The 57671-nt window shown below is 51.7% G+C and carries 53 protein-coding genes and 2 pseudogenes (2 of these 55 running past the window's edge); 29 read left to right on the top strand and 26 right to left on the bottom strand.

Features of this window, described 5'->3' with window-relative positions:
- Both prlC and rsmJ read left to right on the top strand, forming a co-directional pair.
- On the top strand, window positions 1-4 hold the final stretch of the coding sequence (prlC, locus tag ACQG1K_RS21330) for an oligopeptidase A (protein WP_038416884.1). The gene continues 2039 nt to the left of window position 1, outside the view; only the last 4 of its 2043 coding nucleotides appear in the window; its start codon lies beyond the left edge, outside the window; it ends in the stop codon at window positions 2-4.
- 7 nt (window positions 5-11) lie between these two features.
- Window positions 12-764, top strand: a complete 753-nt coding sequence (gene rsmJ, locus ACQG1K_RS21325; protein ID WP_032671543.1) for a 16S rRNA (guanine(1516)-N(2))-methyltransferase RsmJ — start codon at window positions 12-14, stop codon at window positions 762-764.
- Window positions 765-856: 92 nt separating this feature from the next.
- On the opposite strand, the gene uspA is transcribed toward rsmJ, so the two are convergent.
- Complete coding sequence (gene uspA, locus ACQG1K_RS21320; protein ID WP_003861223.1) at window positions 857-1294, bottom strand: universal stress protein UspA; 438 nt, start codon at window positions 1292-1294, stop codon at window positions 857-859.
- 283 nt (window positions 1295-1577) lie between these two features.
- On the opposite strand from uspA, the gene uspB reads away from it, so the two are divergent.
- Window positions 1578-1913, top strand: coding sequence for a universal stress protein UspB (uspB, locus tag ACQG1K_RS21315; RefSeq protein WP_003861224.1), 336 nt, complete (start codon window positions 1578-1580; stop codon window positions 1911-1913).
- A gap of 54 nt (window positions 1914-1967) precedes the next feature.
- Here uspB and pitA read toward each other — a convergent pair whose 3' ends face one another.
- Window positions 1968-3467, bottom strand: coding sequence for an inorganic phosphate transporter PitA (pitA, locus tag ACQG1K_RS21310; protein ID WP_022649706.1), 1500 nt, complete (start codon window positions 3465-3467; stop codon window positions 1968-1970).
- Window positions 3468-3695: 228 nt separating this feature from the next.
- On the opposite strand from pitA, the gene ACQG1K_RS21305 reads away from it, so the two are divergent.
- The 8 genes and pseudogenes from ACQG1K_RS21305 to ACQG1K_RS21270 all read left to right on the top strand — a co-directional run bounded on the left by ACQG1K_RS21305 (window position 3696) and on the right by ACQG1K_RS21270 (window position 15029).
- Entirely contained in the window at window positions 3696-4898 is a 1203-nt protein-coding gene (locus ACQG1K_RS21305; RefSeq protein ID WP_150312897.1) for an NAD(P)/FAD-dependent oxidoreductase, read from the top strand.
- Window positions 4899-5040: 142 nt separating this feature from the next.
- Window positions 5041-5883, top strand: coding sequence for a TnsA endonuclease N-terminal domain-containing protein (locus ACQG1K_RS21300; protein ID WP_020833813.1), 843 nt, complete (start codon window positions 5041-5043; stop codon window positions 5881-5883).
- The gene (locus ACQG1K_RS21295; protein ID WP_000351431.1) at window positions 5870-7993 is read left to right on the top strand and encodes a transposase; all 2124 of its coding nucleotides are present in this window, start codon (window positions 5870-5872) and stop codon (window positions 7991-7993) included. Before ACQG1K_RS21300 ends, ACQG1K_RS21295 begins: the two co-directional genes overlap by 14 nt.
- Window positions 7993-9441 carry an ATP-binding protein gene (locus ACQG1K_RS21290; protein WP_001049182.1) on the top strand — a complete coding sequence of 483 codons (1449 nt, stop codon included), beginning with the start codon at window positions 7993-7995 and terminating at the stop codon, window positions 9439-9441. The genes ACQG1K_RS21295 and ACQG1K_RS21290 overlap by 1 nt, the downstream gene beginning before the upstream one ends.
- Before the next feature lie 41 nt (window positions 9442-9482).
- The gene (locus ACQG1K_RS21285; RefSeq protein ID WP_024143025.1) at window positions 9483-11039 is read left to right on the top strand and encodes a TnsD family Tn7-like transposition protein; all 1557 of its coding nucleotides are present in this window, start codon (window positions 9483-9485) and stop codon (window positions 11037-11039) included.
- Between the two features lie 11 nt (window positions 11040-11050).
- A pseudogene (locus ACQG1K_RS21280) lies at window positions 11051-11979 on the top strand (hypothetical protein).
- A gap of 362 nt (window positions 11980-12341) precedes the next feature.
- Window positions 12342-12641, top strand: coding sequence for a helix-turn-helix domain-containing protein (locus ACQG1K_RS21275; protein WP_001097217.1), 300 nt, complete (start codon window positions 12342-12344; stop codon window positions 12639-12641).
- A 562-nt stretch (window positions 12642-13203) separates the two neighbouring features.
- A pseudogene (locus tag ACQG1K_RS21270) lies at window positions 13204-15029 on the top strand (AAA family ATPase).
- Window positions 15030-15195: 166 nt separating this feature from the next.
- On the opposite strand, the gene copM reads toward ACQG1K_RS21270, so the two are convergent.
- From copM to silR, 4 genes are all read right to left on the bottom strand, one after another.
- On the bottom strand, window positions 15196-15546 hold the full coding sequence (gene copM, locus ACQG1K_RS21265) for a CopM family metallochaperone (protein ID WP_049013324.1): 351 nt from the start codon (window positions 15544-15546) through the stop codon (window positions 15196-15198).
- Between the two features lie 147 nt (window positions 15547-15693).
- Complete coding sequence (gene silE, locus ACQG1K_RS21260) at window positions 15694-16125, bottom strand: silver-binding protein SilE (RefSeq protein WP_023321967.1); 432 nt, start codon at window positions 16123-16125, stop codon at window positions 15694-15696.
- 250 nt (window positions 16126-16375) lie between these two features.
- A complete protein-coding gene (gene silS, locus ACQG1K_RS21255) occupies window positions 16376-17851 on the bottom strand; it encodes a copper/silver sensor histidine kinase SilS (protein ID WP_007374412.1) in 1476 nt (491 codons plus the stop codon).
- Window positions 17844-18524 (bottom strand): copper/silver response regulator transcription factor SilR, encoded by a 681-nt coding sequence (gene silR / locus ACQG1K_RS21250; protein ID WP_000697969.1) that lies wholly within the window; start codon window positions 18522-18524, stop codon window positions 17844-17846. Before silR ends, silS begins: the two co-directional genes overlap by 8 nt.
- 189 nt (window positions 18525-18713) lie before the next feature.
- Here silR and silC point away from each other — a divergent pair, with 189 nt between their 5' ends.
- The 7 genes from silC (at window position 18714) to ACQG1K_RS21215 (ending at window position 28382) form a co-directional block, all read left to right on the top strand.
- On the top strand, window positions 18714-20099 hold the full coding sequence (gene silC / locus ACQG1K_RS21245) for a Cu(+)/Ag(+) efflux RND transporter outer membrane channel SilC (RefSeq protein WP_000475511.1): 1386 nt from the start codon (window positions 18714-18716) through the stop codon (window positions 20097-20099).
- 27 nt (window positions 20100-20126) lie between these two features.
- Entirely contained in the window at window positions 20127-20480 is a 354-nt protein-coding gene (gene cusF, locus ACQG1K_RS21240) for a cation efflux system protein CusF (protein ID WP_001246155.1), read from the top strand.
- 113 nt (window positions 20481-20593) lie between these two features.
- A complete protein-coding gene (gene silB / locus ACQG1K_RS21235; protein WP_049013320.1) occupies window positions 20594-21886 on the top strand; it encodes a Cu(+)/Ag(+) efflux RND transporter periplasmic adaptor subunit SilB in 1293 nt (430 codons plus the stop codon).
- A gap of 10 nt (window positions 21887-21896) precedes the next feature.
- Window positions 21897-25043, top strand: coding sequence for a Cu(+)/Ag(+) efflux RND transporter permease subunit SilA (gene silA, locus ACQG1K_RS21230; protein ID WP_000574029.1), 3147 nt, complete (start codon window positions 21897-21899; stop codon window positions 25041-25043).
- Between the two features lie 86 nt (window positions 25044-25129).
- Window positions 25130-25570 (top strand): DUF411 domain-containing protein, encoded by a 441-nt coding sequence (locus tag ACQG1K_RS21225; RefSeq protein WP_000758228.1) that lies wholly within the window; start codon window positions 25130-25132, stop codon window positions 25568-25570.
- A 126-nt stretch (window positions 25571-25696) separates the two neighbouring features.
- Window positions 25697-28144 carry an Ag(+)-translocating P-type ATPase SilP gene (silP, locus tag ACQG1K_RS21220; protein ID WP_023331515.1) on the top strand — a complete coding sequence of 816 codons (2448 nt, stop codon included), beginning with the start codon at window positions 25697-25699 and terminating at the stop codon, window positions 28142-28144.
- 40 nt (window positions 28145-28184) lie between these two features.
- Entirely contained in the window at window positions 28185-28382 is a 198-nt protein-coding gene (locus tag ACQG1K_RS21215) for a DUF2933 domain-containing protein (RefSeq protein WP_049013314.1), read from the top strand.
- Between the two features lie 33 nt (window positions 28383-28415).
- Here ACQG1K_RS21215 and ACQG1K_RS21210 read toward each other — a convergent pair whose 3' ends face one another.
- Window positions 28416-29153: a peptidoglycan DD-metalloendopeptidase family protein gene (locus ACQG1K_RS21210; RefSeq protein ID WP_000287501.1), complete on the bottom strand. Its 738-nt coding sequence runs from the start codon at window positions 29151-29153 to the stop codon at window positions 28416-28418.
- Window positions 29154-29441: 288 nt separating this feature from the next.
- Window positions 29442-29891 carry a copper resistance protein gene (locus tag ACQG1K_RS21205; protein ID WP_001023257.1) on the bottom strand — a complete coding sequence of 150 codons (450 nt, stop codon included), beginning with the start codon at window positions 29889-29891 and terminating at the stop codon, window positions 29442-29444.
- A gap of 234 nt (window positions 29892-30125) precedes the next feature.
- On the opposite strand from ACQG1K_RS21205, the gene pcoA reads away from it, so the two are divergent.
- The 7 genes from pcoA to ACQG1K_RS21170 all read left to right on the top strand — a co-directional run bounded on the left by pcoA (window position 30126) and on the right by ACQG1K_RS21170 (window position 36977).
- Window positions 30126-31943, top strand: a complete 1818-nt coding sequence (gene pcoA, locus ACQG1K_RS21200) for a multicopper oxidase PcoA (RefSeq protein ID WP_000925242.1) — start codon at window positions 30126-30128, stop codon at window positions 31941-31943.
- A gap of 5 nt (window positions 31944-31948) precedes the next feature.
- The gene (gene pcoB, locus ACQG1K_RS21195; protein WP_171861965.1) at window positions 31949-32839 is read left to right on the top strand and encodes a copper resistance outer membrane transporter PcoB; all 891 of its coding nucleotides are present in this window, start codon (window positions 31949-31951) and stop codon (window positions 32837-32839) included.
- A gap of 39 nt (window positions 32840-32878) precedes the next feature.
- Window positions 32879-33259 (top strand): copper resistance system metallochaperone PcoC, encoded by a 381-nt coding sequence (pcoC, locus tag ACQG1K_RS21190; protein WP_000025662.1) that lies wholly within the window; start codon window positions 32879-32881, stop codon window positions 33257-33259.
- Window positions 33260-33314: 55 nt separating this feature from the next.
- On the top strand, window positions 33315-34193 hold the full coding sequence (gene pcoD / locus ACQG1K_RS21185; protein WP_229692861.1) for a copper resistance inner membrane protein PcoD: 879 nt from the start codon (window positions 33315-33317) through the stop codon (window positions 34191-34193).
- 54 nt (window positions 34194-34247) lie between these two features.
- Entirely contained in the window at window positions 34248-34928 is a 681-nt protein-coding gene (gene pcoR, locus ACQG1K_RS21180; protein WP_001188930.1) for a copper response regulator transcription factor PcoR, read from the top strand.
- On the top strand, window positions 34925-36325 hold the full coding sequence (gene pcoS, locus ACQG1K_RS21175; protein WP_001211180.1) for a copper resistance membrane spanning protein PcoS: 1401 nt from the start codon (window positions 34925-34927) through the stop codon (window positions 36323-36325). The genes pcoR and pcoS overlap by 4 nt, the downstream gene beginning before the upstream one ends.
- Window positions 36326-36542: 217 nt before the next feature.
- Window positions 36543-36977, top strand: coding sequence for a hypothetical protein (locus ACQG1K_RS21170; RefSeq protein ID WP_000723070.1), 435 nt, complete (start codon window positions 36543-36545; stop codon window positions 36975-36977).
- A 257-nt stretch (window positions 36978-37234) separates the two neighbouring features.
- On the opposite strand, the gene ACQG1K_RS21165 is transcribed toward ACQG1K_RS21170, so the two are convergent.
- A complete protein-coding gene (locus ACQG1K_RS21165; protein ID WP_001572377.1) occupies window positions 37235-38350 on the bottom strand; it encodes a nickel/cobalt efflux protein RcnA in 1116 nt (371 codons plus the stop codon).
- Window positions 38351-38472: 122 nt separating this feature from the next.
- Between ACQG1K_RS21165 and rcnR the strand changes: the two genes are divergently transcribed.
- Window positions 38473-38745: a Ni(II)/Co(II)-binding transcriptional repressor RcnR gene (gene rcnR / locus ACQG1K_RS21160; protein ID WP_000019951.1), complete on the top strand. Its 273-nt coding sequence runs from the start codon at window positions 38473-38475 to the stop codon at window positions 38743-38745.
- Window positions 38746-39204: 459 nt separating this feature from the next.
- Here the strand turns inward: rcnR and ACQG1K_RS21155 are convergent, their stop codons facing one another.
- Window positions 39205-40149 carry a hydroxyacid dehydrogenase gene (locus ACQG1K_RS21155; RefSeq protein WP_367075796.1) on the bottom strand — a complete coding sequence of 315 codons (945 nt, stop codon included), beginning with the start codon at window positions 40147-40149 and terminating at the stop codon, window positions 39205-39207.
- Window positions 40149-40841, bottom strand: coding sequence for an RraA family protein (locus ACQG1K_RS21150; RefSeq protein WP_367075798.1), 693 nt, complete (start codon window positions 40839-40841; stop codon window positions 40149-40151). The genes ACQG1K_RS21155 and ACQG1K_RS21150 overlap by 1 nt, the downstream gene beginning before the upstream one ends.
- Before the next feature lie 169 nt (window positions 40842-41010).
- On the opposite strand from ACQG1K_RS21150, the gene ACQG1K_RS21145 reads away from it, so the two are divergent.
- Window positions 41011-41748: an IclR family transcriptional regulator gene (locus ACQG1K_RS21145; RefSeq protein WP_032674096.1), complete on the top strand. Its 738-nt coding sequence runs from the start codon at window positions 41011-41013 to the stop codon at window positions 41746-41748.
- 36 nt (window positions 41749-41784) lie between these two features.
- On the opposite strand, the gene ACQG1K_RS21140 is transcribed toward ACQG1K_RS21145, so the two are convergent.
- Window positions 41785-43119, bottom strand: a complete 1335-nt coding sequence (locus ACQG1K_RS21140; RefSeq protein WP_367075800.1) for an MFS transporter — start codon at window positions 43117-43119, stop codon at window positions 41785-41787.
- A gap of 328 nt (window positions 43120-43447) precedes the next feature.
- Here ACQG1K_RS21140 and ACQG1K_RS21135 point away from each other — a divergent pair, with 328 nt between their 5' ends.
- A complete protein-coding gene (locus ACQG1K_RS21135) occupies window positions 43448-44473 on the top strand; it encodes a TerC/Alx family metal homeostasis membrane protein (RefSeq protein WP_023298822.1) in 1026 nt (341 codons plus the stop codon).
- Between the two features lie 83 nt (window positions 44474-44556).
- Here the strand turns inward: ACQG1K_RS21135 and ACQG1K_RS21130 are convergent, their stop codons facing one another.
- From ACQG1K_RS21130 to ACQG1K_RS21120, 3 genes are all read right to left on the bottom strand, one after another.
- Window positions 44557-45219: an HAD family hydrolase gene (locus tag ACQG1K_RS21130; protein ID WP_367075802.1), complete on the bottom strand. Its 663-nt coding sequence runs from the start codon at window positions 45217-45219 to the stop codon at window positions 44557-44559.
- Between the two features lie 106 nt (window positions 45220-45325).
- Window positions 45326-46120: an SDR family NAD(P)-dependent oxidoreductase gene (locus ACQG1K_RS21125; protein ID WP_022649696.1), complete on the bottom strand. Its 795-nt coding sequence runs from the start codon at window positions 46118-46120 to the stop codon at window positions 45326-45328.
- Window positions 46121-46152: 32 nt separating this feature from the next.
- A complete protein-coding gene (locus ACQG1K_RS21120; RefSeq protein ID WP_023298821.1) occupies window positions 46153-47034 on the bottom strand; it encodes a LysR family transcriptional regulator in 882 nt (293 codons plus the stop codon).
- A gap of 99 nt (window positions 47035-47133) precedes the next feature.
- Here ACQG1K_RS21120 and ACQG1K_RS21115 point away from each other — a divergent pair, with 99 nt between their 5' ends.
- Complete coding sequence (locus ACQG1K_RS21115; RefSeq protein ID WP_022649694.1) at window positions 47134-47640, top strand: phenolic acid decarboxylase; 507 nt, start codon at window positions 47134-47136, stop codon at window positions 47638-47640.
- A gap of 59 nt (window positions 47641-47699) precedes the next feature.
- Here ACQG1K_RS21115 and acpT read toward each other — a convergent pair whose 3' ends face one another.
- The 11 genes in view from acpT to ACQG1K_RS21060 are tightly spaced (at most 3 nt apart) and all read right to left on the bottom strand, a layout consistent with a single transcriptional unit that may run on beyond the window.
- A complete protein-coding gene (gene acpT / locus ACQG1K_RS21110; protein WP_367075806.1) occupies window positions 47700-48293 on the bottom strand; it encodes a 4'-phosphopantetheinyl transferase AcpT in 594 nt (197 codons plus the stop codon).
- Between the two features lie 2 nt (window positions 48294-48295).
- Entirely contained in the window at window positions 48296-49525 is a 1230-nt protein-coding gene (locus tag ACQG1K_RS21105) for a beta-ketoacyl-ACP synthase (protein ID WP_023298820.1), read from the bottom strand.
- Window positions 49522-50253: a 3-ketoacyl-ACP reductase FabG2 gene (locus tag ACQG1K_RS21100; RefSeq protein ID WP_032626847.1), complete on the bottom strand. Its 732-nt coding sequence runs from the start codon at window positions 50251-50253 to the stop codon at window positions 49522-49524. The genes ACQG1K_RS21105 and ACQG1K_RS21100 overlap by 4 nt, the downstream gene beginning before the upstream one ends.
- Entirely contained in the window at window positions 50247-50720 is a 474-nt protein-coding gene (locus ACQG1K_RS21095) for a 3-hydroxy-fatty acyl-ACP dehydratase (RefSeq protein WP_045622214.1), read from the bottom strand. Before ACQG1K_RS21095 ends, ACQG1K_RS21100 begins: the two co-directional genes overlap by 7 nt.
- Window positions 50720-51886 (bottom strand): beta-ketoacyl-[acyl-carrier-protein] synthase family protein, encoded by a 1167-nt coding sequence (locus ACQG1K_RS21090; protein WP_063201343.1) that lies wholly within the window; start codon window positions 51884-51886, stop codon window positions 50720-50722. The genes ACQG1K_RS21095 and ACQG1K_RS21090 overlap by 1 nt, the downstream gene beginning before the upstream one ends.
- 1 nt (window position 51887) lies before the next feature.
- Window positions 51888-52466: a DUF3261 domain-containing protein gene (locus ACQG1K_RS21085; RefSeq protein ID WP_367075809.1), complete on the bottom strand. Its 579-nt coding sequence runs from the start codon at window positions 52464-52466 to the stop codon at window positions 51888-51890.
- Window positions 52463-54784 (bottom strand): MMPL family transporter, encoded by a 2322-nt coding sequence (locus ACQG1K_RS21080; protein ID WP_367075811.1) that lies wholly within the window; start codon window positions 54782-54784, stop codon window positions 52463-52465. The genes ACQG1K_RS21085 and ACQG1K_RS21080 overlap by 4 nt, the downstream gene beginning before the upstream one ends.
- Complete coding sequence (locus ACQG1K_RS21075) at window positions 54753-55358, bottom strand: outer membrane lipoprotein carrier protein LolA (protein ID WP_023307141.1); 606 nt, start codon at window positions 55356-55358, stop codon at window positions 54753-54755. Before ACQG1K_RS21075 ends, ACQG1K_RS21080 begins: the two co-directional genes overlap by 32 nt.
- Window positions 55355-55777, bottom strand: coding sequence for an acyl-CoA thioesterase (locus ACQG1K_RS21070; protein WP_023298814.1), 423 nt, complete (start codon window positions 55775-55777; stop codon window positions 55355-55357). Before ACQG1K_RS21070 ends, ACQG1K_RS21075 begins: the two co-directional genes overlap by 4 nt.
- A 3-nt stretch (window positions 55778-55780) precedes the next feature.
- Complete coding sequence (locus ACQG1K_RS21065; protein WP_367075814.1) at window positions 55781-57472, bottom strand: glycosyltransferase family 2 protein; 1692 nt, start codon at window positions 57470-57472, stop codon at window positions 55781-55783.
- On the bottom strand, window positions 57463-57671 hold the 3' portion of the coding sequence (locus ACQG1K_RS21060) for a (3R)-hydroxymyristoyl-ACP dehydratase (RefSeq protein ID WP_022649683.1). Its footprint extends 142 nt past the window's final position; the window shows 209 of its 351 coding nt (coding positions 143-351); its start codon lies off the right edge, out of view — the gene reads right to left on this strand; its stop codon occupies window positions 57463-57465. Before ACQG1K_RS21060 ends, ACQG1K_RS21065 begins: the two co-directional genes overlap by 10 nt.

Raw genomic sequence — 57671 nt, 5'->3', positions numbered from 1 at the left:
CTGATTGCTACGTGAAGATCTGCTTAGTAGATGAAACAGGCGCCGGTGACGGCGCCTTATCTGTTCTGGCGGCCCGCTGGGAGCTGGAACATGATGAAGAGAACCTGATGGCGCTGGTGATGACGCCGGAACATCTGGAGCTGCGCAAGCGCGATGAGCCAAAGCTTGGCGGGATTTTTGTCGATTTTGTCGGCGGCGCGATGGCGCACCGGCGTAAGTTCGGCGGCGGTCGCGGCGAAGCGGTGGCCAAGGCGGTTGGCATTAAAGGGAGCTATCTTCCGGACGTGGTGGACGCCACGGCGGGGCTGGGGCGCGATGCGTTTGTGCTGGCCTCGGTGGGCTGCCGTGTGCGGATGCTGGAGCGTAATCCGGTTGTCGCCGCGCTGCTCGACGACGGGCTGACACGAGGCTATGCGGACCCGGAAATCGGCTCGTGGTTACAGGAACGTTTGCAACTTATTCATGCCTCCAGCCTGACGGCGCTGACCGATATCACCCCGCGCCCGCAGGTGGTCTATCTCGACCCGATGTTCCCGCATAAGCAGAAAAGCGCGCTGGTGAAGAAAGAGATGCGGGTGTTTCAGTCGCTGGTGGGGCCAGATTTAGATGCCGATGGCCTGCTGGAGCCGGCTCGTCAACTGGCGACGAAGCGGGTGGTGGTGAAACGTCCTGACTATGCGCCGCCGCTGGCGGACGTTGCGACCACTAACGCGGTGACCACCAAAGGGCATCGCTTTGATATCTACTCAGGTACGCCGGAATAAAAAAAGCCGGGTGGCGGCTTCGCCTTGCCCGGCCTACATTCAGTGCCGCTTGTAGGCCCGGTATGCGTTAGCGCCACCGGGCTTTTTTGCACTTACTCGTCTTCTTCGTCACGCAGTGGAACAATCAGCATATCCACGTGTACGGTGTTAATCAGCTGACGTGCGGAAGACATCAGTTTGCTCCAGAAGTCCTGATGGTGACCGCATACCACCAGGTCCATATCGTATTTCTTAATCGCATCAACCAGCACCTGGCCCAGATCGCCGCTACCGCTTAAGGTTTCAGTGATTGGATAGCCCGCGTTGGTAGAAAGCTCGCTCAGCGCGTGGTGAGTCTCTTCGGAGATGCGTTTCTGCATATCGCCGAGATTCACGTCGATCAGACCGGTGTAGAGGTCGGAGTAATTCACATCAACGTGAATCAGCGAAACTTTCGCGTTGTAGGGACGTGCCATGGATACTGCTTTATCAACCAGCACTTTACTCTCCGGGGAGAGGTCTACCGCGATAAGAATGTGTTTGTAAGCCATAGTGTTACTCCTTCCTTAAGTTATCGATGACTAAATGGGAAAGCCGTCGTCTGATGCCTTCATTACGGCCCAGTTAAACATATTTTTCAAGCTTTGGTGTTGATAACGATTAACCTTGTGGCAAAAAAATTAACGGATCTCCTACACTATTTAATGAGCCGTTCGGATATTAAAACGCGAACCGGATCGACTTTTAGTCATTCTTTCACTGAACTGTCTGTCAGGGCATTGGGGTGCGGTAGCTCAGGAGCCTTGCTTCGTGGGTGGACGCCGGGGAGGATGTATGATTAGCACCGTCGCATTGTTTTGGGCGTTATGCGTGGTTTGCATAGTGAATATGGCGCGCTACTTCTCATCGTTACGTGCGCTGTTAGTGGTACTTCGTGGTTGCGATCCGTTGCTTTATCAATATGTGGACGGTGGAGGGTTCTTCACCTCGCACGGACAGCCCAGCAAGCAGATGCGTCTGGTGGGGTATATCTACTACCAGCGCTACCGCGATCACCACGATGAAGAGTTTATCCGTCGCTGCGAGCGCCTGCGTCGTCAGTTCATTTTGACCAGCGCCCTGTGTGGTCTGGTTGTGGTGAGTATGATTGCGCTGATGATATGGCACTGAGCATAAAAAAAGCGGGCCAGTTTCCTGACCCGCTTTTTTGTCGCCTTCAGCCGATTAAATTAGCTTCAGCGAAATCCAGTACAGACCGCCAGACAGCAGGATGGACGCCGGGAGGGTGAACACCCAGGCCATCAGAATGTTGGTCACGGTTTTACGCTGCAAACCGCCGCCGTCAACAATCATGGTACCTGCCACGGACGAAGAGAGTACGTGGGTGGTGGAGACTGGCATACCGGTGTAGCTCGCCAGACCGATAGACACTGCCGCCGTCATCTGCGCGGACATGCCCTGAGCATAGGTCATGCCTTTCTTACCGATCTTCTCACCGATGGTGGTCGCCACACGACGCCAGCCAATCATCGTACCGATACCCAGCGCCAACGCGACCGCCATGATGATCCAGATTGGCGCGTACTCAATGGTGTTGAGCATATCGCCTTTCAGTTTCTTCAGCAGACGCTTATCGTCAGCATTGACCTCTGGCAGCTTCGCGACTTTATCGGTCACGTCGGAGATACAGAGCATGATACGACGCAGCTGACCACGCTGTTCTACAGCCAGTTTGTCATAGCTTTCGATATCGGCCAGCATGCCTTTCGCTCGTTCCAGCGCGTTAATCGCGTTTGCCGGGTGGCAATGGAACTCGCCCGGTGCAGTCAGTGCGCCAGAGTCAGGAGAAGGGATCAGCTGGTCTACGCCGGTCGCTTTCTTCAGCAAATCAGGATGCTGCTGGAAGTAAGTCTCAACGTTGTTTACCGCATCACGGGTACGGGTGATCTCATAGCCAGAGGCGTTCATGTTAACCACGAAGCCTGCCGGTGCAACGCCAATCAGAACCAGCATCACCAGACCGATACCTTTCTGACCATCGTTCGCGCCATGAGAGAAGGCGACGCCGATAGCGGAAATGATCAGCGCGATACGCGTCCAGAACGGCGGCTTTTTCTTGCCGTCTTTCTTCTCACGCTCTGCTGGCGTCAGGTGGATACGTGCACGTTTCTTCGTGTTGCTCCAGTAGCGACGCAGGATGAAAATCAATCCACCCGCTACCACCAGACCGACGATAGGGGAGATGATCAGAGAGCCGAAAATACCCAGTACTTTAGGAAGGTTCAGCGCATCAACAACCGATGTACCGGTCATCAGGGCGTTAGTTAAACCGATACCGATAATCGCGCCGATAAGGGTGTGAGAGCTGGATGCCGGCAGGCCGAAATACCAGGTACCGAGGTTCCAGATAATCGCAGCAAGCAGCATTGAGAACACCATGGCCAGGCCATGACCGGAACTCACGTTAAGCAGCAGATCCGTTGGCAGCATATGCACAATGGCATAGGCAACGCTCAGTCCGCCCAGGAGGACACCAAAAAAGTTAAATACCGCCGCCATAACGACCGCAAGCTGCGATCGCATTGCGCGAGTGTAGATAACCGTTGCAACTGCGTTTGCAGTGTCGTGGAAGCCATTGATCGCTTCGTAAAACAGCACAAAAACCAGAGCAAGCAATAATAAAAGCCCGGTATGTAAATCCAGGCCGGCAAACAAATGTAGCATAGGACGTTACGCCATTTTGAGGACATGAACGCGGCGCATTATCCAGGACAAATGCGCAACGGGCAAAGTGAAATATAGACTTTTTTTGACATACCACCTGATTTGAGAAATGTGCCTGAATAGATAATCTTTAAATATCAATGAAATGGCTTTGTAATATCTTTTTACGCTGGTGCGACCACTGAGGAAACTTTACAATCCGCGGCAGTTAACGAAGAGGATTTTGACGTGGAAAGGTTTGATGCCGTAGTAATTGGCGCCGGTGCGGCGGGTATGTTTTGTGCGGCAATGGCCGGACAAGCGGGTCGTCGTGTGCTGCTGCTGGATAACGGAAAAAAGCCTGGCCGCAAGATCCTGATGTCCGGTGGCGGGCGCTGCAATTTCACTAATCTTTATGTCGAGCCTGCGGCCTATTTGAGCCAGAACCGTCATTTTTGTAAATCTGCGCTGGCGCGCTACACGCAGTGGGATTTCATCGAACTGGTGGGTAAACACGGTATCGCGTGGCATGAGAAGACGCTGGGACAGCTGTTCTGCGACGACTCCGCCCAGCAAATCGTGGATATGCTGGTGGCCGAGTGCGAGAAAGGCGGCGTAGTCATGCGCCTGCGCACCGAAGTGCTGGACGTCGCCCGTAACGAGCAAGGGTACACGCTGCAACTCAACGGCGAAACCGTCAGCGCCGATAACCTGGTGATCGCCAGCGGCGGCCTCTCGATGCCGGGGCTGGGTGCCTCACCGTTCGGCTACAAAATCGCCGAGCAGTTTGGCCTGAAAGTATTACCCACGCGCGCCGGGCTGGTGCCGTTCACGCTGCATAAGCCGCTGCTGGAACAGCTTCAGACGCTCTCCGGCGTGTCTGTGCCGTCGGTCATTACGGCCGAAGACGGCACGGTGTTCCGCGAAAACCTGCTCTTTACCCATCGCGGTCTCTCGGGGCCAGCGGTATTGCAGATCTCCAGCTACTGGCAGCCGGGGGAGTTTGTCTCCGTAAACCTGGTGCCGGACTGCGATCTGGACGCCTTCCTCAATGAGCAACGCGCCGCGCACCCGAATCAAAGCCTGAAAAATACCCTGGCGATGCAGCTGCCGAAGCGTCTCGTGGAGTGCTTGCAGGTGTTAGGGCAAATTCCGGATGTTGCGCTTAAGCAGCTCAACAGCCGCGAGCAGGACACGCTGGTGGAGACGCTGACGAACTGGCGCGTGCAGCCAAACGGCACCGAAGGCTACCGCACGGCGGAAGTGACGCTGGGCGGCGTGGATACAAACGAACTCTCATCCCGCACGATGGAAGCCCGCAACGTGCCGGGTCTTTATTTCATTGGTGAAGTGATGGACGTGACCGGCTGGCTCGGCGGGTATAACTTCCAGTGGGCGTGGGCCAGTGCCTGGGCATGCGCGCAGGCACTCGCTGATGTCCGAAGACAATAAAGTTGTACACAAAGCACTAAAGTTGTAACCATTCTCAAAAAACGACGCTAACGTTGTATACTTACTGAATGTGTGGTTATAGGGTTGGAGACTATAAAATGCACATATAGGTACGTATCAATGTCGTTTTTTGGGTACGATCATGGGTAGGGGTAGGCGTCTCAAATCCTATTTGGATTATGAAAATGCGCTAGGTGACGGCATAGGAGTGGGCTATGGCCAAAGTTATCAGCCCTGGCTTAGAGCTCAGGACGTTAAATCCCGTGGAAACCGTTCGATAGTCTTTGGCCTTAAGACGTTTCGAAACCATCATCTCCTTTCTTCTGTCGAAAGTAACTTTTTCTATCTGGCTGAGTTTAATGACTCGGTGATTGATATCCGGGAACAATTCCCACTCTTTCCTCTCCGGCTTACCCAACAAATAGCAAATCATCTACATTTTCAACATCCTATGGTGAGGGGAGTAAGAGGAGTACCTGTCGAAGTTCTGAATGTTATGACAACCGATTTTTTACTGACCTTGAGAACTCCTGAAGGCGGACTTCGATACAAAGCTGTAGCAGTAAAACAAAACGAGAGCATACCTGAACGCGAAGCCCAAAAACTTGAAATAGAGAGGATGTTTTGGCAGTTGATTGATGTTGAGTTTCAAATTTATGTTGGCTCGGAACTCAATAACGTCGTCGGTAAAAATATTTGTTGGGTTACTTCTGTATTAAGAGATGGTTCTGTATTTTATGATAAATATCCTCTTGATAAAATCCTATGGAAGCTTAAACCAGATGTTTATCCCATAGTGGGACTACGTGCAATGATTTCATCAATCATTGGGGTAGATGCACAAGAAGCGATGATGTTATTGCAGGCAATGATTGGATTAAAAATGATAAAAATTGATTTATCATATCCAATACTCGAAACCGGTCTGATAAAGATAATATCCAATGGCCACTATATAGGACTGAACGCAAATGGATATTATTAGAAATTCAGTCTGGCTCTCTCAAGGCACTGATTTGCTTGCAGAGGGGCTTTATCGTGTTTTGGATTTTGACAAAAAGGTTGATTTGTTAATTTTGTTTAAAATAAAATCAGAAAGAACGGGTAAGCCAATTCCTTTCTCATTTTCATTGTTTAAATATTATATTGAATCAAATAGCATAACTTGTAAAGATTATATATACCCTTCATATATGTTAGTAGATGAGAAAGAAATAACAGATGAAGACAGGGGAAGGCGAGATGAAAATTACAATATCATTAAAGATCTTGTAGATGACAGAATGTTTCTGTTCGACTATGCATTACATAAAAAGTCTCACCTTTTAATGGACTACTCCAGAAATAAAAAAATATCACAATATACTATCAGAACGCTTCTGGCGTTGTACTGGCGACATGGGCAGGATGTTTATGCATTACTACCCGCATTCTCGAACTGTGGTGCCGCTGGGAAAAGTAGAATCAAACATGAAATTAAACTTGGGAATTCCAAGAAAAACAGAGCATTACCTAATGAACGTTCACGTGTTTTCATTCTTAATGAAAGAGATATAAATAATATTAGAAAATCTCTCATTATGTATCATTATAAAGTTAACGGAGATACGATAAAGAAAACATTAGAGAGACATATTGATTTGTATTTTAGGGATGAAATTAAAACAGCGAACTTAGAAAATAGAGCTCCATATGTTCCTTCTTTAAAACAATTTTCATACTGGAATAAAAAACTCTTCACTAAAGATTTCTCGATAAAGAAGAAGAACACGAAAAAAGAAATAGACCTCAAAATGCGGGCGCTTTTAGGTAGTGCGGCTAATACAACTGTTTTACCGGGTGATGTTTTCGAAATAGACTCAACTGTCGCTGATGTACATCTTATTTCGAGTTTAAACAGACGAAAAGTCATTGGGCGCCCAACTATTTATACAGTGGTGGATCGCGCAACAAGAATGATTGTTGGCCTTCATGTTTCTTTATACCATGCTTCATGGCGAGCTGCCCGACAAGCGTTAGCAAATTGCTTTATGCCAAAAAAAGAATATTGTAGATTATTTGGAATCTCCATTACTAATGATGATTGGCCTTGTTCTCATATTCCATTAACATTGATGTGTGACAACGGGGAGATGATTGGTCTTAAACCTCAGGAAAAGATGACCCCCCTGACAAAACTTGAGTTTGCGCCAGTCGGTAGAGGCGACAGAAAAAGCATTGTTGAACGCTGTTTCGGTATTCTAAATGATGAAGTTATTCATAGGCTTATTGGAACAACACGAAGGGGTAAGATTGTTAAAGGAGAGCCAACACCGCAATCCAGGGCTTGTTTAACGATTCAGGAGGTCACGTCTTTACTGATTCGGGAGATACTTGCACATAATCAGAGAACATATGAAGAACTGGCTTATATCAATCCCTTACTGATTGAAAATGATCTCGTAATATCACCAAAAAATAGTTGGATGATAAGCTTAAAGCACGGGAGATTCAGCGCAAGAGCCGTTGGGGCCGACGAAGTGATCGCACGATTGTTGATCCCTGTGAACGCTAACATTACCGCCGGTGGGATTCAGTACAATAATCTTTTTTATGAATGTGATCCAGACATTGCATCAGGTGCCAGAGTATTTGGAAGAACCACTTGTGAAGCAAGAATAGATGACAATTGCGTAGATTATATATATGTAAGATTTGACAAAAATAGCATTTTCAAAAAGCATTACCTGCTTAAGAAAAGAGATATATTTAAAGGTAAAGCTCATCTTGATACAGATGTAATGGCTGATTGGGTAGATACTCAAAAAGAAATTAATTTATTTACTCTGGATTCACTCAGCAATATCAATAATAAAGATGATTTTAACAAGAAAGGTAACGAAAGATTAAATGAAATATACGAATCTCGACGGGTACATGGTAAAGATATTAAAAAGAACAGGAAAAATGAACTTGATTCATTAGGGCGAACTGATGTTGCTAATGGAAGACCTGAACCCCTACTTCCGTCATCCAGTAAGGTTCTGCTTTTGCCTGGCCGGGAGGAGAAACAAAGATGGTTAAAAGGTAAGAAGAAGACTGAGGACGCAGAATAATGAACCTTATACGGAGCGTTTCAGCGATATATAAAGAACAGGAGTTACCTGAGTATCGTGGCAACCCCTTAATTGAAGCACTTCCTGAAGCGCTTACGGAAGATGAAGTACTTCTGGAAATGAGTTATTTTCCCGAAATTGACGAAAAAATCCGCTGGACTGCCCCGGCGAATGTTAGAGAGCAGTATGTCGAACGTATAAAGAAATTCCGTTGCCCTCAAACCAATCTTATCCAGGCTTATAAAATGATTTTACGGGCACTTAGGGAAAGCTATGCAGCCCGTAATCCTTTAAAAAGCGGAACTATTCAATATCTTCATTACTATGGGACTGAGCGTCCTGATATTGAACCCGAAAGTGGATATTTTAAATCCCAGGCTGAAACCATTACGATAGTTGGAATGAGTGGTTCTGGAAAAACTACCATGATCGAGCAAGTCATGGATCATTTCCCTCAGATTATAGAACACAGCAGCTATAAAGGAGTTTTTCCCGGCTTCAGTAAGCAAATCGTATGGGTAAAGATTAATTGTCCATACAACTCAAGTGTGAGAGACCTTTGTGAAGAGATTTTACAAAAATTAGATGATGCAATTGGTATTGAACGAACTACACCAGAGATTAGAAATGGTGCTCTGGCTCGCCAGATTGCGCAAAGAATAAAATCATCATTTTTAGGTATCCTTGTTATTGATGAAATGCAGAGGCTAAAATTTTCAAGAACTGGAGGTGAGAGTAAGTTGATTGATTTTTTACATGAAATTGTAGATTCGATGGGGGTATCTATGGTTTTTTGTGGAAATCATCCTTTTGACGAGACTCTGACAAAGAAAATGAGAATTGCCAGGCGGGCAGAGTCTGGTGGTTATATGAAAATTTCAAATGTCAGATACGACTCACAAGACTGGCAATCGTTTATTCATTATTTATGGCCATTACAATGGACAAATGTTGAAACACCATTAAATGATGAGTTAAACGAAAAATTATTCATTTTATCTAAAGGCAACATTGGATTGGCTCAGATGATTTATCGGGGGGCACAATTAAAGGTTATCGGTAGCGGTAATGAAATCATAACTGGTGCAGTCTTGTCGGCCTCTGTACCGGTACTCGTAAGCCATACGGAGGAATATAAGGATACTTTACTCCCGGGGGCAGCGACTGAAGACGAGGAAGCCAAATGGCTCTCTGCATCTAATGAAAGTGATGCTTCGGCTAAGTTCATGTCAGAGAAGCCCTTAAAAGCTTTGATCCCTGGAGATATAGACAGGCCACAGCACAAGGAATTCGTAAGAAAAATAGACGAGGTTATGCGCAATTTCGACGAGAAAATACTGTCTCTTGACCATGATCTTGTTATCACCAGAACAGCTGAAAAGAAAAATACCTACGATGCTCTTCAGCGTTGCGGGCTTATAAATACAGATCCACTTAATAAATTGTAATGAGGTCATCAGTTCGTAACGGTCAAAGAGAGGTGGGGTAAATGAGAATGTTGTCTGTTTTACCTGATGAATCCTTGTTCAGTCGGTTTTGTCGGACAGCTACCGTGTACGGTATGTCCCCATCTTCTCTGTTAACGATCATTTTCCACAAACCTGATATGAGCGTCCATCCAATTCTCAATTCAGGATTAAAGGCTATTTCTCTTCATACATCCGAAAGTGCAGACCAGCTCTGGCATGAACAGACTTTACTCCCTCTGTTTGCCTGGGCACTACCAATCAGTCGTAATGAAATTATGGATTTCAACACGACCCCTGCCAGGCTTAATCGATTGTGCCGCCTTAGTAATTTTTCACTAGGACAGCGGACACTATTGAAGTTTTGCCCGGTTTGCGCTCGTGAAGATACTTTTCATTATGGTGTTACTTATTGGCATCTGGCGCATCAACTTCATGGGGTTACAACCTGCCATCGGCACCAGGTAGTGCTTGAAAGCATCAATGTCCCTTCTGCACCGCACATACGTATTGGACTGATGCCTCCTGTTTCGTATACAGAACAACTCAGCAATGAGACAGACTTCGATTTTGCTAAATTTTGTTATGAGTCCATAAATATAATCAGAAGAAAAGAAATTTGTCACCCAAATTACATGGATGTACTTAAAAAGTTAAATTTATTATCATTGGACGGGAATCTGAAGAAAAATGTATTTTACGCACATGTTTATGCTAAGTGCCAGTTATTTGGGGAGGGTTCATCGGAGCTTCTACCGACATCCCTTACTGATTATCACTACTGGGAGCCTATACTCAAAGATAAATGTTGTCAGCATCCCACAAAGCACCTTTTGCTTTGTTATTGTTTGTTAAATACTTGCTGGCCAACGTATGCAGGAAGTCGTCCTAATAAAAAGAAAGAAATCTTTAAAAGTCATAAGGAATACAGCTTTCATATGGCTGAAAATAATACTAGTGTTAGCAACCTTGGGAGAGAATTTAATCGCAGCAGATGTTACATTAAAACACTTATTTATAAAAAATACCTGAGGGCGTTTAAGCGAAACACAAAAATTAATATATTCACTGAATTGCTTATCAAGTCTATGGCTGTAAGGGGGTTTAGTCTGGCATCCATAGCTGAGAAAAACTCATTATCGGAAGGAACTGTATCCTCTGTAATTTCATCTTGTTACGGTTTATGCTCATGGCGTAAAAAATGTAAAAAAGATTCTTTAAGACGGCGTCATAAGCAGAAAATATTAAGATTTATACATAATCAATCCATTTCTGTAACGCGAAAGTTAGTCAAGGAAAGTTGTTATGCTAGTTTCTTTTGGCTAAATAAACATGAAAATGGCTGGCTTAATTCCTGTCTTCCTAAAGCAGTACGATGTTATAGAAATAAAAGAGTAGACTGGAGCGAGAGAGATATAATCTCATCATCATTAATAAATGTTGTTTTATCTCAGGGGCAATACCCGATGTCACTTACAAGCCTGGATGCTTTACTGGGGGGGCATAACTGGCTTTTGAAATACAGAGATAAACTACCAATGACAATGACACTTCTCAGGAAAAAGAATCTAATTAAATAAGAGGGAGTGATATGGTTTACGAAAATGAATTGTGGCACAGTTTTCTTCTGCGTTCACAGATAATGTATAACTTATCCAATTGCAGGAACATAATATCTAAGCATGGTGAACTATAAGGTACGATGCCTTTCCTCGGCTCGAACTGATTGATATGTACAAATTGCATAGTTTGCAGGATATATATGACATTCTTGCCACAAGAAATGGTTATATACTAACTTCCAATATAGTGTCGTTATCTTCTGGTGTTTACGGGTATTTCAACGCTGTTGAAGATGCCTGTCGAAATAATTTACACATAACTAATTCATATCCATTGGTAAACATCTCAAAGATTCGTTACTGCCATAAATGTATTATTGAAGATATACACTCTAAAGGCATTGGTTATCTTCGTCATAGATGGTTGTTTGAATCTAAATGTGCAGCTCATAGTACCTGTTTATATGAGGTTTGTTTTGACAACTATTTGGATGCAGTGAAAGGACTTAGTGACTTAATTATAAGTGGAATAAATCCTCATGGTTATTGTTCCCTTGTGGTTGACATTTCAAATCCTTTCAAAACTCCATTGTATTTATTGCCATGTGCCAGGGATAAAATTTTAAAATGGATTTCTGACAATAAAAATGAGCTGGTTTACTTTCTCTTTGACCTCTTTAAAAGTAAATCGCATTCTAGTTTATTAAAGGTTATTGAAGTCAGGATAATGCATAGTAGTTATATTTCTGCGGTGTTCAGGATATTGAGTGAGGTTAATTTTTGTAATTTCAACTCATTTATTACCGATTTATTCGAGGACGTAAGTTATGCCTCTGTTGGACTTGATGATTATTCTGTTAATGTGGATTTTCTCAGGCTAAAAGCCGCAGATTGCAAATTTTGCCGGTTCAATGGTAAAAATTTTTGCTCACTTTTTAATGTAAAGCTTCTTCGCTAATTTTTACTTCATTTATAAACTACTAAGAAAGCTAATAAGATAGGGTTATATATTTTGATTAGGGCGGGAATAAATTATCACTTCCCGAGTATCCCTGGGGGTTACCACCTGAGTATGATGCCGGTTAGCAACAACGTCTAAAAGACCTACGATCACGATAAATGTCACTGGGTCACTCTCAAGCAAAGTGGTCAGGGGTGCTAGATACCAGTACTGCTTACTCAACACGGCCTTGTTTTTGAAAGATGCCGAATCTTGGCAAGAGGCGTATTACAGCCTATAGTCTGTTAATGAGTATTACAGCTTATCTGCTGTAAATCCATTCGTTGTGCTTGTTAACCCGTCGATACGGAAGATCACTTATGAACACTCAATACGCTTTGAAGACCTTGAATCAGTTGCGTCCTGTTTTAATCGGCTTTCGCAAAGCCAATGGACTGACGCAAAGAGATGTTTCTGAACGTTTGGGTGTAACACAGCAAACTTATGCCCGACTGGAGGCCAACCCTGCAAGTGTGGGTTTTGAGCGTTTGTTTAGAGTGTTCAGCGTCCTTGGAGTGGAGATCGTACTTTCATCCAGGGAACCATTGTCAGATGCAAAGCCCGAATACGGAGCTTTGCACAATGATTCTTCACTTCCAGCCAGGCGGGAGAAATGGTGACGCCATGCGCTTCCCGGTCTAATTGTCTGCAGCAATATTAACCCCTTAGCGGCCTGAAGTATCAGGTTGCTATGAAGCCTTTCGTTTCTTCTGTTATGTTAAATACACCAGTTTGAGCTGTTTCGGACAACCATAAATTATCTCTTCACTCTTAAATGAAAATTTTATGTCGATCACATTATCGATGAATTTAGGAAATAATCCGTAAATGAAAATCTATCTACCTTTAAATTTATCAATGTCCGTACGACATAATTAATATCAAAGAATGTGTATTATTATCATTTAAGTCATAAAAGCCATGAGTCAGTTCCAAAAAATATAATGAGCATTGAAATTATTACCCATCATTCTGGAGTTTTAACTTAGCCATGTATCGAACCACAAGTTGGCTTCCGGTGTTTTGAGGAGCAGTAAAGTTCAGAAAGCGCGACCAGATCATAATCCAGAAATGTCGTTAAGATATTCTCAATAACGGTTATCCCTGCATGCTGGCAGGCATTTGAAAATATATTTTGTATTCAGGTTGCAGCAAAACGCTTTCTTACACACAGGACTTCATATGCGGCTCAAAAAATTAAAACTGAAAAACTTCAGAGGCTACAGAAACTCTACTGAAATCATTATTGATGAAGGCATGACGGGCATTGTTGGTCGTAATGACTTTGGGAAATCAACGCTTCTGGAAGCGCTGGCTATTTTTTTTGAAACAGAAGGAATGAAGGCTGACAAGAATGACATGAACTGTTTCAGCCTGAGAGAAGGGGAGGGCCGTTTTGAAATAGCCTGTGAATTCGATGATCTGCCCGATTTTATCATGATCGACGACAGGGTGCAGACCACGCTCGCCTCAGAACATCTGCTGAATGAAGACGGCAATTTTGAAATCGTCAAAACGTTTAAAGCAACGACCTCAGGAAAACCGGAGCAGACCTGCATCCGCTGCATCCACCCGGATGAGGAGCCCCTGAGAAATTTACTGGGCATGAAAATTTCCGAACTCAAGGCGGTGGAAAAGAAGTTGAAAAAAATGTGGCGGATAAACGCACCGCATCGTTATGGCGTCAGGCCATCAGGGAAGCCGCCGCTCCCTATACCTGTTCGGAAATGTTGCTGGATGTCGATAAAGAGTTTGGAACCGACACAAAATCATTATGGGGTAAGATCCTCGATTTGCTGCCCACGTATGCGATTTTCAAAGCCGACAGGGAAAGCAGCGACGGGGATTCAGAAGCTAAAAACCCCTTACAGCAGGCCGTAAAAGACGCTCAGGCGGCGCTGCAGGACAAAATTACAGCGCTGGAAAATGAGATCCAGGACAGCGTACTGGATGTCGCACAGAGAACGCTGGATAAATTACGTGAAATGGCCCCCGAACTCGCCAGTGAACTGACTCCACGATTTAAGGAAAAACCCAAGTGGACCTTCAATTTCACCCTGGACGGGGAAAATGGCATCCCCATCAATAAGCGCGGCAGCGGGATAAGGAGGCTTATCCTGTTGAATTTTTTCCGGGCTGAGGCTGAAAAGAATGTCGCGGGGACGCCCAGAAACATGATTTATGCCATCGAAGAGCCTGAAACGTCACAGCATCCAAACTATCAGATGATGCTGATGAAAGCGTTGCTGGCACTGGCAGGCCAGCCGCACCGTCAGATTATCGTCACCACCCATGTCCCGGCGCTGGCCGGATTGATCCCTGTCGAAGGTGTACGTTATGTCACCCGAAATGAGGCGGGTGAACCCGTAGTAAAAATGCCGGATGACGCTGTGCTGAAGGAAGCCACTGAAAGCCTGGGGGTGCTACCAGAGACCGGTATGGAAAGGGCGCAGGGGATTGTTCTGGTAGAGGGAAAGTCGGATGTCACTTTCCTGAGGCATGCGGCCAGTTCATTAAAACAGTCAGGTGTGCTGCCAGCCTCTCTGGAGGACGTGAAAATAGTGCCAGTCCTCATAGGAGGGTGTGGCAGCGTCAAACACTGGGTTACATTGAATCTGGCCAACGATCTGGGGCTTCCCTGGTGCGTTTTTCTGGACTCCGATATTGGGGGAGACCCTGCACAGGTTATGTCCATTCAGAAACGTAAAAGAGAAGTGGAGGATGCCGGTAAGGTATTCTTCGCCACGCGTAAACGTGAAATAGAGAACTATCTCTGCCCGGATCTGATCGAAGAAATGACCGGTGTAGCCGTCACGTTTACGGACACCTGTGATGCTAAAAAAATAATTGGCCGGGCGGTGGGAATGAAGCCCGATAATGTGCTTGATAAATTCTGGCCCCGGATGACAGCGGAAAGAATCATCTCAAGATCAACCTATCATGACGGAATGCAGGAAAGGATTGAGCTGGTTGAGATCCTGAGCGATATTGTTGCCATGACGAGATAATGTGTAAAAATTATCGCTGCTGCATATATTCCGGTCCACAGCAAAGGACCGGAGTATAGTATATAAAAAACCCGAAATTAATCGGGTTTTAATTATTTAACGTTTAACAGGCTCCCGTGCCCGGGAGTGAATTAAAATTACGCTTATTATGGCGTTTTTGCAATCTTTATTTTTGACTGCCAAGCCATTTATTCATCTGCTCGATTTCACCTTTCTGAGCTTTAATGATGTCCTGCGCAAGCTTTCTCATTTCGGGATCTTTTCCATACTTCAGCTCGGTTTCAGCCATTGCTATTGCCCCTTCATGGTGTGCAACCATGCCTTTTGCAAAGGCCTTGTCGGGATCTGGCTCATTAACGGCGGCCATCATTTTGTCATGCATATCTTTCATCCCCGCCATGTATTCCTGTGACGATGCTGATGAGGTCATATCTGACATGTTCATTTCAGAATGTTCAGCAGAAATTGCAGGCAGGGATAACATCAGTATTACAAATAGGGAATTTTTGATTTTCATACAATAGTTCCTTGTAAGGTAGTTACCGGTTAATTGTAGCTGAGTCAGATAAAAAAGCCCCCTGATGGGGGCCAAAATGTAGCCACATATACGGTCAAGGAATAATCTATCAAGGAAAGGTTAAAAGCACGGATACTACAGTCGCATTCAGCCTGCATTGCTCATACGGCGGTGCGCTTCGGCCATGGCCTGATGTGGGCCGGACTGACCGTTATTCATGAATTCGTGGGCAACCGCTGCTCTTTCATGCTCATCCATCGCAGCGTAAGACGTTGACGAAACGGGCGTGGATACAGTGTTATTTCCCATCATCTTCTGATGACTTTCCACCATTTTCTGGTGCGCATCCGCCGATCCGTTCGTCATGGTTTCATGAGCAATAATGGCCTGTTCATGCTGGTCCATACCGGCCATACGAGGAGCAGTCCCCTGGATCCCGACAGGAGCCGCAGCAGACTGCATCTGGTGAGCAGGAGCCTGTGCATTGTTGACGCGTTCATGAATATTCACGGTTTCAGTGGCCCAGGCCGAAGAAATTAAACCAAAGCCCAGCAAGGATGCTAATACGATATTTTTCATGATAAATCTCCATTTCTGAATTAGTGATGTCCGGGGAAGTACAACCGGTGTTTTCAGTTCCATAACTGAAACAGGTTCGGCAGTGTTTATTTCTCCGGGAGAGGACTGGATATTCATTTCCTGGCGTACTCTGACGCCGGGTATTGATGAAGCAATCCAGCCTTCCTGATAAGTTGCACTAATTATATCGAATGGCTTCTGTTTGCTGCATGACAGGCTAATGACATCTTTGTCATTTAAATCTTTATTCTCAGTATTGGGTTTCCGGAATCATTTTCTCAAGTCTGGGCACGGATAAGATAAAACGAGTTGAGCGTACGTCCGATTCCACCTGCACTCTTCCGTGATGTGCTTCCACGATTGACTTCACAATCGCAAGGCCGATGCCGCTGCCTTCTCCTTTTCGTTGTCTGGACGGATCCACCCGATAAAAACGGTCAAACAGCCTTGATAAATGCTCTTCAGGGATTGGTTTCCCCGGATTTTCAATCACAAGGTCAAAAAAGCTCTCCTGCTCTCTTATTGAGACGGTGATTGCCTGTCCCTCTGGGGTATAACGCAGGGCATTGGATAACAGATTATTGATCGCTCTTCTGAACATTTGTGGATCTCCCTCGACCAGACAGGGCATCCCGTTAAATTTGAGCGTGATATTGCGTTCTTCGGCCCAGGCTTCGAAAAACTCGAAGACTTTCATGACTTCCGCTCTGAGGTCAAACATGACCCTGTCAGGTATCAGCTGATTATTATCTGCCTGTGCCAGGAACAGCATGTCGCTGACCATTTTGGTCATCCGGTTATACTCTTCAAGACTGGAATAGAGGACATCCTCAAGTTCCCTCTGTGTTCGATCCTGACTCAGTGCGATTTCAGTCTGCGTCACCAGATTGGTGATGGGCGTTCTGATCTCATGCGCGATATCGGCAGAGAAATTGGCCTGGCGGGTAAAGACATCCTCAATCTTTCCAATCATATGATTGAACGAGATAACCAGTTGCTCCAGCTCAATGGGAACGCGTGTCGGTTCCAGTCGCGCATCAAGATTCTCGGAGGTGATGTTTTTAATGGCATTGCTGACATTACGAAGGGGCAGGTGCCCCTGACGGACAGCGATTCGAATGATCAGAACAATCAACAGGCTTATCACGACGGCAATCGCAATCAGGTTCTTTTTCAGCGCATCGAGGTAATGGAGATGGAAATTAATGGATAGGCCAGTCAGCATGACATAGTTCTGCTGTTTGCCCTGAAATATCGCCTGACCAGAGGAGGCGATAATCCTGTATGTTTCCATCTTCATTTCGGACCCGGTATCCATCGGTCCCGCAGGATCCTCCACCGTCCAGAGAAAGACATCCCGTGCGCGGCTGTGCTCGCTAAAATCTGCTGAATTCACTGCCGGGCGTAGTGCCGCCCCCTGAGCTGAGCTAAAGAGCACTTCACCCCTGGGATTGAGGAGCAAAAGGGCAACGTTGCGGTAGCTGGCAATTGATTCCTTTATTTTGCTTATTTTTTTATCATCCGGATCCACCGGGGACTGCAGTATACGGTTCAGTGTGGTGCTGATTTGTTGAAGATCGCTGACATCCTGCTCGGCAAAATGATTTTCAACAGAATGCAGCATAAACCAGGTGAAGGCGATAAAAGCCAGTATCGTGGACAGGCTGATAAAAAAGGTCAGCCGCAGAGCGAGTGAGAAAGGGCGTCTGGAAGGTTTGCTATGCATCCGGGACCTCCAGCATGTAGCCCACGCCCCGGACTGTCTGGATCAGCTTTGTCCCGTAATCGTTGTCTATTTTAGCGCGGAGTCGCTTTACTGCGACATCGATCGCATTAGTGTCGCTGTCAAAATTCATGTCCCAGACCTGAGAGGCAATCAGGGAGCGGGGAAGAACCTCTCCCTGATGGCGAATGAAGAATTCCAGCAGGCTGAACTCTTTACTGGTGAGCACAATGCGGTTTCCGGCGCGACTGACTTTTCTGGATACGAGATCAATCGAGAGGTCAGCCACCTTAAACTGGCTTTCCGTGATCATCGTGTTTCCCCGCCTCAGAAGGGTTCTCACCCGGGCGAGCAGTTCGGCAAACGCAAAGGGTTTAACCAGATAATCGTCCGCACCCAGTTCCAGTCCTTTGACCCTGTGTTCGATCGTGCCGAGGGCTGTCAGCAGTAAGACCGGCATACCCTTTCCGGCAGTGCGCAGCATGCGGATGATATCCCAGCCGTTCACATCAGGTAGCATGATATCCAGAATGACTAAATCATACTCGGCTGTCATGGCGAGATGATATCCGGTAAGACCATTATCAGCGTGATCCACTACGAACCCTGCCTCTGTAAGCCCTTTGCTGAGATATTCACCTGTTTTAATTTCGTCTTCGACGATCAATATTTTCATCTTGCTCCCCGGCTGGCTGCTAATGTCATTCTATTGCGCCCACGATCGTTATCAACGGATTACAGCAAAAATGACAACATTGTCATTATCCTGTCACTCGGCAAACAGAGAGCGTTAGGTAAAGTACCCCTATCAACACTCTGGACTTCATTTGAACCATTTACCAGGTCTGCCTGGACGAGAAGCAATATGTTCAAATTAAAACTACTCAGCATCAGCACAATCTTCATTCTGGCTGGTTGTGTCTCTCTGGCGCCTGAATATCAGCGTCCGGCAGCACCGGTACCCCAGCAGTTTTCACTGTCCCGTAACAGCCTGACGCCAGCGGTGAATGGCTATCAGGATACGGGCTGGCGTAACTTTTTTGTCGATCCCCAGGTCACCCGGCTGATTACTGAAGCCCTGACTAATAACCGTGATTTGAGAATGGCTGCACTGAAGGTTGAAGAGGCCCGGGCCCAGTTCAACGTCACGGATGCAGATCGTTATCCCCAGCTGAATGCCTCATCCGGGATCACATACAGCGGTGGTCTGAAAGGTGACAAGCCGACCACACAGGAGTACGACGCAGGTCTGGAGTTCAGTTATGAGCTCGATTTTTTCGGCAAACTTAAGAACATGAGTGATGCTGATCGCCAGAACTACTTTGCCAGCGAAGAAGCCCGTCGGGCCGTACACATCCTGCTGGTATCCAACGTTTCACAAAGCTATTTCAGCCAGCAACTGGCGTACGAACAACTTCGTATTGCGCGGGAAACGCTGAAAAATTATCAACAGTCCTATGCTTTCGTTGAGCAGCAGCTCGTGACCGGGAGTACGAACGTTCTGGCACTTGAACAGGCGCGAGGACAAATCGAAAGTACCCGCGCCGAAATAGCCAAACGAGAAGGCGATCTGGCTCAGGCAAACAATGCCCTGCAACTGGTGCTGGGAACGTACCGCGCACTTCCGTCAGAAAAAGGGATGAAAGGCGGGGAGATAGCCCCAGTAAAATTGCCACCAAATCTGTCTTCACAAATTTTGCTGCAGCGACCGGATATTATGGAAGCGGAATATCAGCTGAAAGCGGCTGATGCCAATATTGGCGCAGCGCGAGCGGCCTTTTTCCCCTCAATTACCCTGACCAGTGGTCTTTCCGCAAGCAGTACGGAGCTGTCCAGCCTGTTTACGTCAGGAAGTGGAATGTGGAATTTTATCCCTAAAATTGAAATTCCTATATTTAATGCTGGCAGGAATAAAGCCAATCTGAAGCTGGCTGAAATTCGCCAGCAACAGTCGGTGGTTAATTACGAACAAAAAATTCAGTCAGCCTTTAAGGATGTTTCCGACACGCTTGCGCTGCGCGACAGCCTTAGCCAGCAACTTGAGTCACAGCAGCGTTATCTTGATTCACTTCAGATAACTCTCCAGCGTGCCAGAGGATTGTATGCAAGTGGTGCTGTCAGTTACATCGAAGTGCTGGATGCAGAACGTTCCCTCTTCGCTACCCAGCAAACCATTCTCGATCTTACCTATTCCCGGCAGGTTAACGAAATTAATCTGTTTACCGCGCTGGGTGGCGGTTGGGTAGAGTAAATTTATTTAATTAATCAGGAAATTAAAATGCGTAATTCACTTAAAGCCGTTTTATTTGGTGCCTTCTCTGTCATGTTTTCTGCCGGTCTTCATGCTGAAACACATCAGCATGGCGATATGAATACTGCCAGTGATGCTTCGGTACAGCAAGTTATCAAGGGCACCGGTGTCGTTAAAGACATTGATATGAATACTAAGAAAATCACCATTTCGCATGAAGCAATTCCAGCGGTGGGCTGGCCTGCAATGACCATGCGCTTTACTTTTGTTAATGCAGACGATGCTATTAATGCCCTGAAAACAGGCAACCATGTCGATTTCTCGTTTATTCAGCAGGGCAATATCTCCTTACTCAAAAGCATTAACGTGACGCAGTCCTGATTGGCTGTCCGGAGCGATTACATCCTGTGCGCCTGTACATTCACATAGGTATATGTGTGAGTTAACCGTCAGGCGCATATGCCAGGTGTTTTGATTTTTTAGCGGAAAATTGTATGGCTTCTTTAAAGATAAAATATGCTGCAATAATTATCAGCAGCCTCATAGCAGGGGGGCTGATATCGGTTACTGCCTGGCAGTATGTAAACTCAGCACAAAAGACAGAAAAAACAGAACAAAAGGCACCGGAACGAAAGGTGCTTTTCTGGTATGACCCAATGAAACCGGATACCAAATTTGATAAACCCGGAAAATCGCCCTTTATGGATATGGACCTGGTGCCAAAATATGCTGATGACAGTGGCGATAAAAGCAGTGGCGGGATCCGTATCGACCCAACCCAGGTTCAGAATCTGGGATTAAAAACGCAAAAAGTCACGCGAGGAATGCTGAAATATTCTCAGACAATCCCGGCTAATGTCAGCTATAACGAGTATCAGTTTGTTATTGTGCAGGCGCGTTCTGACGGGTTTGTCGAAAAAGTCTACCCCATGACGATTGGCGATCATGTGAAGAAGGGGACGCCACTTATCGATATTACCATTCCGGACTGGGTGGAAGCACAGAGTGAATTCCTTCTGTTATCCAGCACCGGTGGTACTTCCACGCAAATTAAAGGCGTTCTGGAACGGCTTCGCCTGGCAGGTATGCCGGAAGAGGATATTCAGAGATTGCGTTCTACCCGGAGCATTCAGACCCGTTTTACCATTAAAGCACCTATTGATGGTGTCATTACTGCATTTGACCTGCGCACCGGCATGAATATTTCGAAAGATAAGGTGGTGGCTCAGATTCAGGGAATGGACCCGGTCTGGATCAGCGCTGCAGTGCCAGAATCTATCGCCTATCTGCTGAAAGATACGTCGCAGTTTGAAATTTCGGTACCGGCTTATCCGGATAAAACATTCCATGTCGAAAAATGGAATATTCTTCCCAGCGTGGATCAGACAACCCGTACGCTTCAGGTCCGTCTCCAGGTTTCTAATAAGGATGAGTTTCTCAAGCCGGGCATGAATGCCTATCTGAAACTGAATACCAGGAGCCAGGAGATGCTGCTGATACCAAGCCAGGCCGTTATCGATACCGGCAAAGAACAGCGCGTGATTACTGTTGATGATGAAGGCAAGTTTGTGCCGAAACAGATCCACGTTCTGCATGAGTCACAGCAACAGTCCGGCATCGGCTCCGGCCTGAATGAAGGCGATACCGTGGTGGTCAGTGGCCTGTTCCTCATTGACTCTGAAGCCAATATTACGGGCGCACTGGAACGTATGCGCCACCCTGAAAAAACAGAAAGCAGTATGCCAGCAATGTCTGACCAGCCTGTAAATATGCATTCAGGGCACTGAGGAGACGACGATGATTGAATGGATTATCCGGCGCTCTGTCGCCAACCGTTTCCTGGTCATGATGGGGGCCCTGTTTCTCAGCATCTGGGGCACATGGACGATTATTAACACGCCTGTCGATGCCTTGCCTGACCTGTCAGATGTGCAGGTCATTATCAAAACCAGCTATCCCGGCCAGGCCCCGCAGATTGTAGAAAACCAGGTCACCTATCCACTTACCACCACCATGCTGTCCGTGCCTGGCGCAAAAACCGTGCGTGGTTTTTCACAGTTCGGTGATTCGTATGTGTATGTCATTTTTGAAGACGGCACCGATCTGTACTGGGCCCGTTCCCGCGTGCTGGAGTACCTGAACCAGGTACAGGGAAAACTGCCCGCCGGTGTGAGTTCTGAAATCGGTCCGGACGCCACGGGGGTGGGCTGGATATTTGAATATGCCCTTGTCGATCGCAGCGGAAAACACGACCTTTCAGAACTGCGTTCTCTGCAGGACTGGTTCCTGAAATTTGAGCTGAAAACCATCCCGAACGTGGCTGAGGTCGCTTCGGTTGGCGGCGTGGTGAAACAGTACCAGATTCAGGTCAATCCGGTAAAACTGTCTCAGTATGGTATCAGCCTGCCCGAAGTGAAACAGGCCCTTGAATCGTCTAACCAGGAGGCCGGTGGCTCATCCGTTGAAATGGCCGAAGCTGAGTATATGGTCCGTGCCAGCGGTTATCTTCAGAGCATTGATGATTTTAATAACATCGTCCTGAAAACAGGCGAGAACGGCGTGCCGGTTTATCTGCGGGATGTTGCCCGCGTGCAGACCGGGCCTGAAATGCGGCGTGGTATTGCCGAGCTGAACGGCCAGGGCGAAGTCGCTGGCGGCGTGGTGATCCTGCGGTCGGGTAAAAATGCACGCGACGTTATCACGGCAGTGAGGGATAAACTTGAGACGCTGAAGGCCAGCCTGCCGGAAGGCGTTGAAATCGTGACCACCTACGATCGCAGCCAGCTCATCGACCGGGCGATTGATAACCTCAGTTCCAAACTTCTGGAAGAGTTTATCGTGGTGGCCATCGTCTGTGCCCTGTTCCTGTGGCACGTACGTTCTGCCCTGGTGGCGATTATCTCTCTGCCGCTTGGTCTGTGTATCGCCTTTATCGTCATGCACTTCCAGGGACTGAACGCCAATATCATGTCGCTGGGAGGGATAGCGATTGCCGTCGGTGCGATGGTGGATGCCGCCATTGTGATGATTGAGAATGCGCATAAGCGGCTTGAGGAGTGGGATCATCAGCATCCTGGTGAGCAGATTGACAACGCCACCCGCTGGAAGGTGATTACCGATGCCTCCGTTGAAGTGGGACCCGCACTGTTTATCAGCCTGCTGATCATCACCCTGTCCTTTATTCCTATCTTTACCCTGGAAGGTCAGGAAGGACGTCTGTTTGGCCCGCTGGCATTCACGAAAACGTACTCCATGGCGGGCGCGGCCGCGCTGGCCATCATCGTCATTCCGATTCTGATGGGATTCTGGATCCGGGGGAAAATTCCTGCAGAGACCAGTAACCCCCTGAACCGGGTACTGATCAAAGCGTATCATCCATTGCTGTTGCGGGTTCTCCACTGGCCAAAAACAACCCTGCTGGTTGCGGCCTTGTCCATTTTCACCGTTATCTGGCCGCTGAGCCAGGTGGGCGGTGAGTTTCTGCCGAAGATTAACGAGGGCGACCTGTTGTATATGCCGTCGACCCTGCCGGGTGTCTCTCCGGCTGAAGCTGCAGCGCTCCTGCAGACGACGGACAAGTTAATCAAAAGCGTTCCTGAAGTGGCCTCTGTATTTGGCAAGACCGGTAAAGCAGAGACCGCCACGGATTCCGCACCGCTCGAAATGGTTGAAACCACGATCCAGCTCAAACCTGAGGATCAGTGGCGTCCAGGCATGACGATTGACAAGATTATTGAAGAACTCGACAGGACCGTCCGTTTACCGGGGCTGGCAAACCTCTGGGTGCCGCCAATCCGTAACCGTATTGATATGCTCTCAACCGGGATCAAAAGCCCGATAGGTATCAAGGTGTCCGGAACGGTTCTGTCCGATATCGATGCAACGGCGCAGAGTATCGAAGCGGTCGCCAAAACCGTACCCGGCGTAGTGTCTGCTCTCGCAGAGCGACTGGAAGGCGGGCGCTACATTGATGTGGATATCAACCGGGAAAAAGCCTCCCGCTACGGAATGACGGTGGGCGATGTGCAGCTGTTCATCTCATCAGCCATCGGCGGCGCGACGGTAGGGGAAACGGTTGAAGGCGTGGCCCGGTACCCGATTAATATCCGCTATCCGCAGGATTACCGGAACAGCCCGCAGGCCCTGAAACAGATGCCGATCCTGACCCCGATGAAGCAGCAGATCACGCTGGGCGATGTTGCGGATATTAAGGTCGTTTCCGGGCCGACTATGCTGAAAACGGAAAATGCCCGTCCAGCCAGCTGGATTTACATTGACGCGCGCGGCAGGGATATGGTGTCGGTGGTTAATGACATTAAAACGGCGATCAGTCAGAAAGTGAAACTGAGACCGGGTACCAGCGTGTCATTCTCCGGACAGTTTGAACTGCTTGAGCATGCCAACAAGAAACTGAAGCTGATGGTGCCGATGACGGTGATGATCATCTTCATCCTGTTGTATCTGGCATTCCGCCGGGTTGATGAAGCCCTGCTGATCCTGATGAGCCTGCCGTTCGCCCTGGTTGGCGGGATATGGTTCCTGTACTGGCAGGGCTTCCATATGTCAGTCGCAACCGGAACGGGGTTTATCGCTCTGGCCGGGGTGGCAGCAGAGTTTGGCGTGGTCATGCTGATGTATCTGCGTCATGCCATTGAAGCGCACCCGGAATTGTCCCGTAAAGAGACGTTCACACCGGAAGGCCTTGATGAAGCCCTCTATCATGGTGCCGTACTGCGTGTCCGGCCGAAAGCCATGACCGTGGCGGTGATCATTGCGGGTCTGCTGCCAATACTCTGGGGAACCGGTGCAGGTTCAGAAGTCATGAGCCGTATCGCGGCACCCATGATTGGTGGGATGATCACGGCTCCGCTGCTGTCCCTGTTCATTATTCCTGCCGCCTACAAATTAATCTGGCTGCGCAGACATAAAAAAAGCGTGTCCTGAACCTGAAAGGGCACCCCCTGTGGGTGTCCTTCTTTACTGATTCACCCTGACGTCAGGGTTTAAATCGATAATATACAGAGGTGAGTATGAAAAAAGTGGTTCTGATGGCGCTGGCTCTCGGCCTTTCACTGCCCGCGATGGCGAGTGAAAAAGTGATTGATATGTACAAATCTGAAAACTGTGGCTGTTGTTCCCTGTGGGGCAAGGCGATGGAAAAAGACGGGTTTGAAGTAAGAACTCACGTCATGAATGATCAGGCGCTGTCAGCCCTGAAAGAAAAGCATGCTATTCCTGCAGGACTGCGAAGTTGTCATACCGCGGTTGCCGGTAATTTGATCATTGAAGGCCATGTGCCTGCGACAACGATACATAAGGCAATGCAGTCTGGTTCAGGTATATACGGTCTCGCCACCCCCGGTATGCCAGCAGGAAGTCCTGGAATGGAGATGGGAGCCCGAAAAGAGGCTTACGATGTTATCGCATTCTCACCGGATGGAAGTAAAAAAGTCTTCCAGCGAATCGAATAGTCAGCGGAACGGCTGATAACGGGACGCCGGCAGCAGGCACTCTTATGCCGGCGGCATTCGTGGTAATCGCATCCATGACATACCCTGAAGACAGAAGATGCTTCGGTATGCATAAGGAGAGTTACTGTGAAAAATGACAATGCAGTGCAACACAACAACCAGACTGCTTCTGAGCAGACATTATCCCCGGACGAGGGCCACGTATTGCATAAGGTGAGAGATCCCGTGTGCGGGATGGACATCCTGCCCGACAGGGCGCACAGCAGCATTCGATACCAGGACCATCAACTTTATTTCTGCTCCGCCAGCTGTGAGAGTAAATTTAAAGCCCATCCCGATCGTTATCTTACCGAAGATGCCAGTGAACATTCCCATCACCATCACCACGATCATCACGAAGTCAGCCCTGATCAGATAAAACAGCCTCACCACCAGGCGGAGAAAGAGAATTCTGAAGGTGTGTGGACATGTCCGATGCACCCGGAGATACGCCGCAGTGGTCCCGGAAGCTGTCCTGTCTGTGGAATGGCACTGGAGCCGCTCGTAGCTACGGCATCCACGGGGCCAAGTGATGAACTTCGCGACATGACAAGACGCTTCTGGCTGGGGTTGTTGCTGGCGTTTCCGGTTCTGGTACTCGAAATGGGATCTCATCTGTTTCCCGCCTTGAGGAATACAGTACCGCCACAGTACAACACATGGCTGCAGCTGCTTCTGGCCTCTCCTGTCGTGTTGTGGTGTGGCTGGCCATTCTTCGCCCGGGCCGGAATGTCGTTACGTAACCGCTCCCTGAATATGTTTACCCTTGTTGCAATGGGCACCGGCGTAGCCTGGGTGTACAGCGTCATTGCAACCGTCTTCCCCTCCTGGTTTCCTGCATCGTTCAGAAACATGGATGGCCTGGTGGCCGTTTATTTTGAAGCCGCAGCAGTTATTACGGTGCTTGTTCTGCTGGGACAGGTTCTTGAGCTGCGGGCACGGGAACAAACCTCAGGTGCCATTACTGCACTACTGAATCTTGCCCCCAAAACCGCCAGGCGGCTGGATCATGACGGTCATGAAACGGATATTAATGCGGAAGATGTTCTGCCTGGCGATAAGCTCCGCATCAGACCAGGAGAGAGTATTCCGGTCGACGGTATTGTGATCGAAGGCAAAACAACCGTTGATGAATCGATGGTGACCGGGGAATCTATGCCGGTTACCAAAACGGAGGGTGACCCTGTCATCGGGGGGACCATTAATCAGACAGGGAGTCTCATCATCCGTGCAGAGAAAGTCGGTGATGAAACAATGCTCTCACGAATTGTTCAGATGGTCGCTGATGCACAGCGTTCGCGTGCCCCCATCCAGAGAATGGCTGACAGCGTTTCAGGCTGGTTTGTTCCTCTGGTGATACTTATCGCGGTTGTTGCTTTCGTGATCTGGTCTGTCTGGGGGCCCGAGCCCAGGATGGCGCACGGTCTCATTGCGGCTGTGTCGGTCCTGATTATTGCCTGTCCCTGCGCGCTGGGGCTGGCCACGCCGATGTCGATAATGGTGGGGGTGGGCAAAGGAGCCCAGGCCGGGGTGTTAATCAGGAATGCCGAAGCCCTTGAGCGTCTTGAAAAAGTGGACACGCTGGTTGTCGACAAAACAGGCACGCTCACGGAAGGTTCGCCTACGGTGACAGGGATTATCAGTCTCAATCCGGGTGGGGAAACATCTCTTTTGCGTGTAACAGCCGCAGTGGAAAAAGGCTCGCAGCATCCGCTGGGTATGGCAGTAGTTAAAGCAGCACAGGAAAAGGGGATCGCAATACCCGCAGTCACTCATTTCGATGCACCGTCGGGTAAAGGTGTCTCAGGCGATGTCGAAGGTCAACGGGTTGTTATTGGTAATGAACTGGCTATGCAGGAAAACAGTATCGTTATTGATAATCAAAAGGCCGTTGCGGATACGTTGCGGATGGAAGGCGCTACCGTTATCTATGTGGCCACAGACGGGGACCTTGCAGGCCTGATAGCTATCTCGGATCCCGTGAAAACAACCACGCCGGATGCGCTTAAAGCTTTGCGTCAGGCGGGGATCCGCATTGTTATGCTCACCGGGGATAACCAGCTTACTGCTGAAGCAGTCGCACGGAAACTGGGAATAGATGAGGTTGAAGCCGGAATTCTGCCGGATGGCAAAAAAGCAGTGATAACCCGACTGAAAGAGTCTGGCCATGTGGTTGCGATGGCCGGAGACGGTGTGAATGATGCCCCGGCGCTGGCAGCGGCTGACGTGGGTATAGCCATGGGAACGGGTACAGATGTGGCAATTGAAAGTGCCGGAGTCACCCTTCTCAAAGGCGACTTGATGATACTGAACAGGGCCCGTCATCTGTCAGAGATCACCATGAAAAATATCCGTCAGAATCTGTTTTTTGCATTTATCTACAACGCACTTGGCGTGCCTGTGGCTGCAGGTCTGCTTTATCCTGTGTATGGAATACTGCTGTCGCCAGTTATTGCGGCGGCGGCCATGGCTCTTTCCTCCGTCAGCGTCATTGTGAATGCGTTGCGTCTGAAAAGTGTCAGGCTCGGGAAATAACACTGAGTGAAGGGTCAGTTACGAACAGAAGGAGTCCAGTATGAAAAGTACCACCTTTGCGCTTATTGCTGTCGCCGCGATCGCGGCATTTGCCCTCCTGCGCGAACACTGGTCACATGTGGCAGGTTACTGGCCATATCTGTTATTGCTGGTCTGCCCGCTAATGCATCTTTTCCACGGCCACGGAGGGCATGGAGATCATCAACATCACGGAAGTGAAAACGATAAAAAAAATTAATCCGGCAGACGGGGCCGCGTCGCGGTCCCGTTATCAGTCCAGGTATCGTTCGTAGTCTCTGGCATGCGCAAAGGCATGCTGTTCGAGTTTGTTATCAGCGGGTGCCGCTGCCCGGAACGCCAGAGAGTTAACAGGGTTGTTATTGATGACCAGCTCGTAATGCAGATGAGGACCGGATGAACGTCCGCTGTTACCGGATAACGCAATAGCACCTCCCCGTGTAACCCTGGCCCCTTTAGTAACGAGTATTTTATTGAGGTGGAGATAGCGAGTTTTAACACCGGCTTTTCCCGTTACTTCAACAAAATATCCCATGGTACTGTTGTATTCGGCCCGGGTGATTTTTCCGTCGATGACGCTGACTATTTTCGTGTTCATGGGCATGGAATAATCAATGCCATTATGGGGACTCACTTTTCCCGATACCGGGTTAAGTCTTGCAGGATTGAAAGGCGAACTGAGTCTTGCTGTGGCCGGTAACGGATAATCGAGACTGCCTTTCCCGGAAGTATCGGAAAGGTTATAGAACTTTTTATCTGATATACGATACGCCGTGTAATTAAATGAACCGGACGTAAATTTATAGGCCACGACACGTGATTTTCCCGCTTTCTTTTGCAGTACGAGTTTTAATGATTCATTTTTTTTCAAATGCCGCAGATTAAACCGGGAAGGCAAGGAGCGCTGAAGAGTAGCGATCTCGTTCGATTCCAGCCCCGAGCGGGTGGCTGAAAGGTAGGCATTTTCTTTTACGACATCGGTAGAATACATTTACTGGAATTCGCCGTTAGCATGAACACTGCGGCGTATGCTAGGGGTTTTCAGGAGGCGTGTCATCTGTCAGTTAATCGGGAGCACCGTTGATGGTCGTCATTTTTGTAACATATCTTGTTTCCCGTTTGCTCCTGAAGCTCTGGGAACTGTATGACCAGCCCGACGGTGATGATTAACGGGACTGAAACAGGTTACGGCAGAGCAATATGGGGCTCATGTCCTGCTACGTAACCCGTCAGTAAAGCCCTGCTGCGCACCTGACGCTAAGCACTAACCCGCCTGCAGTTACCTGGTCGAATACAGCCCGCGAAGCTTTCTTGCCTGCGTCTGATGTGCTTCCGCACCGGCATTATTGACCTGCTCATGCACGAGAGCGGCTTTTTCTCCGGCATTCAGTTCGTTAAAAGAAGAAGACGAGGTCTTTGAATTTGCATCACTGCCGGACAGCATTTTTTTATGTTCCTCAATCATTTTCTGATGCGCATAGGACGCGCTGTTGTTCATAAATGAATGAGCAACAATGGCCCTTTCATGTTCATTCATTTCAGAGAATGAGGGCGTGTTGTTTTTATTAACCCTGTCCGGTAAGTTTTCATGCGTCGAGGAATTCACATGACTGACGGCTGAGGCATTATTAACAAATCGATGTGCTTCATGGGCAATATCACTGGACTGAGCAAAAGCTGCCCCACAAAATAAAGCTGTAAACGCAGTGGTCGTGATTAATATATTCATGTGTAATTACCTTCTGAGGTACATAAAAGATGTCCTTATGATCATATATAAAAATAATCAACCTGTGGGGAAGATGACGTAAATGTAATACAGCCATGTACATTACACGATTGTAATGAATTTGTTTCTTAAGGTGTGCTAGATTCATTTCATTGTAAGTGGATGAACCAGTAATTTAATTTAAATCGGTTCTCGAATTCTGTCAGTAACCATACTTTAAATAAGGGAATGCGCATGCTGTTGAAAACGTCTCGACGAACTTTCCTGAAGGGGTTAACCCTCTCTGGCGTAGCCGGAAGTCTTGGCGTATGGAGTTTCAATGCGCGTTCCAGTCTGAGCCTGCCAGTTGCCGCATCCCTGCAGGGTACTCAGTTTGACCTGACCATTGGTGAAACGGCCGTCAATATCACGGGCAGTGAGCGTCAGGCCAAAACAATCAATGGAGGCCTGCCGGGGCCCGTTCTTCGCTGGAAAGAAGGTGACACCATTACCCTGAAGGTCAAAAACCGTCTTAATGAACAGACGTCCATTCACTGGCACGGCATTATTCTTCCGGCCAATATGGATGGTGTTCCGGGGCTGAGTTTTATGGGCATAGAGCCTGATGATACCTACGTTTACACCTTTAAGGTTAAGCAGAACGGGACTTACTGGTACCACAGCCATTCCGGTCTGCAGGAACAGGAGGGGGTATACGGTGCCATTATCATCGATGCCAGGGAGCCAGAACCGTTTGCTTACGATCGTGAGCATGTGGTCATGTTGTCTGACTGGACCGATGAAAATCCTCACAGCCTGCTGAAAAAATTAAAAAAACAGTCGGATTACTACAATTTCAATAAACCAACCGTTGGCTCTTTTTTCCGCGACGTGAATACCAGGGGGCTGTCAGCCACCATTGCCGATCGGAAAATGTGGGCTGAAATGAAAATGAATCCGACTGACCTCGCGGATGTCAGTGGCTACACCTACACCTATCTCATGAACGGGCAGGCCCCGCTGAAAAACTGGACCGGACTGTTCCGTCCCGGTGAAAAGATACGCTTACGGTTTATCAACGGCTCGGCAATGACCTATTTCGATATCCGTATCCCCGGGTTGAAAATGACGGTCGTGGCTGCAGATGGCCAGTATGTAAACCCGGTTACCGTTGACGAATTCAGGATTGCCGTTGCCGAAACCTATGATGTCATTGTGGAGCCTCAGGGTGAGGCCTATACCATCTTCGCACAATCCATGGACAGGACCGGTTACGCTCGAGGGACACTGGCCACGAGAGAGGGGTTAAGTGCTGCCGTTCCCCCCCTCGATCCCCGTCCTCTGTTGACCATGGAAGATATGGGTATGGGGGGAATGGGACATGATATGGCAGGAATGGACCACAGCCAGATGGGAGGCATGGATAACAGCGGAGAGATGATGTCTATGGACGGTGCTGACCTTCCGGATAGCGGGACATCCTCCGCGCCCATGGATCACAGCAGCATGGCCGGTATGGATCATTCCCGGATGGCCGGAATGCCGGGTATGCAAAGTCATCCTGCGTCAGAAACGGATAACCCACTGGTTGATATGCAGGCGATGAGCGTCTCTCCGAAATTAAATGATCCGGGTATTGGTCTTCGAAATAACGGAAGGAAGGTTCTCACGTACGCGGATTTGAAAAGCCGCTTTGAGGATCCTGACGGACGTGAACCTGGCCGTACCATAGAACTGCATTTAACCGGCCACATGGAAAAGTTTGCCTGGTCATTTAACGGAATCAAGTTTTCAGATGCCGCACCGGTGCTGCTGAAATACGGTGAGCGGCTCAGGATCACGCTGATCAACGATACCATGATGACTCACCCCATTCACCTGCATGGTATGTGGAGCGATCTGGAAGATGAAAACGGTAATTTCATGGTTCGTAAACACACAATAGATGTTCCCCCTGGTACAAAACGCAGTTACAGAGTGACAGCAGATGCGCTTGGCCGCTGGGCGTATCACTGCCATTTGCTCTATCACATGGAAATGGGAATGTTTCGTGAAGTCCGGGTGGAGGAATGATGCGAATGAAGAGAAATTTGAAGGCCATACCTGTTCTGGTCGCCGGTTTCTTTACCTCACAGCTTTCTATTGCGGCGGGCTCCGTCTCTGCAGATCCCCACGCCGGGCACGACATGTCTGCCATGCAGATGCCAGCAGATGAGAATTTCACTGAGATGACGTCAATGGAGCCCATTGTAACTGAGAGCAGAACGCCAATTCCGCCTGTTACCGATGCCGACCGGAAGGCTGCATTCGGCAATTTACAGGGGCATGCGATTCACGACAGTGCGATTAATTATCTGGTTCTGCTGGATCAACTGGAATGGCAACGGTCGGATAACACCAACAATTTCAGCTGGAGTGTTAACAGCTGGATTGGAGGCGACACAGATCGGATTTGGCTAAAGAGTGAAGGTGAACGAAGCAATGGGGAAACGGAGGCGGCTGAAGCGCAGTTACTCTGGGGACATGCGGTTGGCCCATGGTGGGATTTGGTTGCGGGTGTCAGGCAGGATTTCAGACCTGCTTCTGCCCGGACCTGGGCTGCTGTCGGTTTTCAGGGGCTGGCACTCTATAATTTTGAGTCTGAAATTACGGGTTTTGTCAGTAATGGCGGAAAAGCAGCCCTTCGTCTGGGAGGAGAATACGACGTTTTACTGACTAACCGGCTCATACTCCAGCCATCCTATGAGGTGAATTTCTACAGTCAGGATGATGAATCGCGGGGTCGCGGCAGGGGACTGACTGACACAGAGCTGGGGCTCCGGCTGCGCTATGAAATACGCCGTGAGTTTGCACCCTATATAGGCGTTTCCTGGAATCAACTTTACGGGAAAACATCCGATATGGCGAAAAGAGAAGGTGAGAAAGACCATCAGGTAGTATTCCTGGCGGGAGCCAGAATCTGGTTTTAACGCACTGATATAAAACACTCAACTAAACAGGTAAATAAAATGTCGATTTTAAATAAAGCCATTCTTACAGGTGGCCTCGTTATGGGCGTTGCTTTCTCTGCTATGGCCCATCCGGAATTAAAAAGCTCTGTGCCACAGGCTGATTCAGCCGTAGCGGCCCCGGAAAAGATTCAGCTTAATTTCTCGGAAAATCTGACCGTGAAATTCTCAGGTGCAAAATTAACGATGACGGGTATGAAAGGCATGTCATCACATTCTCCGATGCCGGTCGCGGCAAAAGTGGCGCCAGGCGCTGACCCTAAATCGATGGTCATTATTCCGCGAGAGCCTTTACCCGCTGGCACTTATCGTGTTGACTGGCGCGCGGTTTCTTCAGATACGCACCCTATTACCGGTAATTACACCTTTACAGTGAAGTAATATTATGAACGACCTGATTATGATTGTTATTCGTTTTCTTCTTTATCTGGATTTGATGGTAATATTTGGATTGCCATTTTTTCAGATATATGGAATAAGTGGTGTCAGACATGAAACCTATAACCTGACTAATTTCAGGTCGTTTATAACCTTTGCTGTTGTTACAGGCATCATTCTTACTGGCATTAATATGCTCCTGGTATCTAATGCCATGAGTGGAGTAACTGACCTCAGAGAATTATCCATCCATGTTATCGAGATGGTGATAGAAGAAACTGATGTGGGTATTAGCTGGATTGTCAGGCTCTGTGCCCTGTTTACCACACTCGGTGCTTTGTTCCTTTACACTAATAAGAGAGTATTGTCCTGCCTGCTGATGACGATGAGTGGGGGCGTGGCGCTGGCTACACTTGCCTGGGGAGGACACGCCGTTATGCATGACGGTCTGCATTACTATCTCCATTTACTGAGCGATCTGACCCATCTCGGTGCTGCAGGTGCCTGGACAGGTGCTCTGGTTGCATTTGCTATCCTGCTGATGCGCAGAAACGAGCATAATGCACAGAGCGTCATTGTGATATCTGACTCCCTGGCAAAATTTGCCACGGCAGGAACGGTGATTGTTGTAGCCCTGATCCTGAGTGCGCTGGTCAACTATCTGTATATTGCTGAGGGTAACTTAACTCCCTTATTCAACAGTTCCTGGGGGAGGATATTGCTTGCCAAGACGGCTCTGTTTGTTCTGATGCTTCTTCTGGCTGCAGCAAACCGGTTTCACCTGGGTCCCCGGCTTGAAGTTATGGTCAGGGAAGGGAATTATGATCGCAGCGTTGCCCTGATGCGAAACAGCATCCTGACAGAATTCGTTGTTGCGATTATCATTCTGGGCGCCGTAGCGTGGCTCGGAATGCTTGCTCCGTCTCAGGTCAGCTAGGGGACAGCCAAAGCTCATGCGTGAGATTTTTACTTTCATATCAGCGAGTTGACCATGCAGCGTATTTTAATCGTTGAAGACGAACAAAAAACAGGTCGTTACCTGCAGCAGGGACTGGTTGAGGAAGGCTATCAGGCCGATCTCTTTAATAATGGCCGCGATGGTCTCGGGGCCGCGTCGAAGGGACAGTATGATTTGATAATACTGGACGTGATGCTGCCTTTCCTCGACGGGTGGCAAATCATCAGCGCACTGAGGGAGTCCGGGCACGAAGAACCGGTCCTGTTTTTAACCGCAAAGGACAACGTGCGGGACAAAGTGAAAGGACTGGAGCTTGGCGCAGATGACTACCTGATTAAGCCCTTTGATTTTACGGAGCTGGTTGCACGTGTAAGAACCCTACTGCGCCGGGCACGCTCGCAGGCCGCAACAGTCTGCACCATCGCCGATATGACCGTTGATATGGTGCGCCGGACCGTGATCCGTTCGGGGAAGAAGATCCATCTCACCGGTAAAGAATACGTTCTGCTTGAGTTGCTGCTGCAACGCACCGGAGAAGTGTTACCCAGGAGTCTTATCTCGTCCCTGGTCTGGAACATGAATTTTGACAGTGATACGAATGTGATTGATGTCGCCGTGAGACGTCTGAGAAGTAAAATTGATGATGACTTTGAGCCAAAACTGATCCATACCGTTCGCGGTGCCGGATATGTCCTGGAGATCAGAGAAGAGTGAGGTTCAAAATTTCCCTGACCACACGCCTGAGCCTGATTTTTTCTGCGGTGATGCTTACGGTATGGTGGTTATCAAGTTTTATCCTGATTAGCACCCTTAATGGCTATTTCGATAATCAGGACCGCGATTTTCTGACAGGTAAACTTCAGCTCACCGAAGAGTTTCTTAAAACAGAGACGTTCCGGAACAAAACGGATATTAAGTCATTATCAGAAAAAATAAACGATGCGATGGTAGGGCACAATGGTTTATTCATTTCTATAAAAAACATGGAAAATGAAAAAATTGTTGAACTCTATGCCAAAAATTCTGTTGTTCCAGCGGTCCTGCTTAATAAGTCGGGTGATATTCTCGACTATATGATCCAGACGGAAGAAAATAACACCGTGTACCGCAGTATCTCGCGGCGGGTTGCCGTGACGCCGGAACAGGGTAAAAGCAAACATGTCATCATTACGGTTGCCACGGATACTGGGTATCACACCCTGTTTATGGACAAACTCAGTACCTGGCTGTTCTGGTTCAATATCGGTCTGGTCTTTATTTCTGTTTTTCTGGGCTGGCTGACCACACGTATTGGTCTGAAACCGTTACGGGAAATGACCAGTCTGGCTTCCTCCATGACTGTACACAGCCTGGATCAGCGTCTAAATCCCGATCTGGCTCCGCCGGAAATCTCTGAGACCATGCAGGAGTTCAATAATATGTTTGATCGCCTGGAGGGGGCATTCCGGAAACTGTCAGATTTCTCGTCTGACATCGCGCATGAGCTGCGCACACCAGTCAGTAATCTGATGATGCAGACGCAGTTTGCACTGGCTAAGGAAAGGGATGTTTCGCATTACCGCGAAATTTTATTCGCTAACCTGGAAGAACTGAAAAGGTTGTCACGAATGACCAGTGACATGCTTTTTCTGGCACGTTCAGAGCATGGTCTGCTGCGGCTGGATAAACATGATGTGGATCTGGCAGCCGAACTGAATGAATTACGTGAGTTGTTCGAGCCCCTGGCAGACGAAACAGGAAAGACAATCACGGTTGAAGGAGAGGGCGTTGTTGCCGGAGACAGCGATATGCTCCGACGTGCTTTCAGTAACCTGCTTTCCAATGCAATCAAGTATTCTCCCGATAACACCTGTACAGCGATACACCTTGAGCGTGACAGTGACTGTGTGAACGTGATGATTACGAATACGATGTCCGGCCAGGTTCCCGCTAATCTGGAACGTTTGTTTGACCGGTTCTATCGCGCAGACTCATCAAGGTTCTACAACACGGAAGGCGCGGGGCTGGGATTATCAATTACAAGGTCGATCATTCATGCTCACGGCGGCGAGCTGTCAGCAGAACAGCAGGGGCGGGAAATTGTGTTCAAAGTGCGCCTGTTAATGGATTAATCCCGTTCTTCAGGAGAAACCTGGAAGGTGACAAAATTGTCACCATTCAGTCACGCGATAAACAGAGGCGGTTTTTTATAATCATACATAAATCAGGAGCAGAGTGATAACGCAATCGCCTGGTTCCTGGAGTGATGAATAACCCGCCCTGAGATCAAATGCTTTCTCTGTTATAAGCCGTTGATTGTTTGGGTATGAAAACACCGGAGACCCAACCATGAAAAAGATCCTTGTATCATTTGTTGCCATTATGGCTGTCGCTTCATCCGCCATGGCTGCAGAGACAATGAACATGCATGACCAGGTAAATAATGCCCAGGCACCCGCCCATCAGATGCAGTCAACCTCTGAAAAAAGCGCTGTTCAGGGAGACAGTATGACAATGATGGATATGAGCGGACACGATCAGGCTGCAATGTCCCATGAAATGATGCAAAACGGCAACGCTTCTGCCCACCAGGACATGGCGGAGATGCATAAAAAAATGATGAAAGGCAAACCAGGGGCCACCAACGAATCAGCAACGTCATTTTCAGAAATGAACGAGCATGAAAAAGCCGCTGTTGTGCACGAGAAGGCGAATAATGGTCAGTCTTCCGTTATTCATCAGCAGCAGGCTGAAAAGCATCGCAGCCAGATCACCCAGAATTAACCCGCAGCTCCACTTGTCAGACCCTCATTTGACGCCGAAGTCACTGGCTTACGCTCCCATTCGGGAGCGTTTTTTTTATTCTTTCATTTATCATTGAGTCTTATGGGAATGGATTTAATCAGTTACTTAATCCCTGCCTCAGCAACAAGTCCCGGAAAGAGCAGCTTTATATTCCGGGTTTTTCTGCTCATAACCTCAACGGTGGCGCTTAGGATGTACTTTGTAAGTACCCAGAGTGTGTGTCATCAGTACCGGTGTTAATGCACCAGCCCATTCCAGCCATGTATACCCATGTAAATCCCAACAGCAGCAATCAGGGCGCTTGAAATATAGGGGGCTCTTCTGGCGATGGTATTGAAGCCACTCCAGCGTTTGGCGACCTGACGAACGCTGATCGCAGCACCCACTCCAACCGTTACGAGGGTCAATGCCAGGCCGATACTGAAACAAACAACCAGTGTGGCACCCAGCGTAAGCGCTTTAAGCTGAAGGCAGATCAACAATACAGTTATAGCTGCCGGGCAAGGGATAAGCCCTCCTGTCAGTCCAAATATCAGGATTTGCCCGTTGGTTACTTCTTTCCCGTCGAAGCGGCGTTTTATGTCATTGGCATGAGCCAGTTCGTGAGCGTCCTGATACTCTTTCGAATTCACATCCAGCCCATCAAGCTCAGAGTGGTCATGGTCATGGTCGTGTTCAGCGAACGCCACATCATAGTCATGGACATGACCACGATGTCCCAGAGACAGACGTACGTTGAAACTGTGAGGCTCAGGGATGGGAGATGTTGACTCCAGATAATCACCATGATCAACAAATTCAAAAGTCTGAGAGATCGTACTGTTTTCCCGAAGTGTGGTTAATGAGATATCTTCAGAAGCCCATCTTTGGCCACTAAGAGTGCGTAGCCGCCAGTGGGGAAGTTGTCCTTCTTCAAAAATGGACAGTTCAACTTTTCCATGGCCAGTATCGATCAACCTTGTTTCGTCATGGTGATGATGTTCATTCTCCTGCATTCCCTCCAGCCAGTTTTTCTCACCGCTCCAGGTTCGCCAGAACATCCAAAAAGCCGTACCAAGGATGATCACTGAAGAGACCATCTGTAGCCAGGGTTCGGCTGATTCTGCGGTAAATTTATTACTGATATACATCCCTCCAAAAGCAATCAGCCATACGACTGCAGTGTGCGACAATGTTGCCGCGACACCCAGCATCACGGCCTGACGTACGGTGCCTTTTATAGCAATGATGAATGCTGCCATCATTGTTTTGGAGTGCCCGGGCTCCAGTCCATGAAGCGCGCCAAGCAGAATGGCGCTGGGGATGAAAAACCATGCGTTGCCTTGCTGAAGAAGTGTCGTAAATTCGTTCATGAGAATCATTCTTGGTTATTAAGTGTAGGCCGGATTCTACTCCCCCCCAGTAAAATATACTACCCCCCAGTAGAATAACGCTGGTATAGTTACATAAAATATCCAGGAGAGTGAGAGCCCACATGTCACATACCATCCGCGATAAACAAAAACTGAAAGCACGTACAAGCAAGATCCAGGGGCAGGTTGCTGCGCTGAAAAAAATGCTTGATGAACCTCACGAATGTGCCGCTGTACTGCAACAAATAGCCGCCATACGTGGTGCCGTGAATGGTTTATTGCGTGAAGTGATTAAAGGACATTTGACTGAACATATTGTTCATGAAAGTGAAGAACAGAAACGAGAAGAAGACCTGGACGTTGTGCTGAAGGTTCTGGATTCTTACATCAAGTGACAGTTTGGCTAAAAGCCCTGAGCATTAATTTATCTAAATAACACGTTATCAAGTGACGGTTTTGGGCTGTTTGTAGCGGCATAGTGAGTTTGTTTAATCAATGAGCTTTAAGATGCCCCCCTTCATGCAAGGAAACGCGTACATTTCTGGTACATCTACTTCCCTTACTTTGCTCAGGGCAACCCACATTGTTAAAGCCTCTACTCGCTGACCATCAAAATCACCCAACGTCAGATAATGGAAAAAAATTTTGGATGACATTTTGAAACGTGTCCTCTGCTGTGAACGTCGAGAGATGCTACGCGAGAAAGGAGATGACCTACTTAGTATCCTGTTAAGTAGGTCTATCTGAAGAAGTAGACAACTTTAAAGTCTTTTTCATGTTAAAGGAGACAACTTTAATGTCTGTGTACAGCTGAGGGTAAATGACAAGCGGGCGCGGTCATTCATCATTGCATTTTAGGGGCTGACGGCGACGTCAGTCAGGTGTACAACGTCCAGAATATTGCTGGCGGCCACGGTTCCCATCTTGATGTATGACGCTGCGCTGACGCCGCCAATATGCGGCGAAATGATGACGTTATCGACGGTCTGCCACAGGTTCGGGGCGGTCAGTGGCTCGCTGTTAAAGCTGTCGAGTGCTGCGCTGTGCAAGGTTCCATCCTTCAGCGCGTGTAACAGGGCTTCATCGTTAATTAACCCGCCGCGCGCTGTGTTCACCAGAATCGCGTTACGTTTACAGTGCGCGAGCGTGTCTGCGTTGATCATTCCTCTGTTGTCGTCAGTGAGCGGACAATGCAATGAGATAACATCGGCACGGGATAAAAGGTCGGGTAAGGTGTTTGCCCGTTCACAACCAGAAGGCATCGTTTTAGCGTAAGGATCATACGCCACAATCTGCATGCCGAATGCCTGCCCCACCAGCGCAACCCGCGAGCCAATCGCCCCCAGACCGATAAGCCCCAGCGTCATGCCTTCCAGCTCGATCGATTTGTGCGTGGCCTTATCCCAGTGCCCGTCGCGCAGGCGTTTATCAAGGGTGACCACCGATTTGGCACAGGCAAGAATCAATGCCCAGGTATGTTCTGCAACCGCTGCCGCATTGGCGCCGGGGGCGGAACGAACGGCGATATTACGCGCCGCTGCCGCTGGCTGGTCTATCACGTCAATGCCGCTTCCGTGTTTCGATATAACCTGTAATTCAGGGGCTGCATCCATGATCCTTGCGGTTATTTTGCCGTAACGCACCAGGATGGCCACAGGATTGTGCCGTTCGCACAGCGTAACCAGCTGATCTTCTGTGGGCTGGTGACCGGCATACACCACGTCAAAGTCTCGCAGCATGTTGACAGCCTGGTCCGCCAGGTCGCATCCCGTGACCAGTACAACGCGTTTGTCTTCCATTACAGCGTCTCCCCGTCAGATAACATGCCTGCCTTACGCAGCGCGTCGTTAAGCCAGTGTGGACGTAAATCGCCCTCACGAATAGCAGCAAGACGTCGGGTCTCTGTTTCGAGTTTCCCTTTGGCCATGGCGATAACGGTCTGCACTTCATCACGCGGGATCACCACCACGCCGTCGATATCCGCGACCACCAGATCCCCGGCTCGTACCGTTGCACCAGCGATAGAGATGGGGTGATTAACCCGGCCAGGAATTGATTTTGTCGGGCCACAGGGGTTAAGACCGGCGGCGAAGACGGGGTAGTGCCCTTTACTCAGGGTATCGGCATCACGTACCGCCCCGTCAATGATGATGCCCGCAATACCGCTTGCCTGGGCCTGCGTCGCCATAATCTCACCGAGCAGCGCACAGGTCAGGTCGCCTTTCCCGTCAACAACCAACACATCGCCAGGCTGTGCTACGGCCATTGCGGCATGGATGGCCAGATTATCTCCCGGGCGCACCTCCACGGTAACTGCCGGGCCCGCAACGGCCATGTGAGGCGCGAGCGGTTTGATACGACCATGGAGTGTACCGCGGCGACCGGCAACATCCGCCAGAATGGCGGCCTGATACTCGGCAGCCTGGTGAACCTGTTCAGCCGATACGCGTTCGACCTGACGATTAATCAATGATTTTTCAGAAACGGACATATATGCCTCCATATTGTTTTACTGTGTACAATGCAGGTGTACAATGCAAAACAACTATAGCGGTGTTACTTTCCCATTAGCCAGATCTGCGATGGCGTTTGTGATGTAAACACGAAGTGACTCACAAAAATTGAGGTACACTCACTGCCGAGCAGAAAAGGAGATGATGATGGGTAACGAAGGCGTTGTTGCGGTCGAAAAGGCGCTGGCTTTACTGGATTGCTTCCGTCCCGGCGATGAGAGCCTGACGCTGACCGCGCTGGCGCAGCTATCGGGTTATCACAAAACCACGGTTTACCGGTTAATGAATTCGCTTGAGCGAATGAACTATGTCGTCAGGCATGATGACGGCAATTATGCGCTTGGCCCACGTCTGCTTTACCTTGGCAAACTTTATGAACAATCTTTCCATCTTTCCCGGGTGGTGCAGCCTGAGCTTCAGGCGTTATCACAGGCCTCTCAGGAGAGCGCCAGCTGGTATGTGTTAGAAGGCGGGCAACGTCTGTGCCTGTTCCGGGCAGAAGCATCGCACGGGTTGCGTCACAGCAATCTGCCGGGTACTCAGTTTCCGCTGGACGATTCTGCCATCAGTAAAGTGCTTCGCCACTGGGGCCTTAATGACGCGCTGCCAGAGGGGGAGCCCGCTGTTCCGCTCTATACCGCAGGCGCCCGTGACCCGCATACTGCGGCGTTCGCAATGCCCGTCTTCGGCGTCAATGACAAGCTGATTGCGGCGCTGGCGTTGACCGGGCCCATCTCCAGACTGACTGAAGATCGCCGTGAACAGGGGATCAGCCAGCTAATGCATGCCACCGCCAGCCGCCTGTCACAGAAAATGGGGGCCAGTAAGCCTTTTTGCCAGCAGTTTTATGGGGAAACGCAGGATACTGCGGAAGAGAGTCTCTAAGCATAAAGCGGGACGTGCGTCCCGCTTTTGTTATGTCTAATGGGTGACCTGCTTTTCATGCAACTGAGCATTGCGGGCCTGGCGTCCCATCACCAATACCGCGATACCCCCCGTGACGCATAACGCCGCCAGAGGAAGCATGGCCAGCGTGTGGCTACCCGTCCGTTCGTTGATAATACCGTAAGCGTTGACCATCACCGCACCGCCGATAAGGTTAGCGATGGCGCCAATTGCAGCCAGCCCCGCAGCCGCCGACGTGCTGCTCATCCAGCCTGACGCCAGCGCCCAGAAAGGCCCCTTCATTGAATACGCCCCTATCAGCATGATGCTCAGGATAACAATGGTGGCGGAAAGAGAGACGCTGACAAAGGCGGCAAATACGCCTGCGGCAATAATGAAAAGGGTCAGAGCGGTATGCCAGCGGCGTTCGTTGGTTCGGTCCGAACTGCGTCCCCACACAATCATCAGTACGGATGCCAGACCGTAAGGAATGGCGTTGAACAGACCCGTCTCCAGATTATCCAGGCGGAACGATTTCAGCAGCTGCGGTGACCAGACGCTGATGGTGGTGCCCGCTGATGACGCGCCTGCGTAAATCAGCGCCAGCAGCCAGATTTGACGATGCCTGAGCAGCTGCCATGTCGTCTGGTGTCCGATATTTTTTTGCTGTTGACGCTCGGTTTCAAGCGTCGTTTCCAGCCATTTTTTCTGTTCCGCGTTAAGCCAGTTAGCCTGGTGCGGACGATCGCGAAGAACAAACCAGGCGGCAATACCCAGCAGGACGGCGGGTAAACCTTCAATGATAAACAGCAGATGCCAGCCGCGCAGACCCAGCCATCCATCCAGCGACAGAATCAACCCGGACAGCGGCGAGCCAATAAAATTGGCCAGCGGGATCGCGACCATAAAGGACGCGATAATTCGCGCACGGTAGCGGGAAGGGATCCACCAGGTCAGAAAGAGTACGACGCCGGGGAAGAAGCCCGCCTCCGCGGCACCCAGCAGAAAACGCACGATATAAAGCGACGTCGTGTTTTGTACCAGTGCCATACACATGGATACCACCCCCCAGCTGATCATAATGCGGGGGATCCACAGACGTGCGCCAACTTTCTGCATTGCCAGATTGCTTGGAACTTCAAACAGAAAATACGCCACGAAATAGAGGCTACTGGCGAAGCCAAACGCCGCTTTGCTGAGACCGAGATCCTCATTCATCTGTAGCGAAGCCATGCCGATATTGCCGCGATCGATAATGGAGACCAGATAACTGACTATCAGAAACGGGAGGATACGCCAGATCACCTTGCGCATAGTCTCTCTTTCTATGTCCTCAGTGGCGGCAGTGCCATTACGAATATGTTCTGTCATGTGTTCCTCGCAGGGTCTGTTCTTGGTTTTATCAGGTACAACTCTGTTTTATTAAACAAAACCACTATAGCGTCGGCGCCTTCTTTTTATCCAGTTAATGGAAGGTTTAAATGATGTAAATAAGACGTGACTCACAGTTAACGGGCTTTACCTCGTGAGCCTAAACGACAGATGCGCCACCCCCCGTTGTGAGGTAAAGTACACACCTTGCGCAGCCAAAGAGCTGCGGTTTTGTGGGGTATAGGCGAATAACACGTTCCCCCATTCTCACTTCTGGTTTACGCCAGCCTGCATGGTGTTGTGTTTTGTCTTCTTAAAAGGGTTGTCTATGTCTGCTGCTCATCTCGGTTTCCCGACGGAAACCGTTGTTGTCTTTGTGGTGATGGCCGTTGGGGCGATGTTTATCGACCTCTTCATGCACCGTCACGATAAACCGATCTCGCTGAAAAGCGCGGCCATGTGGTCCATCTTCTGGGTCATGATGGCGATGGCGTTTGCTGGCTTCTTATACGTGCACCACGGCGCGGAGATGGCCAGTCTGTTCCTCACCGGCTATGCACTGGAAGAGGTGCTCTCCGTCGACAACCTGTTTGTGATGATGGCGATCTTCGCCTGGTTCGGCGTGCCGGATAAGTATCGTCACCGCGTGCTCTACTGGGGCGTGCTGGGGGCGATTGTGTTCCGCGGTATTTTTGTTGCCATCGGCACCAGCCTGCTGAGCCTGGGGCCATACGTTGAGGTGATTTTTGCGCTGGTCGTCGGCTGGACGGCGGTGATGATGCTGAAACGCAATGAAGAGAGTGATGAAGTCGAGGATTACTCCAACCATCTGGCGTACCGCCTGGTAAAACGCTTCTATCCGGTCTGGCCAAAAATCAGCAGCCACGCGTTTATCCTGACCCAAAAAGAGGTGGACGCCGAGCTGGAGAAGCCTGAAAACAAGGATGTGATGGTAGGTCGCGTGAAGAAGGCGAAGCGCTACGCGACGCCGCTGCTGCTCTGCGTGGCGGTGGTAGAGCTGTCCGACGTGATGTTCGCCTTCGACTCCGTTCCCGCGATCATTGCCGTCAGCCGCGAGCCGCTGATTATCTACAGCGCCATGATGTTCGCAATCCTAGGCCTGCGTACCCTCTACTTCGTGCTGGAAGCGCTGAAGCAGTATCTGGTGCATCTTGAGAAAGCGGTAGTGTTACTGCTGTTCTTCGTGGCGTTCAAGCTGGGGCTGAATGCGACCGATCACTTCTGGCATCACGGTTATAACATCGGTGCCACGGCAAGCCTGTTTGTGGTGCTGGGGGTTCTGGCGCTGGGGATTATTGCGAGCGTGATGTTCCCGGGGAAACGTGAGGCCTGATGTATCGCCCGGTGGCGCTTCGCTTACCGGGCCTACGACTGGGATGTAGGCCGGGTAAGGCGCAACCGCCACCCGGCAAAAGGCTACTTTATTATCGGTGAGTTTCGGCGCTTGCGCGGATGATGGAAATGGCGCCAGTGCGGATCCTGCGCCGCCGCCAGCAGCTCGTGGTCGCCACGTGTGTCGCCCCAGGCGCGCAGGTGATATGCGTTCAGATCGCCATACACCTTTTCCAGCCTCGCCACTTTCTGCGCGCAGCGGCAGTTGTTGCCGGTGATCCGCCCGGTCAGCTTGCCGTCTTTCACTTCCAGCTGCGTGCCAATCAGCTTAATGCCGAGCTTATCGGCCCACGGCTGCAATACCAGCGCCGGGGAGGCGGAGCAAATCGTCACTTCCGCACCGGAATTAACTTCGTTGGCGACAGCCATGACCCCTTCCGGGCGCATCAGCTTGTTCCAGTATTTTTCACAGAAGGCCTCTGCCTGCTGACGTAACCAGTGCTCATCCACCCCCGTCAGGAAGGTTTTGATCAACACCTCTTTCAGCTCATCACGCGTCAGCTTGCGACGCACGCAGTGCAGCGTGGGCAGGGCCATGCGCACCAGGCGACCCGCAAAGTAGCGCTTGCCAAAGGCAAAGCGCAGGAACGGAATAAAACTGTCGTGGTGCGTCAACGTACCATCAAAGTCAAAGACAGAGAGCACGCTGGACTTCGCCACGGCTTCGTCGGCAATCATATGGGTCATAAATACGTCTTAGCTGAAATACACATTCTGTTCACTAGTTTACCTGCTTTACCTTCACAGTCCTTCTATCCGATCTCATTTTTTCTCGAACCTGTGGGCTGACGGGTCAAACTATGTCATCCACCACGCCACCGTCAACGCGCAGCGCCGCGCCGGAAGTCGCGGAGGCCTGCATAGAACAGACATACACCACCATATTCGCCACTTCTTCTACCGTTGCGGCGCGCTGAATAACCGAGCTGGGGCGATTCTCCATCACGAACGCTTTCGCCAGCTGCTCCAGCGATTTGCCGGTTCTCTCCATCTCGTCTTTCATCATCGCGGCAAAACCGTCCGACATTGTCGGGCCCGGCAGCACGCTGTTCACCGTGACGCCGCTGCCTGCCACGAACTTCGCCAGACCGCGCGCCAGCGAAAGCTGGGCGGTTTTTGTCACGCCATAGTGGATCATATCCGCAGGAATATTGCAGGCCGATTCTGACGAGATAAACACTACCCGACCCCAGCCTTTTTGTACCATACCGGGCAGCAGGGCACGGGAGAGGCGCACGCCGGACATCACGTTGGTTTGCCAGTAGCGTTCCCAGGTCTCGTCGTCGGTGGAATAAAAATCCTGCTGGCCATAGATCCCGGCGTTATTCACCAGAATATCGACGTGCGTGGCGACCCTGAGCAGTTCGTCAACGCCCTCCTGCGAGCTCAGGTCGGCGATGGCGGCACGGACCTGTACGCCTGGCACCACCTGCTGGAGCGCCTGAATGCCTTTGTTCACCGAGTCGACGCTGCGCCCGTTGACGATCACTTCCGCACCGCTCTCCGCCAGTCCGCGGGCGATGGCAAACCCAATACCGCCGGTGGACGCGGTCACCAGCGCTACTTTCCCCGTTAAATCGATTTTCATCGTTCACTCCTTGTCGTTTTATGGTTCAAAACTTAAAGCGTAGCAGTTGACGATGACGGCTCCTGTTTAAAAAGGCGCAACAGCGTCTCAACCTGCTCGTCCAGCGGGCTGAGGGAGCGTTTAACAATGAGGTGCAGCGGCGTGGCGCGTCGAACGCCGTGGCTGAGGGGTAGGATTTTGAGGATGCCCTGCTGGAGCGGGGTCTGAATGCGTTCTTCCGGTAACCAGCCATATCCAACCTGATACATCACTGCTTCGATCGCGGCATCGATGGTGGAGAATGTCCACGACTCCCCGGTGGGGCGAACGGTGGGCTGGCTGTCTGCGATCTGAATGCGCGGCCACGGTCGAAGCATCTCGTCGTTAAGCGGTGTATCCAGCGCAAACAGCGGGTGCGCGTGATGCGCGACGGCAACAAAATCGATATTCATCAGCCATTCGCCCAGGCCGGTAATGTCCTGGCGGCGGGTTAAGACCATCACGTCGGCCTCATCATTGAGCGCATCTGCGCGGCTGTTTTCCAGCACCTCGGTAAGCCGCACCTGCGTTTGCGGGTACAGCTGCTGAAACTGGCGCAAAATCGCGAACAGCCGGCTGCGCGGAAAAATACTGTCTACCATCAGGTCGATACGGGTTCGCATCCCGCTGCGCAGGGTCGCAGCGCGCGTTTCAACATAGGCGAAGGCTTTCAGCAGCGGTTTAACCTGGTTCAGCAACAGCTCACCCGCCGGGGTCAGCACGGCACGGCGTCCCTCTGTCATCAGGAGCGCTACGCCCAGCCGCTCCTGCAAAAGCGACAGGTTATAGCTGACCGAGGACTGGCTGCGATGGGTCTCTTCCGCCGCCTTAGCGAAGCTGCCAGCCTCGATGACTCTTTCCAGCAAGGCCCACTGTTCGAGCGTCGTCTTGTGCATGATTAATCTAAATTTTGGATGAATTTGATTCAAACATAGCGTTATTCATTCATTTTTTGAAGGGGTACGATCGTCTCATCAAAACAAAGGAGACATCTTATGAGCACCTTCGATAAACATGATTTAAGCGGCTTCGTCGGCAAACATCTGGTATATACCTACGACAATGGCTGGAACTACGAAATTTACGTTAAAAACGAGAACACGCTCGACTACCGTATTCACAGCGGTCTGGTGGGCAATCGTTGGGTGAAAGATCAGCAGGCCTACATTGTCCGCGTCGGGGAAAGCATCTATAAAATTTCCTGGACGGAGCCAACCGGTACCGACGTGAGCCTGATTGTGAACCTGGGCGACCGCCTGTTCCACGGCACCATCTTCTTCCCACGCTGGGTCATGAATAATCCGGAAAAAACCGTCTGCTTCCAGAACGATCACATTCCGCTGATGAACAGCTACCGTGATGCCGGGCCAGCGTATCCAACCGAAGTGATTGATGAATTTGCGACGATTACTTTTGTACGCGACTGCGGTGCGAATGACGATAGCGTTATTGCGTGTGCTGCCAGCGAGTTGCCAAAAAACTTTCCTGATAATTTAAAATAAGCTTAGCAACGCGTTAAATGCACAACGGCCATTTCGGTTTTAACCCGAATGGCCGTTTTTTATGCTGCAGAAATACCGGAGTAAGTCACCGATTCCGCCGTTAAGTTGAAAGGCGTAGGAGTACAGACCGCCAGGCTCAGCGAGCCGAAGCGAAGCTGGCTGACCGGGAGCGACTGGGCGGTGCTGTCAATGCTGACAATCTGCCACGCGCTGCCGCCACGCTGTTTGACGATCGCCTCTTTGCGCGTCCAGATGCGCCAGAATGCGGAAAGCTGCTCTTCCGGTGCTTCACGCTCCAGCTCGTCATGCTCGGTGAGGCTGAAAACGGCATTCGCCAGCGCCTGCCAGTTCTCCCGCGGGCGGATCACTTCGATATCGCAGCCAACCTCGCCTTCATCGCTTATCAGCATGGCAATATCGTCCCCGCTGTGGCTCAGGTTAAACCACAGCGGATGGCCGTTAGCGAAGGCCGGTTTTCCCTGCTCGCCGTAGATTATCTCGGGAAGCGGTGAGGGGGATAAAGTTCTGGCGAGCAGCGTCCGGCCTGCAAGCCAGGAAGCGTATCGCGCACCCTGAGGTGCCATGTCTGCGAGCGTTGACGCCAGCGGGTCCGCGCTAAGGGTGGAGATCTTCCCCAGTACAAACTGGTACATAGTTACGCCCAGCGTTTAATGATTATCGAGGTATTAATGCCGCCAAAGGCAAAGTTATTGCTCTGAATAAATTCGCAATCAATCGGGCGGGTTTCCCCCATAATATAATCTAAAGCGCCGCATTGCTCATCCGGTTGTCTTAAATTGAGCGTCGGCGTGAACCAGCCCTCCCGCATCATATGCAGACTCAGCAAGGCTTCCAGCGCGCCGCAGGCACCCAGGGTATGGCCGAAATAGCTCTTTAAGGATGAGATGGGCACGCTGTCGCCGAAAATAGCGGCGGTCGCCTGACTCTCGGCGATATCCCCGCGATCGGTTGCCGTGCCGTGGGCAGAAATGTAGCCAATGTCCTGAGGGCTAAGGCCCGCCATCGCCAGCGACTGCTCCATACACACCTGCATGGTTTCACGCTGGGGCTGGGTGATGTGCGCCGCATCGCAGTTGGTGGCAAAGCCCACGATCTCACCATAGATTGTCGCCCCGCGTGCTCTGGCGTGATCCAGCGCTTCCAGCACCAGCGTGCCCGCCCCTTCGCCAATCACCAGGCCATCGCGCTGAACGTCAAACGGCGACGGCGTGGTTTTGGGCGCGTCGTTACGCTGGCTGGTGGCAAACAGGGTATCGAAAACCGCCGCTTCCGACGGGCACAGCTCTTCCGCGCCGCCTGCCACCATCACGGTCTGGTAGCCGTGACGAATCGCTTCCCAGGCGTAGCCAATCGCCTGGCTGCCAGAGGTACAGGCGCTTGAGGTGGGGATCACCCGTCCGCGCAGGCCAAAGAACAGTCCGGTATTCACCGCCGTGGTGTGCGGCATCATCTGCACGTAGGTGGTGCCGGTGATGTTGTGGGTGTGCTTTTCGGTGAGCATGGAGGCAAACTCGCTGACCGGTCCGGTGCTGCCCGTCGACGAGCCGTAGGCGATGCCGGTCTGACCGTTGGTCAGCACCGCGTCGTCGATCAGGCCCGCCTGCTCCAGCGCCAGCTCGGTAGCGCGGGTTGAGAGCAGCGACACGCGGCCCATGGCGCGAATGCGCTTACGGGTATAGTGAGCGGGCAGAGTGAAATCTTCAATCGGCGCGGCGAGCAGGGTTTGCAGGCCGTCATACGCCTGCCACTCCGTCATGGTACGTACCGCATTTTCATACTCGCGCAGACGGCGCGAGATGGTCGGCCAGTCCTCGCCGAATGCGGTGATGCCGCCCATGCCCGTAATCACTACCCGGCGGGTCATAGCATGCCTCCGTTGATCGATATCACCTGTCGCGTCACATAGCCTGCTTTATCCGACATCAGGTAGCTCGCCAGCCCGGCCACTTCCTCGGCCTGGCCCATACGCTGCATCGGGATCATCGACATCGCCGCGTTCAGCGCGGCTTCATCCATCTCGATCATACCGGTATCAATCAGCCCCGGCGCGATGCAGTTGACGGTGATTTTGCGTTTTGCCAGCTCGGTGGCGAGCGCTTTGGTGGCGCCGATGATCCCGGCTTTCGCCGCGCTGTAGTTCACCTGCCCACGGTTGCCCATAATGCCTGACACCGACGACAGGGTGATGATCCGCCCGCCCTTGCGGGTGCCGATCATCGGCATAATGCAGGGATGAATGACGTTATAAAAACTGTCGAGATTGGTGTGGATCACGCTGTCCCAGTCATCGTCGCTGAGCGCCGGAAATGCGCCGTCGCGGGTAATACCGGCGTTACTGACCACGCCATACCACGCGCCGTGGTCAGCGATCGCCTGTTCCAGCACCGTACGGCACTGCTCGCGGTTGCCCACGTCAAAGGTGAGTAAACGGCCCGCGCCGCCTGCCTGGACAATCGCTTCCAGCGTCTCCTGCGCGCCCGCTTCATCACGATGGTAATGCACGCCGACGGTGAAACCGTCCGCCGCAAGCTGAAGGGCGATAGCGCGGCCAATGCCTTTGCTGGCGCCGGTGACCAGTACGGATCTCATGATGGTGTTCCCTGGTTAAAAAGTGTGGTTAATTCTTCCTCGCTCGGCTGGAAGGTGTTTACGCGGCCCGTGGCGAGGGAAATATTATCCGCATGAATGGTGCACTCGAAGCTGCCAAAGCGCTCATCCTGCATCAGACGTTCGATGGTGATGGTCAGCGTGCAGCCTGCGGCAAAATGCCCTGCGTCGCACACCAGCTCGCGCGCGCCCAGCACCATACCCAGCGCACAGTGCGGCAGCCCTTTTTGCATCCGGTGCCATTCAGACCAGACGCCCACGGTCTGAGCCATCAGCTCCAGCGCAAACCAGCCGGGCAGGTTGCCGCCTGCGTCCAGAAACGGCGCTAAAACGCCCCGTTCGTTCACCGTCACGTTGCAAATGGCGCGGTCATCGGTGACGCTTTCCACGCTCTCAAGCAGCAGCATCGGCGTGTCGTGAGGAAGATAATCCCCGGGTGGTAAGTAGCGCATCATACTCTCCCCAGCAGAAGGCTGGCGTTGTTGCCGCCAAACGCGAAGGAGTTTGACAGGATCACCGCTTTTTTCAGCGGTGCGCTCTGGTGCAGTAGGCCGAAGGCAGGCAGGGTGTCGTCCGGCGCGTAGCGGGAAAAATCCTGCGGCGGCAGCGGCAGGTCTCGGGTCAGGATCAGCCAGCTCAGGGCGGCCTCGGTGATCCCCGCGGCGCCCAGCGTGTGGCCGGTAAGATGTTTCGTGGAGCTGCACGGCACGCGGTCGCCAAAGAGATCGTGGATCACCTGCGCCTCAATGCGATCGTTCAGCGGCGTGGCGGTGCCGTGCAGGTTGATATAACCGACGTCCGCCGCCGTCATGCCCGCCTCGTTCAGCGCCTGGGTGATGGCGCGGATCGCCCCTTCGCCCTGCGGATGTGGGGCGGAAATATGGTACGCATCGCTGGATTCCCCCGCGCCCAGGAGCGCAATCTCGCCCGGCTCGCGGGTCAGTACCATCAATGCTGCCGCTTCGCCAATGGTGATCCCCCGACGGTTGCGGCCAAACGGTTCGCACAGGGTCGGGGAGAAGGATTCCAGGCTGTTGAAGCCGTTGACCGGCATGCGGCTCAGGCTGTCGGCTCCGCCGACGATGGCGACGTCCACCAGACCGGCGTCGATCAGGCGACGGCCGCTGATGATCGCCCGTGCGCTGGAGGAGCAGGCGGTCGAGATGGTATACGCCGGGCCGTCCAGCGCAAGCCAACTGGCGAGAAAGCGCGACGGATCGCCCAGCTCCTGCTGCGGATATTGCCACTGCGGACTGCGCTCGCCGTTCTGCGCGCGGCGCACGTACTCATCACCCTCGTCCAGTCCGGAGGTGCTGGTGCCCAGCACCACCGCCACGCGGTCGCGCCCCACGCGCGCAATGGCCGCATCGACGGCGGGCCGGATTTGCGCCAGCGCCGCCAGCAGCAGCTGGTTGTTGCGACTTCGATGCGCAGAAAAAGACCCGGGAACAGGGGGAAGATCACCCTCCACCCCGCCCAGCACGGCCTCGGGTAAGCCCTGTAGCCAGCCCGCACGCTGGCGCATCCCGGGGGCCACGCCAGCGTTCAGGTTTGCCGCTATTTCATCAGCCGAGTTGCCGAGCGCGTTGACCATGCCAACGGCAGAAAGGTAAATCATCTCAGTCACCCAGATATTGAATGGTGATGTGGTAGTGAAAAGCGTGCTGCACAATGCTAATCGGTTCGCGCCTGCCGTTACGGTTCAGGTAGGCAATTTCCGTGACCAGCTTGCCATCGGGGTTGCGCAGTTCGCGTCTGGTGTCAGTATCGTTCAGCGTCCAGCCTTTCGGCAACTGCGGCTGCCAGGCGCTGAGGGGCCAGTGGCTGAGCATCACGTCGGCCAGCACCTGGCTGGCGGGCGGCAACTGCGGCATCACAACCGACTGCTCAGTGTGGATCCCGGTGTCGTCGTAGGTGGCGAGGAACAGGCGGATCCCGACGGAGGAGAGGCCGGCAAGCGTCACTTTATTTCCATCGGCGTTCAGCATCACCAGCAGCGACTGGGTCTGGCCTTTAAAACTGCCGGTAAGCAACTGCTGCGCGCGGATGGCAGGCGTGATGCCCGGCGGTGGCAGCGTGACGCGGGTGCCGGGCTGGAGCCAGGCCTGAGGGCGCGCGTCATCGCGGTTCGTCGTATGGCTACACCCCGCCAGCAACAGGGTCATCATCACTGCCGCCAGGCGAATGAAACGGGTCATGGTAAGTTCTCTTTGTTAGTCGGCATCGCCAGCGGGGCGAGCAGGAACGCGGTGAAGATACCGCTCACCAGCACAATGCCAAAGCTGCTGATGGCCTGAGTGGTGCTGAACACCAGCATCCCCAGCGTCAGCAGGGTGGTCATCATGGCGAGGGTAATCGCCAGCATGGAGGTCAGCGGCGTGCCGCGCGGGTTGCTGAAAAACAGCGTGTAGTTGATGCCAATGCCGAGGACCAGCACCAGCGCCAGCAGGGAAAACAGGTTCACCGGATGGCCCGTCACGGCCAGCGCCGCCAGCCCGCCGCCCAGCGACAGCACGGACGGCACCAGCGCCACCAGCCCTTTTCGCCAGCCGAGGCGCACCACCGCGCCGCAGGCAATCACCGCCAGCGCCACGCCCAGCAGCCCCGTCAGCAGCGCGCGGTAGAGTGCAAACAGGCTGTCGAAGCTGGCCTTACGGTCAACCCAGACGACCCCGGGATGGCGGGCGGCCAGCTCACCGAGCGCAGCGCTGTTTCTGACGCCATCGACCGGGACCAGCACACCGCTTTTGCCGTCCGGCAGCGTCAGCCACAGCAAACGCCAGCCCTCGCTGGCCGGACTGGCGAGCCACGCCTCCACGCTGACAGGCATGGCGTTCAGATTCGGGGCGACGGCATTCAGCCCCGTGCTTTGCAGCATTTTCGTCACCGTCGGCGCGGCGTTACGCAGAAGTTGCAGATCGCTGTTCTGCCGCGCCAGCGAGTTCAGCGGCAGGGTGCGCCAGCGGGTTAATTCTCCGGCTTTTTGCGCCTGCGCCAGCGCCGGGGTAAACGCCTCCAGCCGCTCCAGCGTTTCCTGAGCCGACGCGCCATACACTACGAACCACTTCTGATCGACATTTTGCCCGGTCAGGGCGGTGATAGTTTTTTCCTGCGCCAGAATATCCTGCGGCAGCGCCTGAAGCCGGGCGATATCGTCATCCACCCGCAGGCTGGCGATCCCGATGGCGGAGAGCAGCGCCAGTGCTACCGGCAGCCCGACGGAGAGGGCTTTGCTGTCGCGCCAGGCGTTCAGCCAGCGCTGCATCATCCCTCTCAGGGGGATCGGGCGAACCGGCATGCCACGGCACAACCACGGGTGCCAGAAAATTACCGTCAGGCACGAGGCGCTCAGCCCTGCGGCGGCGAACACCGCCATCTGACGAATGCCGGGGAAGGGGGCCAGCATCATGAAGAGATACGCCACGACGGTAGTCAGCAGCGCCAGCAGCAGCGCGTTACGCACTTTTGCCAGGCTTTGCCAGGGCGAGTGTTCCGCGCCGTGCACCATCCGCTCCGTGAGGTAGTAAATCGTATAGTCCGCCGAGATGCCGATGATGCTCATGCTCATCACCAGCGTCATCAGGTGCAGCTCACCGAACAGCAGGAGCGTCACGACCGTCCCCGCCAGCGCGCCGATGGCAATGGAGAGCAGGCTCAGCAGCAGCGGACGCACGGAGCGAAACACCGACACAATCAGCAGGATCACCCCGAGCACCGTGGCGACGCCGAGCGTGGAAATATCGTTTTTAGCCTGCTGGCTGGCGTAATCGCTGTAGAACACCGTCCCGCGCGAGAGCAGCTGCGCCTGTGGATACTGGCTTTTCAGCGTCTGCTGCATCGCGTTGAGGGTGGTCACCAGCTGGTGGGTTTGCTGCATGTCAAACGAAGAGCCTGCCAGCTCGCCGTGCAGCAGATACCAGTAGTTCCCGGCCGCATCTTTTGTCACCAGCCAGCCGTCCATCAGCTGCATCTTCTGGCTGTTCTTCGCCAGCGCGAGCTGCGCGCCGCGCATCAGCATCAGCGGATCGTTTTGCAGCTCCTTGCCGCTCACGCCGGAAAAGGCGGAGTAGAGTTGGGACAGGATCCACTGAGCCTGCGCTTCACCGCCGTTTTGCAGGCGGGCGCGGGTGGCCGGATCGACCAGGCCATTGCGGTGCTGCCAGAAGAAATCTCCCCAGGCCTGTTGCCCGGCGGCATCCAGCGGACCTTTTACGACACTCAGCGCCTGGCTGCGTTGCAGCAGGGTTAACCACTGCTGCGCCACGCGCGGGTCCGGCTGTTTACCAGGGCTGACCAGCCAGATGAGCTGGCGGTCGAGGCGCTGCATAAATCCGTCGTTGAGGGCGGGAGGGATCGCGCCGAGCGTCTGTTTCGGCAGCATGGCGAGCACGCTGCTGTTCAGCCGCGCGCCAGGCAGCAGCGACAGCAGCACACCCAGCAGGATCAGGCATACCGCGGCCCACAGCAGCGCCGGGCGCAGGGCGTTACGGTGCGGCAAAGCGCTGGCGTTCTGCATCGGTCAGGCGGGCGGGCGTCAGTTGGTGGCGGGAGAGGGCGATATCCGTCGTGTCGCCCTGCTTATCGTTCAGGCGAATGGATTCCAGATAGATCGCGCCCTTCAAATCAAGGGTGGCGAAAATCTTGTCCAGCGGCGTGGTAACGGGCGTCAGCACCAGCGACCAGCGGCCTTCGCCCAGGTCTTTGAAATCGATGCGGAAGTTCTCTTCCAGCACCTTGCGGTCGGCCTGGAACAGCGCCCGCAGCAGATGGTTGAACTGGAACATCTGCGGGTTAGTGTCGGCGGTAATGGTCTGCGGCGGCTGACCGTTGACGATTTGCACCATCCGTTTGTCATCCAGCAGCAGCGTCATCGGGAACGGCGCTTTTTGATCCCACAGCAGGCCATTGTCACGGGCGATCAGCATCTCCCCCTGCGAGCGCAGGGGCTGAGGCATGTCCTTGATCGTGCGGGTCTGTTCGAAGTGTGCGCGCACCACCGGTTGCTCCGCAAACCGCTGTTGCAGTTCATCCAGCGTGACCGCGTTAACCAGCGGGCTTACCAGCAGCGCGAGTAGCGTTATCCACTTCATGGCGCGATCCCCATGCGTTCGAACAGAATGGCCGGGCTGACAAAGCACATCTCCCGGCTTGCTTCTTCCACCGCCACCTGAATGGTGTAGCCGGTGGTGGTGCGTTTCCCGGTTTGCGCGTCGAAGATTTGATAGGCGATGCGCAGACGGTTTTCAACCTCTTCAATGCGGGCGCGGACGCGAATGCGCTGCTCGAAGGTCACCGCGTCGCGGTATTTCACCCGGGTATCCACCACCGGCCAGACGTAGCCGGACGCTTTCATCTGGCGATAGCCGTAATCAAACTGGTTGAGCAGCGCTTCGCGGGCAATCTCAAAATAGCGGAAATAGTTGCCGTGCCACACCACGCCCATCATATCGACGTCGTGGAACGGAACGGTGATTTCAACTTCAGCCGTAAAGCGGGGATCGGTCAGCACCCTTTACTCCTTCTCGTTGACCTCTGGCAGCTGCCAGAAATCGAAAAAATTAAACCAGTCGAGCGGCGACAAGAGCGCGTAATGCTCCAGCCGCTGCGCATAGCGATCGACGGTCTGCTGTAGCGCCTGCTGGCGTTCGCCGCGTGGCAGCAGCAGCGGGTCGGCAAACGGCTCGCAGTGCAGGGTCAGCTTTCCCTGCTGGCAGAGGGCAAAAATCAGCACCACCGGGCAGCGCAATAGGGACGCCAGGATAAACGGTCCCTGCGGGAACGGCGCGGGCTGGCCCATAAATTCGCTCCATATCACCCGCCAGCTGCCGCCGCGCTGCGGGGTGACGGCGATGCGATCGCCCACGATCGCCACCCATTCGCCGCGATCCAGCTTCTCTTTAATGAGGATGGCGGTCTCCGGGCCAATGTCGGTGACCGGCATCAGGTGAATGCCCGCCTGCGGCGCCATCTCCTCCATCACCTGTTTAAAACGCTGAGCATTGTCGCTAAAGACCAGCGCGTTGATGGTTTTCGCCCCTTCGCGCTGGGCCAGCGCCCGGCAGGCTTCCACATCGCCAAGATGCGACGCGAGCAGCAGTTTGCCCTGAGGATCGTCAAGACCCAGCGCCTCCTGCGCGCCTGGCGCAAAGACCAGATCGCGATGAAGCTTCATTTCGCCGCGCCAGCTGGCCACTTTGTTCAGCATGGCATGACCGAAGCGCAGGAAGTGGGAAAAACTGTTAAGCCGTACGGGTTGCGGCATTTGCCGCTGTGCCATCACCGTTTTAACCCGCGTCAGCCACTGCTGCGACGCCTGACGCGCAGCGCGGGCGGTCAGCCAGTAGACGGCCGTAACCGGCCACAGCAGGATGGTAAACGCCTTTCGCCCCAGCAACTGCCAGACGCGCAGCATCAGGCGCATGCCCCATAATCCTTTCACCTCCTGCTGCTGCGCCCAGTGCTGCGAGCGGCGACGCATCAGCAGGGAAGGAATGCGCGGCAGCATGCCGAGAAACAGACGGGTATGCATCAACGAGATGCGCACGTTGTCTTTCAGGGCATCGAAATGGGATACCCCGTCCGGCGGATAGGTCACGCGGGTGGGCAGAAAATAGCTCGTGTTGCCCTGCCAGTAGAGGCGCACCATCACTTCAGTATCAAAATCCATCCGCCTGCCGAGCGGCGTGCCCGCCGCCAGGCGCATTACCGGCGCTATCGGGTAAACGCGAAACCCGCACATGCTGTCTTTCAGTTGCAGGGAGAGGGTTTCAATCCAGACCCAGACGTGCGTTATCCAGCGCCCGTACAGGCGCGAACGGGGGATCGAGTCATCATAAACGGGCTGACCGGAAATGAGCGCATCGGGATGGCGTTCGGCCAGCGCCAGCAGTTTGGGGATGTCTTCAATAGCGTGCTGGCCGTCAGCGTCCACCTGAACGGCGTGGGTGAAGCCGCGATCGGCACAGGCTTTCAGCTCCTGCATCACTGCCGCGCCTTTGCCGCTGTTTTCGGCGAGGCGCAGCAGCGTGACCTGCGGACGATCCGCCGCCAGCGCTTCAAGCGTGCGGCGCGTGGTTTCATCGCTGCCGTCGTCCACCACCAGACAGGGCAGATCGAAAGGCGCCAGGCGCGCCAGCACCGAAGCCATCATCGCCCCGTGGTTGTAGCACGGGATCAGGACGCAGGGACGGAAGGTTACTGACATAGGCGAATCTTCCCGCTGCTGGCGGTGTGGCGCTCGTTACCCGCATGGCGCTGGTAGCTAAAGGTCAGCATCTGGCGTTCGGGCTGCCAGGCAAGGAGCAGCGTGACCGTGTTCTCCGGCAACAGCGGGGCGGCGAACTTCACGTTCTGAATACTGTGAAAACGGTAGCCCGGCGCCAGCGCGGCAGCGTAATGCATCA

The organism is Enterobacter cloacae complex sp. 402C9 (assembly GCF_050030745.1).
Lineage (GTDB): Bacteria > Pseudomonadota > Gammaproteobacteria > Enterobacterales > Enterobacteriaceae > Enterobacter > Enterobacter intestinihominis.
Note: the sequence above shows the minus strand (reverse complement) of the source record. Positions and strands in the feature narration are given on the sequence as shown.

Bases quoted from the DNA above. Each gene is read 5' to 3' on its own strand.
- uspA (WP_003861223.1), bottom strand. From the start codon at position 1,294: ATGGCTTACAAACACATTCTTATCGCGGTAGACCTCTCCCCGGAGAGT.
- uspB (WP_003861224.1), top strand. From the start codon at position 1,578: ATGATTAGCACCGTCGCATTGTTTTGGGCGTTATGCGTGGTTTGCATA.
- pitA (WP_022649706.1), bottom strand. From the start codon at position 3,467: ATGCTACATTTGTTTGCCGGCCTGGATTTACATACCGGGCTTTTATTA.
- ACQG1K_RS21300 (WP_020833813.1), top strand. From the start codon at position 5,041: ATGGGTAGGGGTAGGCGTCTCAAATCCTATTTGGATTATGAAAATGCG.
- ACQG1K_RS21295 (WP_000351431.1), top strand. From the start codon at position 5,870: ATGGATATTATTAGAAATTCAGTCTGGCTCTCTCAAGGCACTGATTTG.
- ACQG1K_RS21290 (WP_001049182.1), top strand. From the start codon at position 7,993: ATGAACCTTATACGGAGCGTTTCAGCGATATATAAAGAACAGGAGTTA.
- ACQG1K_RS21285 (WP_024143025.1), top strand. From the start codon at position 9,483: ATGAGAATGTTGTCTGTTTTACCTGATGAATCCTTGTTCAGTCGGTTT.
- ACQG1K_RS21275 (WP_001097217.1), top strand. From the start codon at position 12,342: ATGAACACTCAATACGCTTTGAAGACCTTGAATCAGTTGCGTCCTGTT.
- copM (WP_049013324.1), bottom strand. From the start codon at position 15,546: ATGAAAATCAAAAATTCCCTATTTGTAATACTGATGTTATCCCTGCCT.
- silE (WP_023321967.1), bottom strand. From the start codon at position 16,125: ATGAAAAATATCGTATTAGCATCCTTGCTGGGCTTTGGTTTAATTTCT.
- silS (WP_007374412.1), bottom strand. From the start codon at position 17,851: ATGCATAGCAAACCTTCCAGACGCCCTTTCTCACTCGCTCTGCGGCTG.
- silR (WP_000697969.1), bottom strand. From the start codon at position 18,524: ATGAAAATATTGATCGTCGAAGACGAAATTAAAACAGGTGAATATCTC.
- silC (WP_000475511.1), top strand. From the start codon at position 18,714: ATGTTCAAATTAAAACTACTCAGCATCAGCACAATCTTCATTCTGGCT.
- cusF (WP_001246155.1), top strand. From the start codon at position 20,127: ATGCGTAATTCACTTAAAGCCGTTTTATTTGGTGCCTTCTCTGTCATG.
- silB (WP_049013320.1), top strand. From the start codon at position 20,594: ATGGCTTCTTTAAAGATAAAATATGCTGCAATAATTATCAGCAGCCTC.
- silA (WP_000574029.1), top strand. From the start codon at position 21,897: ATGATTGAATGGATTATCCGGCGCTCTGTCGCCAACCGTTTCCTGGTC.
- ACQG1K_RS21225 (WP_000758228.1), top strand. From the start codon at position 25,130: ATGAAAAAAGTGGTTCTGATGGCGCTGGCTCTCGGCCTTTCACTGCCC.
- ACQG1K_RS21215 (WP_049013314.1), top strand. From the start codon at position 28,185: ATGAAAAGTACCACCTTTGCGCTTATTGCTGTCGCCGCGATCGCGGCA.
- ACQG1K_RS21210 (WP_000287501.1), bottom strand. From the start codon at position 29,153: ATGTATTCTACCGATGTCGTAAAAGAAAATGCCTACCTTTCAGCCACC.
- ACQG1K_RS21205 (WP_001023257.1), bottom strand. From the start codon at position 29,891: ATGAATATATTAATCACGACCACTGCGTTTACAGCTTTATTTTGTGGG.
- pcoA (WP_000925242.1), top strand. From the start codon at position 30,126: ATGCTGTTGAAAACGTCTCGACGAACTTTCCTGAAGGGGTTAACCCTC.
- pcoB (WP_171861965.1), top strand. From the start codon at position 31,949: ATGAAGAGAAATTTGAAGGCCATACCTGTTCTGGTCGCCGGTTTCTTT.
- pcoC (WP_000025662.1), top strand. From the start codon at position 32,879: ATGTCGATTTTAAATAAAGCCATTCTTACAGGTGGCCTCGTTATGGGC.
- pcoD (WP_229692861.1), top strand. From the start codon at position 33,315: ATGGTAATATTTGGATTGCCATTTTTTCAGATATATGGAATAAGTGGT.
- pcoR (WP_001188930.1), top strand. From the start codon at position 34,248: ATGCAGCGTATTTTAATCGTTGAAGACGAACAAAAAACAGGTCGTTAC.
- ACQG1K_RS21170 (WP_000723070.1), top strand. From the start codon at position 36,543: ATGAAAAAGATCCTTGTATCATTTGTTGCCATTATGGCTGTCGCTTCA.
- ACQG1K_RS21165 (WP_001572377.1), bottom strand. From the start codon at position 38,350: ATGAACGAATTTACGACACTTCTTCAGCAAGGCAACGCATGGTTTTTC.
- rcnR (WP_000019951.1), top strand. From the start codon at position 38,473: ATGTCACATACCATCCGCGATAAACAAAAACTGAAAGCACGTACAAGC.
- ACQG1K_RS21155 (WP_367075796.1), bottom strand. From the start codon at position 40,149: ATGGAAGACAAACGCGTTGTACTGGTCACGGGATGCGACCTGGCGGAC.
- ACQG1K_RS21150 (WP_367075798.1), bottom strand. From the start codon at position 40,841: ATGTCCGTTTCTGAAAAATCATTGATTAATCGTCAGGTCGAACGCGTA.
- ACQG1K_RS21145 (WP_032674096.1), top strand. From the start codon at position 41,011: ATGGGTAACGAAGGCGTTGTTGCGGTCGAAAAGGCGCTGGCTTTACTG.
- ACQG1K_RS21140 (WP_367075800.1), bottom strand. From the start codon at position 43,119: ATGACAGAACATATTCGTAATGGCACTGCCGCCACTGAGGACATAGAA.
- ACQG1K_RS21135 (WP_023298822.1), top strand. From the start codon at position 43,448: ATGTCTGCTGCTCATCTCGGTTTCCCGACGGAAACCGTTGTTGTCTTT.
- ACQG1K_RS21130 (WP_367075802.1), bottom strand. From the start codon at position 45,219: ATGACCCATATGATTGCCGACGAAGCCGTGGCGAAGTCCAGCGTGCTC.
- ACQG1K_RS21125 (WP_022649696.1), bottom strand. From the start codon at position 46,120: ATGAAAATCGATTTAACGGGGAAAGTAGCGCTGGTGACCGCGTCCACC.
- ACQG1K_RS21120 (WP_023298821.1), bottom strand. From the start codon at position 47,034: ATGCACAAGACGACGCTCGAACAGTGGGCCTTGCTGGAAAGAGTCATC.
- ACQG1K_RS21115 (WP_022649694.1), top strand. From the start codon at position 47,134: ATGAGCACCTTCGATAAACATGATTTAAGCGGCTTCGTCGGCAAACAT.
- acpT (WP_367075806.1), bottom strand. From the start codon at position 48,293: ATGTACCAGTTTGTACTGGGGAAGATCTCCACCCTTAGCGCGGACCCG.
- ACQG1K_RS21105 (WP_023298820.1), bottom strand. From the start codon at position 49,525: ATGACCCGCCGGGTAGTGATTACGGGCATGGGCGGCATCACCGCATTC.
- ACQG1K_RS21095 (WP_045622214.1), bottom strand. From the start codon at position 50,720: ATGCGCTACTTACCACCCGGGGATTATCTTCCTCACGACACGCCGATG.
- ACQG1K_RS21090 (WP_063201343.1), bottom strand. From the start codon at position 51,886: ATGATTTACCTTTCTGCCGTTGGCATGGTCAACGCGCTCGGCAACTCG.
- ACQG1K_RS21085 (WP_367075809.1), bottom strand. From the start codon at position 52,466: ATGACCCGTTTCATTCGCCTGGCGGCAGTGATGATGACCCTGTTGCTG.
- ACQG1K_RS21080 (WP_367075811.1), bottom strand. From the start codon at position 54,784: ATGCAGAACGCCAGCGCTTTGCCGCACCGTAACGCCCTGCGCCCGGCG.
- ACQG1K_RS21075 (WP_023307141.1), bottom strand. From the start codon at position 55,358: ATGAAGTGGATAACGCTACTCGCGCTGCTGGTAAGCCCGCTGGTTAAC.
- ACQG1K_RS21065 (WP_367075814.1), bottom strand. From the start codon at position 57,472: ATGTCAGTAACCTTCCGTCCCTGCGTCCTGATCCCGTGCTACAACCAC.